Source organism: Aliiroseovarius sp. S1123 (assembly GCF_023015885.1).
GTDB lineage: Bacteria > Pseudomonadota > Alphaproteobacteria > Rhodobacterales > Rhodobacteraceae > Aliiroseovarius.
The window spans coordinates 457,758-514,094 of the sequence record NZ_JALKBE010000002.1; the positions used below are offsets into that span (position 1 = coordinate 457,758).

General features: G+C 60.1%; 56 protein-coding genes (1 of these 56 cut by a window edge). 25 read left to right on the forward strand and 31 right to left on the reverse strand.

Translation table 11 applies throughout. The annotated features are described in order from the left end of the window. From MWU53_RS05670 to MWU53_RS05680, 3 genes are all read right to left on the reverse strand, one after another. Positions 1-300: the 5' end (the start) of a gamma-glutamyl-gamma-aminobutyrate hydrolase family protein gene (locus MWU53_RS05670; protein WP_247091297.1), read on the reverse strand. 456 nt of this gene lie to the left of the window's left edge; 300 of the gene's 756 nt are visible here — the first part of the coding sequence; the start codon lies at positions 298-300; the stop codon falls past the left edge of the window. Positions 301-406: 106 nt separating this feature from the next. Then, positions 407-835, reverse strand: a complete 429-nt coding sequence (locus MWU53_RS05675) for a heme-binding protein (protein ID WP_247091299.1) — start codon at positions 833-835, stop codon at positions 407-409. A gap of 8 nt (positions 836-843) precedes the next feature. Continuing rightward, complete coding sequence (locus MWU53_RS05680; protein WP_247091301.1) at positions 844-2,946, reverse strand: malate synthase G; 2,103 nt, start codon at positions 2,944-2,946, stop codon at positions 844-846. Between the two features lie 193 nt (positions 2,947-3,139). On the opposite strand from MWU53_RS05680, the gene pepN reads away from it, so the two are divergent. Continuing rightward, a complete protein-coding gene (gene pepN / locus MWU53_RS05685; RefSeq protein WP_247091303.1) occupies positions 3,140-5,692 on the forward strand; it encodes an aminopeptidase N in 2,553 nt (850 codons plus the stop codon). 78 nt (positions 5,693-5,770) lie between these two features. On the opposite strand, the gene MWU53_RS05690 is transcribed toward pepN, so the two are convergent. Next, positions 5,771-6,367: a transglycosylase gene (locus MWU53_RS05690; RefSeq protein ID WP_247091305.1), complete on the reverse strand. Its 597-nt coding sequence runs from the start codon at positions 6,365-6,367 to the stop codon at positions 5,771-5,773. A gap of 327 nt (positions 6,368-6,694) precedes the next feature. On the opposite strand from MWU53_RS05690, the gene gatB reads away from it, so the two are divergent. After that, positions 6,695-8,209 carry an Asp-tRNA(Asn)/Glu-tRNA(Gln) amidotransferase subunit GatB gene (gene gatB, locus MWU53_RS05695; protein ID WP_247091307.1) on the forward strand — a complete coding sequence of 505 codons (1,515 nt, stop codon included), beginning with the start codon at positions 6,695-6,697 and terminating at the stop codon, positions 8,207-8,209. Between the two features lie 89 nt (positions 8,210-8,298). Continuing rightward, entirely contained in the window at positions 8,299-9,978 is a 1,680-nt protein-coding gene (locus MWU53_RS05700) for a U32 family peptidase C-terminal domain-containing protein (RefSeq protein WP_247091309.1), read from the forward strand. A 75-nt stretch (positions 9,979-10,053) separates the two neighbouring features. Here MWU53_RS05700 and MWU53_RS05705 read toward each other — a convergent pair whose 3' ends face one another. Next, a complete protein-coding gene (locus tag MWU53_RS05705; RefSeq protein ID WP_247091311.1) occupies positions 10,054-10,794 on the reverse strand; it encodes a hypothetical protein in 741 nt (246 codons plus the stop codon). A gap of 268 nt (positions 10,795-11,062) precedes the next feature. Here MWU53_RS05705 and MWU53_RS15980 point away from each other — a divergent pair, with 268 nt between their 5' ends. Continuing rightward, positions 11,063-11,449 carry a DUF4177 domain-containing protein gene (locus MWU53_RS15980; protein WP_348647026.1) on the forward strand — a complete coding sequence of 129 codons (387 nt, stop codon included), beginning with the start codon at positions 11,063-11,065 and terminating at the stop codon, positions 11,447-11,449. 9 nt (positions 11,450-11,458) lie between these two features. Here the strand turns inward: MWU53_RS15980 and MWU53_RS05715 are convergent, their stop codons facing one another. Then, a complete protein-coding gene (locus MWU53_RS05715; protein ID WP_247091313.1) occupies positions 11,459-11,716 on the reverse strand; it encodes a BolA family protein in 258 nt (85 codons plus the stop codon). A 76-nt stretch (positions 11,717-11,792) separates the two neighbouring features. On the opposite strand from MWU53_RS05715, the gene MWU53_RS05720 reads away from it, so the two are divergent. The 6 genes from MWU53_RS05720 to MWU53_RS05745 all read left to right on the forward strand — a co-directional run bounded on the left by MWU53_RS05720 (position 11,793) and on the right by MWU53_RS05745 (position 18,238). After that, positions 11,793-12,419 (forward strand): DnaJ domain-containing protein, encoded by a 627-nt coding sequence (locus tag MWU53_RS05720; protein ID WP_247091778.1) that lies wholly within the window; start codon positions 11,793-11,795, stop codon positions 12,417-12,419. Positions 12,420-12,665: 246 nt separating this feature from the next. Beyond that, a complete protein-coding gene (gene cobS / locus MWU53_RS05725) occupies positions 12,666-13,652 on the forward strand; it encodes a cobaltochelatase subunit CobS (protein ID WP_247091315.1) in 987 nt (328 codons plus the stop codon). A gap of 87 nt (positions 13,653-13,739) precedes the next feature. Beyond that, on the forward strand, positions 13,740-14,021 hold the full coding sequence (locus MWU53_RS05730; RefSeq protein ID WP_247091317.1) for a hypothetical protein: 282 nt from the start codon (positions 13,740-13,742) through the stop codon (positions 14,019-14,021). Between the two features lie 42 nt (positions 14,022-14,063). Next, a complete protein-coding gene (gene cobT, locus MWU53_RS05735; RefSeq protein ID WP_247091319.1) occupies positions 14,064-15,938 on the forward strand; it encodes a cobaltochelatase subunit CobT in 1,875 nt (624 codons plus the stop codon). Between the two features lie 100 nt (positions 15,939-16,038). Next, on the forward strand, positions 16,039-17,835 hold the full coding sequence (locus MWU53_RS05740) for an aminopeptidase P family protein (protein ID WP_247091321.1): 1,797 nt from the start codon (positions 16,039-16,041) through the stop codon (positions 17,833-17,835). 61 nt (positions 17,836-17,896) lie between these two features. Beyond that, positions 17,897-18,238: a DUF427 domain-containing protein gene (locus MWU53_RS05745; RefSeq protein WP_247091324.1), complete on the forward strand. Its 342-nt coding sequence runs from the start codon at positions 17,897-17,899 to the stop codon at positions 18,236-18,238. 9 nt (positions 18,239-18,247) lie between these two features. Here the strand turns inward: MWU53_RS05745 and MWU53_RS05750 are convergent, their stop codons facing one another. Next, entirely contained in the window at positions 18,248-19,375 is a 1,128-nt protein-coding gene (locus tag MWU53_RS05750; protein ID WP_247091326.1) for an anhydro-N-acetylmuramic acid kinase, read from the reverse strand. A 76-nt stretch (positions 19,376-19,451) separates the two neighbouring features. Between MWU53_RS05750 and tyrS the strand changes: the two genes are divergently transcribed. The 5 genes from tyrS to MWU53_RS05775 all read left to right on the forward strand — a co-directional run bounded on the left by tyrS (position 19,452) and on the right by MWU53_RS05775 (position 26,443). After that, complete coding sequence (gene tyrS, locus MWU53_RS05755; RefSeq protein WP_247091780.1) at positions 19,452-20,708, forward strand: tyrosine--tRNA ligase; 1,257 nt, start codon at positions 19,452-19,454, stop codon at positions 20,706-20,708. Between the two features lie 230 nt (positions 20,709-20,938). Then, positions 20,939-22,117, forward strand: coding sequence for an aminotransferase (locus MWU53_RS05760; protein ID WP_247091328.1), 1,179 nt, complete (start codon positions 20,939-20,941; stop codon positions 22,115-22,117). Positions 22,118-22,198: 81 nt separating this feature from the next. Then, positions 22,199-24,040 carry a peptidyl-prolyl cis-trans isomerase gene (locus MWU53_RS05765; protein ID WP_247091331.1) on the forward strand — a complete coding sequence of 614 codons (1,842 nt, stop codon included), beginning with the start codon at positions 22,199-22,201 and terminating at the stop codon, positions 24,038-24,040. 21 nt (positions 24,041-24,061) lie between these two features. Continuing rightward, a complete protein-coding gene (trpE, locus tag MWU53_RS05770; protein ID WP_247091333.1) occupies positions 24,062-25,573 on the forward strand; it encodes an anthranilate synthase component I in 1,512 nt (503 codons plus the stop codon). Between the two features lie 75 nt (positions 25,574-25,648). Continuing rightward, a complete protein-coding gene (locus MWU53_RS05775; protein WP_247091335.1) occupies positions 25,649-26,443 on the forward strand; it encodes a pyrroline-5-carboxylate reductase dimerization domain-containing protein in 795 nt (264 codons plus the stop codon). Here the strand turns inward: MWU53_RS05775 and MWU53_RS05780 are convergent. The 3 genes from MWU53_RS05780 to MWU53_RS05790 all read right to left on the reverse strand — a co-directional run bounded on the left by MWU53_RS05780 (position 26,440) and on the right by MWU53_RS05790 (position 28,645). Then, complete coding sequence (locus MWU53_RS05780; protein ID WP_247091337.1) at positions 26,440-27,414, reverse strand: DUF3179 domain-containing protein; 975 nt, start codon at positions 27,412-27,414, stop codon at positions 26,440-26,442. The genes MWU53_RS05775 and MWU53_RS05780 overlap by 4 nt on opposite strands. Positions 27,415-27,510: 96 nt before the next feature. Then, positions 27,511-28,152, reverse strand: a complete 642-nt coding sequence (locus MWU53_RS05785; protein ID WP_247091339.1) for a peptidylprolyl isomerase — start codon at positions 28,150-28,152, stop codon at positions 27,511-27,513. Next, a complete protein-coding gene (locus MWU53_RS05790; RefSeq protein WP_247091340.1) occupies positions 28,145-28,645 on the reverse strand; it encodes a peptidylprolyl isomerase in 501 nt (166 codons plus the stop codon). Before MWU53_RS05790 ends, MWU53_RS05785 begins: the two co-directional genes overlap by 8 nt. Before the next feature lie 163 nt (positions 28,646-28,808). Between MWU53_RS05790 and MWU53_RS05795 the strand changes: the two genes are divergently transcribed. From MWU53_RS05795 to MWU53_RS05830, 9 genes are all read left to right on the forward strand, one after another. Continuing rightward, complete coding sequence (locus MWU53_RS05795) at positions 28,809-29,996, forward strand: phosphoglycerate kinase (protein ID WP_247091342.1); 1,188 nt, start codon at positions 28,809-28,811, stop codon at positions 29,994-29,996. A gap of 190 nt (positions 29,997-30,186) precedes the next feature. After that, on the forward strand, positions 30,187-30,312 hold the full coding sequence (locus tag MWU53_RS15930) for a hypothetical protein (RefSeq protein WP_281501308.1): 126 nt from the start codon (positions 30,187-30,189) through the stop codon (positions 30,310-30,312). Next, positions 30,309-30,479: a hemin uptake protein HemP gene (hemP, locus tag MWU53_RS05800; RefSeq protein ID WP_163035553.1), complete on the forward strand. Its 171-nt coding sequence runs from the start codon at positions 30,309-30,311 to the stop codon at positions 30,477-30,479. Before MWU53_RS15930 ends, hemP begins: the two co-directional genes overlap by 4 nt. 224 nt (positions 30,480-30,703) lie before the next feature. Further along, a complete protein-coding gene (locus MWU53_RS05805) occupies positions 30,704-31,597 on the forward strand; it encodes a fructose bisphosphate aldolase (protein ID WP_247091344.1) in 894 nt (297 codons plus the stop codon). Between the two features lie 183 nt (positions 31,598-31,780). Then, positions 31,781-32,083: a septum formation initiator family protein gene (locus MWU53_RS05810; protein WP_247091346.1), complete on the forward strand. Its 303-nt coding sequence runs from the start codon at positions 31,781-31,783 to the stop codon at positions 32,081-32,083. A 177-nt stretch (positions 32,084-32,260) separates the two neighbouring features. Then, complete coding sequence (gene pdhA, locus MWU53_RS05815) at positions 32,261-33,262, forward strand: pyruvate dehydrogenase (acetyl-transferring) E1 component subunit alpha (RefSeq protein ID WP_247091347.1); 1,002 nt, start codon at positions 32,261-32,263, stop codon at positions 33,260-33,262. Between the two features lie 21 nt (positions 33,263-33,283). Beyond that, the gene (locus MWU53_RS05820) at positions 33,284-34,648 is read left to right on the forward strand and encodes a pyruvate dehydrogenase complex E1 component subunit beta (protein ID WP_247091348.1); all 1,365 of its coding nucleotides are present in this window, start codon (positions 33,284-33,286) and stop codon (positions 34,646-34,648) included. A 12-nt stretch (positions 34,649-34,660) separates the two neighbouring features. Then, on the forward strand, positions 34,661-35,959 hold the full coding sequence (locus tag MWU53_RS05825) for a pyruvate dehydrogenase complex dihydrolipoamide acetyltransferase (protein WP_247091350.1): 1,299 nt from the start codon (positions 34,661-34,663) through the stop codon (positions 35,957-35,959). A 95-nt stretch (positions 35,960-36,054) separates the two neighbouring features. Further along, positions 36,055-36,390: a carboxymuconolactone decarboxylase family protein gene (locus tag MWU53_RS05830; protein WP_247091352.1), complete on the forward strand. Its 336-nt coding sequence runs from the start codon at positions 36,055-36,057 to the stop codon at positions 36,388-36,390. A 327-nt stretch (positions 36,391-36,717) separates the two neighbouring features. Here the strand turns inward: MWU53_RS05830 and cysE are convergent, their stop codons facing one another. Continuing rightward, a complete protein-coding gene (gene cysE / locus MWU53_RS05835; protein WP_247091354.1) occupies positions 36,718-37,521 on the reverse strand; it encodes a serine O-acetyltransferase in 804 nt (267 codons plus the stop codon). Positions 37,522-37,575: 54 nt separating this feature from the next. On the opposite strand from cysE, the gene MWU53_RS05840 reads away from it, so the two are divergent. Further along, positions 37,576-37,944 carry a TraR/DksA C4-type zinc finger protein gene (locus tag MWU53_RS05840; protein ID WP_247091356.1) on the forward strand — a complete coding sequence of 123 codons (369 nt, stop codon included), beginning with the start codon at positions 37,576-37,578 and terminating at the stop codon, positions 37,942-37,944. On the opposite strand, the gene MWU53_RS05845 is transcribed toward MWU53_RS05840, so the two are convergent. From MWU53_RS05845 to MWU53_RS05940, 20 genes are all read right to left on the reverse strand, one after another. After that, positions 37,925-38,227 carry a hypothetical protein gene (locus tag MWU53_RS05845; protein ID WP_247091358.1) on the reverse strand — a complete coding sequence of 101 codons (303 nt, stop codon included), beginning with the start codon at positions 38,225-38,227 and terminating at the stop codon, positions 37,925-37,927. The two genes, MWU53_RS05840 and MWU53_RS05845, sit on opposite strands and share 20 nt — an antisense overlap. Next, positions 38,228-42,148: a glycoside hydrolase/phage tail family protein gene (locus MWU53_RS05850; protein ID WP_247091360.1), complete on the reverse strand. Its 3,921-nt coding sequence runs from the start codon at positions 42,146-42,148 to the stop codon at positions 38,228-38,230. Next, positions 42,148-42,594, reverse strand: coding sequence for an NlpC/P60 family protein (locus MWU53_RS05855; protein WP_247091362.1), 447 nt, complete (start codon positions 42,592-42,594; stop codon positions 42,148-42,150). Before MWU53_RS05855 ends, MWU53_RS05850 begins: the two co-directional genes overlap by 1 nt. Position 42,595: 1 nt before the next feature. Further along, complete coding sequence (locus tag MWU53_RS05860) at positions 42,596-43,549, reverse strand: DUF2163 domain-containing protein (protein ID WP_247091364.1); 954 nt, start codon at positions 43,547-43,549, stop codon at positions 42,596-42,598. Further along, positions 43,549-44,181 carry a DUF2460 domain-containing protein gene (locus MWU53_RS05865; protein WP_247091366.1) on the reverse strand — a complete coding sequence of 211 codons (633 nt, stop codon included), beginning with the start codon at positions 44,179-44,181 and terminating at the stop codon, positions 43,549-43,551. Before MWU53_RS05865 ends, MWU53_RS05860 begins: the two co-directional genes overlap by 1 nt. A 33-nt stretch (positions 44,182-44,214) precedes the next feature. Further along, positions 44,215-44,877 (reverse strand): phage tail tape measure protein, encoded by a 663-nt coding sequence (locus MWU53_RS05870; RefSeq protein WP_247091368.1) that lies wholly within the window; start codon positions 44,875-44,877, stop codon positions 44,215-44,217. After that, entirely contained in the window at positions 44,877-45,095 is a 219-nt protein-coding gene (locus tag MWU53_RS05875; RefSeq protein WP_247091370.1) for a rcc01693 family protein, read from the reverse strand. The genes MWU53_RS05870 and MWU53_RS05875 overlap by 1 nt, the downstream gene beginning before the upstream one ends. Then, entirely contained in the window at positions 45,088-45,420 is a 333-nt protein-coding gene (locus tag MWU53_RS05880) for a gene transfer agent family protein (RefSeq protein WP_247091372.1), read from the reverse strand. The genes MWU53_RS05875 and MWU53_RS05880 overlap by 8 nt, the downstream gene beginning before the upstream one ends. A 2-nt stretch (positions 45,421-45,422) precedes the next feature. Beyond that, the gene (locus MWU53_RS05885; RefSeq protein ID WP_247091374.1) at positions 45,423-45,836 is read right to left on the reverse strand and encodes a phage major tail protein, TP901-1 family; all 414 of its coding nucleotides are present in this window, start codon (positions 45,834-45,836) and stop codon (positions 45,423-45,425) included. Between the two features lie 23 nt (positions 45,837-45,859). Then, complete coding sequence (locus MWU53_RS05890; RefSeq protein WP_247091376.1) at positions 45,860-46,270, reverse strand: DUF3168 domain-containing protein; 411 nt, start codon at positions 46,268-46,270, stop codon at positions 45,860-45,862. Then, complete coding sequence (locus MWU53_RS05895; protein WP_247091378.1) at positions 46,267-46,605, reverse strand: phage head closure protein; 339 nt, start codon at positions 46,603-46,605, stop codon at positions 46,267-46,269. The genes MWU53_RS05890 and MWU53_RS05895 overlap by 4 nt, the downstream gene beginning before the upstream one ends. Further along, positions 46,602-47,207 carry a hypothetical protein gene (locus MWU53_RS05900; RefSeq protein ID WP_247091380.1) on the reverse strand — a complete coding sequence of 202 codons (606 nt, stop codon included), beginning with the start codon at positions 47,205-47,207 and terminating at the stop codon, positions 46,602-46,604. Before MWU53_RS05900 ends, MWU53_RS05895 begins: the two co-directional genes overlap by 4 nt. 164 nt (positions 47,208-47,371) lie before the next feature. After that, positions 47,372-48,589, reverse strand: coding sequence for a phage major capsid protein (locus tag MWU53_RS05905; RefSeq protein WP_247091382.1), 1,218 nt, complete (start codon positions 48,587-48,589; stop codon positions 47,372-47,374). 34 nt (positions 48,590-48,623) lie between these two features. Beyond that, positions 48,624-49,196, reverse strand: coding sequence for an HK97 family phage prohead protease (locus MWU53_RS05910; RefSeq protein ID WP_247091385.1), 573 nt, complete (start codon positions 49,194-49,196; stop codon positions 48,624-48,626). A gap of 18 nt (positions 49,197-49,214) precedes the next feature. After that, positions 49,215-50,402, reverse strand: coding sequence for a phage portal protein (locus tag MWU53_RS05915; protein WP_247091387.1), 1,188 nt, complete (start codon positions 50,400-50,402; stop codon positions 49,215-49,217). A gap of 201 nt (positions 50,403-50,603) precedes the next feature. Then, positions 50,604-51,869, reverse strand: coding sequence for a terminase family protein (locus tag MWU53_RS05920; protein ID WP_247091782.1), 1,266 nt, complete (start codon positions 51,867-51,869; stop codon positions 50,604-50,606). Between the two features lie 541 nt (positions 51,870-52,410). Beyond that, a complete protein-coding gene (mltG, locus tag MWU53_RS05925) occupies positions 52,411-53,571 on the reverse strand; it encodes an endolytic transglycosylase MltG (protein ID WP_247091388.1) in 1,161 nt (386 codons plus the stop codon). Beyond that, positions 53,571-54,833: a beta-ketoacyl-ACP synthase II gene (gene fabF, locus MWU53_RS05930; protein ID WP_247091389.1), complete on the reverse strand. Its 1,263-nt coding sequence runs from the start codon at positions 54,831-54,833 to the stop codon at positions 53,571-53,573. The genes mltG and fabF overlap by 1 nt, the downstream gene beginning before the upstream one ends. 192 nt (positions 54,834-55,025) lie before the next feature. Next, complete coding sequence (locus MWU53_RS05935) at positions 55,026-55,769, reverse strand: 1-(5-phosphoribosyl)-5-[(5-phosphoribosylamino)methylideneamino] imidazole-4-carboxamide isomerase (RefSeq protein ID WP_247091390.1); 744 nt, start codon at positions 55,767-55,769, stop codon at positions 55,026-55,028. A 171-nt stretch (positions 55,770-55,940) separates the two neighbouring features. Continuing rightward, the gene (locus MWU53_RS05940; protein ID WP_108856591.1) at positions 55,941-56,174 is read right to left on the reverse strand and encodes an acyl carrier protein; all 234 of its coding nucleotides are present in this window, start codon (positions 56,172-56,174) and stop codon (positions 55,941-55,943) included. Positions 56,175-56,337 lie beyond the last annotated feature (163 nt).

Below are 56,337 nucleotides of genomic sequence, written 5' to 3' on the forward strand. Positions count from 1 at the left end.
GCGGATCAGCGGCAGCGTAATGGCGTCGCGGCAGCGGTCAAACTCGCCATGCGCTTCGGTTTCATCTTCGCCGTATTCTTCGGGGTGCACATTCGGCCGACCGCCGGTGAACAGGAACCCGTCGCAGGTTTCAAGCAGCTCATCAACAGTGACAAAGCGCGGATCCGTCGGAACGATCAGGGGCAGACAGCCCGAGACCTGTGACACCGCCTCGGAATTCATCGTGCCGCCCGCATGGGTCGGATAGTTGTCATTCAACAAATAGGAATTGCCGATGATGCCAACGATAGGGCGTTTCATGTCTGCTCCGACGCTTGTGATGTATTCATTTCCCGGAACGTAAAACAGCGCAAAGGGAAGTTCAAACCCCTTGCGCTGTCTCTTAACTGTCTGTGATCACGGGTGATCAGCCGTCTGCGGTCAACCCAACGGACTTGATCCCGACCGATCCAGCTTCAAGGTCGTTTTCCGAGGTGTCGCCGGTGACCCCAACAGCGCCGATCACTTCGCCTGAATCATTGCGCACCAGAATGCCACCCGGCACGGGTATCAGCTTGCCTTCGTAGGCAGCGCCGGCGGCTGCGATGAAATAGGCTTGAGCCTCGGCGCGGTCGCGTTGTGCGGTGCCCCCGATCCCCAGCATGACCGAGCCATAGGCCTTACCACGCGCGATATCGAACCGGCCCGGAGGCGCCCCGTCCGCGCGCTCGAAGGCCAGCACATGACCGCCAGCGTCAACGACGACCACAGACAGCGGCTTCATGCCCTTTTCGCGGCCATAGGCCATCGTGTCGTGAATGATGACGCGGGCTGCGTCCAAAGTGATCCTGTTCATTTCTTCCCTCAAGCCTCTGCTTTCTTTTCCAAGCGACGTGCGTGCAGCACAGGCTCAGTATAACCGGACGGCTGCACACGGCCCTTGAACACAAGGTCGCAGGCGGCATGAAATGCAACGCCATCGAAGCCCGGAGCCATCGGTTGATAGCTTGGATCGTCCGCGTTCTGCGCATCGACCTTCACGGCCATCTTACGCAGAGCGGCCATGACCTCGTCTTCCGAGACCACACCATGGTGCAGCCAGTTCGCCAGCGCCTGAGAAGAAATCCGGCAGGTCGCGCGATCCTCCATCAGGCCAACGTCGTGAATGTCGGGCACTTTCGAACAACCAACGCCCGCATCCACCCAGCGCACCACATAGCCCAGAATGCCCTGGGCGTTGTTTTCGATCTCTTCGCGGATCTCGTCCTCGGACCAGTTCACGCCCGCAGCGACCGGGATCGTCAGCAGGTCTTCCAAGGTGCCGCGGGCGCCGCCTTCGAGCAGTTCTTCCTGACGCGCCAGCACGTCCACTTGGTGATAATGCGTGGCGTGCAGGGTCGCGGCGGTGGGGCTAGGAACCCATGCGCAGTTTGCACCCGACATCGGGTGACCGATCTTCTGATCCAGCATATCCGCCATCCGGTCCGGCGCGGCCCACATGCCTTTGCCGATCTGTGCCCGGCCCTTCAGGCCACACGCCAGACCGATATCCACGTTGCGATCCTCGTACGAGGCAATCCACGCGGCGTTTTTCATCTCGCCCTTACGGATCATCGGCCCTGCTTCCATCGAGGTGTGAATTTCATCCCCGGTGCGGTCAAGAAAACCTGTATTGATGAAGGCCACGCGATGTTTGGCGGCGCGGATGCATTCCTTCAGGTTGACTGAGGTGCGGCGTTCTTCATCCATGATGCCCAGCTTCACGGTGTGACGCGGCAGGCCCAACATCTCTTCAACCCGGTCAAAGATCTCGTCCGCGAAGGCGACCTCTTCCGGGCCGTGCATCTTGGGCTTCACAACGTAGACCGATCCGGTGACCGAGTTTCCGCTCTCGCGCTTCAGATCGTGCATGGCACAGAGCGTCGTAACCACGGCGTCCATCAGCCCCTCGGGCACTTCCGACCCATCGGGCAGCAGGATCGCCGGGTTGGTCATCAGGTGCCCCACATTGCGCACCAGCATCAGGGCGCGGCCCTTCAACGTCACCTCGCCATCGGGGCCGTCAAAACTCAGGTCATCATTCAGCTTCCGCTCGAACATCTTGCCGCCCTTGCTGACCTCTTCGGTCAGCGACCCGTCCATCAGCCCCAACCAGTTGCTATAAGCCAACACCTTGTCGTCAGCATCCACGGCAGCGACACTGTCTTCGCAATCCATGATCGCGGACATGGCGCTTTCCAGCCGAACGTCAGACAGGCCCAGCGGATCTGCCGCACCGATTTCAGTGGTGTCATCGAACTCAAGAACGATCTTCAAGCCATTGTTTTCATAAAAGAACAGCTTATCCCGACTACCAAGGAACTGGCCCGGATTGGCCAAGGCGGGCGGTGTGTTTCCGATGCGCATGGCCTCGGCCCAGCTGCCATCTGCCAGCGGCAACACGCCATCCAGAAAGCTTTTGGCCGCTGCGATCACACGTGCACCACGGGCCGGGTTATAACCTTTCCCTTCGGGCAGATCACCCAACGCATCGGTGCCATAGAGCGCGTCGTAAAGGCTGCCCCAACGGGCATTCGCCGCGTTCAGCGCATAGCGCGCATTCATAATCGGCACCACAAGCTGCGGACCGGGGATCAAGGCAATCTCGGGGTCGGTGTTTTCGGTCTCGATCGAGAAATCCGGACCTTCCGGCACCAAATACCCGATCTCTTCCAGAAAGGCACGATAAGCAGCGGCATCGTGGGGCTGGCCTGCGCGGGCCTTGTGCCAGTCATCCAACTGGCGCTGGAGCTGCGCGCGTTTTTCAAGCAGAGCGCGATTTTTCGGGGCCAGATCGGTCAGGATCTGCGCAAAGCCCTTCCAGAAATCGTCATAACGCAGCGCCGTTCCTGCCAGCGCGCGTGTTTCCAGAAAACGGCCCAGTTCACGATGAACCTGAAGCCCTGCCCGTTCGATATAGTCGCTCATGTTGAAACCCTTCGTATACCTCTGCATGCATCCGTAGAGTTTCCGATACGAAACCGATGCGCAAGTGGGTTTATTTTGACCTCGGTTAAGCAAAGCTTGACTGAGGCCTGACCGGCTGACGTCTGGACGGGCTTGCAGCCCTGCTGCCACGCGCCTAGATTTCGGGTCTGGACTCATGCCCGAAGGATTTCTGATGAAAGACGCAAGCCCCCAACCGATCTATCTGGCCGACTATACGCCCCCTGCTTACCTGATCGACGGGGTCGAACTGGCGTTTCACCTGCACCCCACTGCAACGCGGGTGGTGTCGACAATCCGGTTCAGGCCGAACCCGGACGCGGCTTCCAAGGAGTTTTTCCTCCATGGCGAAGGGCTTACCCTGATCCGCGCCGCGATTGACGGCACCGATATCACGCCCGACCTAGTCGAAGGCGGCTTGAAAGCAGACGTGCCTGACGCGCCCTTTATCTGGGAAGCCGAGGTCGAAATCAGCCCCGAAAACAACACCGCTTTGGAAGGGCTTTACATGTCGAACGGCATGTATTGCACCCAATGCGAGGCCGAGGGCTTCCGCCGCATCACATACTACCCCGACCGGCCCGACGTGATGGCCCCCTTCAAGGTGCGCATTGAAGGCAGCGAACCCGTGATGTTGTCCAACGGCAACCCGGTCGCGTCTGGCGATGGCTGGGCTGAATGGGATGATCCGTGGCCCAAGCCCGCCTATCTGTTCGCGCTGGTCGCGGGGGATCTGGTGGCCCGCGATGACAGTTTCACCACTATGTCCGGCAAGGACGTGGACCTGAAACTCTGGGTCCGCCCGGGTGACGAGGGCAAGACCGCATTTGGGATGCAGGCGCTGAAGGACTCGATGAAATGGGATGAAGAGGTTTACGGGCGCGAATACGACCTCGACATCTTCCAGATCGTTGCCGTGTCAGATTTCAACATGGGCGCGATGGAGAACAAGGGGCTGAACATCTTCAACACCTCAGCGGTTCTGGCCAGCCCCGAGACGTCGACGGACGCAAATTTCGAGCGGATCGAGGCGATCATTGCGCATGAGTATTTCCACAACTGGACCGGCAACCGCATCACCTGCCGCGACTGGTTCCAGCTGAGCCTGAAGGAAGGGCTGACCGTGTTCCGCGATCAGCAATTCTCGGGTGATATGCGGTCGGAAGCGGTGTGCCGGATCAACGATGTATCAGCTTTGCGCGGACGACAGTTCCGCGAAGACAATGGCCCGCTGGCGCACCAAGTGCAGCCTGACAGCTTTGTCGAAATCAACAATTTCTACACGGCCACGATCTATGAAAAAGGGGCCGAGCTGATCCGTATGTTGCGGGTTCTGGTGGGCGATGACGCCTATGACAAAGCGCTGGATCTGTATTTCACCCGCCACGATGGCGAGGCCGCGACGATTGAGGATTGGGTGAAGGTCTTCGAAAACAGCACCGGGCGCGATCTGACGCAGTTCCGCCGCTGGTACAAACAGGCCGGCACGCCGCGCGTCGCCGTGTCGGAAGACTGGGCCGACGGCACTTATACGCTGACCTTCAAGCAATCAACGCCGCCGACCCCCGGTCAGGACGAGAAACTGCCGCAGCACATCCCTCTTGCCGTGGGCCTGCTGGGTCCGAATGGCGACGAGGTACAGCCGGCGCAGATCCTTGAAATGACCGAGGCAGAGCAGAGCTTTACCTTCGAAGGGCTGGCGGCAAAGCCCGTCCCCTCTATCCTGCGCCACTTCTCGGCCCCGGTGATTTTGGAGCGTGAAATCTCGGCCCAGGAACGCGCCTTCCTGCTGGCCCATGACACCGACCCGTTCAACAAGTGGGAAGCGGGTCGGACACTGGCCCGGGACGTGTTGATCGCACTGATCACTGGCGAGGACGCCCCGCTGGATGACTATCTACATGCCATCGCGGTGATGTTGCGTGACGACAGCCTTGATCCCGCCTTCCGTGCGCTGACCCTTGGCCTACCCGGTCAGGACGATCTGGCGCAGACCTTGTATGACGCGGGCGTCACCTCCGATCCGATGAAAATCTACCGCGCCAAGCAGACGTTGTGGCAGGCGATGGCAGAGCATCTGCAGGATTTGTTGCCGCGTCTGATGGCGGAAATGGAGGTGACCGAGCCGTTCCAACCGAATGCCGAGCAAGCGGGCAAACGCGCGCTGGGGCTGAGCCTGATGAACCTTCTGAACCGTCTGGATGGCGGCGCAGCGGCGCAGGCGCTTTATGGCCGAGCCGACAACATGACGCTTCGCTTGGGCGCGCTGGGGCTTTTGTTGCAGGCCCAGAAAGGCGATGCGGCGCTGGCAGATTTCCGGGCGCAGTTCGAAGCGGACGAGCTGGTCATGGACAAGTGGTTCGCCATGCAGGTGACCCATTCCGCACCAGAAGACACGGTGGATGTTGTCGCCAAACTGACCGAAGACAGCGCCTTCAACTGGAAAAACCCGAACCGTTTCCGCGCGGTGTTTGGCGCGTTCATCATGAACCCGGCGGGCTTCCACAACGCGTCTGGCGAGGGATACAAGCTATTTGCCGATTGGCTGATCAAGCTGGACCCGGTGAACCCGCAAATCACGGCCCGTATGTCGTCAGGGTTTGAGACATGGCGGCGGTACGATGCGGATCGTCAGGCGATGATGAAAGCCCAGATCGAGCGGGTGCTGGCGACGGACGGCCTGAGCCGTGACAGTCAGGAAATGCTGGGGCGCATTCTGAACGGATAAGCCAAAAGGGCGGGAAGAACTTCCGCCCTTTTCTTTTCAAGCGGCCCTAGGACCAATCTAGGGAGCATTCGAATTGGCTTACCCAACCGAGCAGTAGTTCTGCTCGCGGACCCATTCGCGCATCTGTTCGCGCTTGCGTTTCGAATGGAACGGGCCCCAGTCAGCTGCCACGCCCTTCATCCCGCGTGAAACCACGTTGTCACGCGGTACGGTCACGGCCATGATACGCACGGCGCAGCTGAGGTTCATCGCGCCATTTTTCAGCGCCTCGCCCGAGCGCGCTTCGCAGCCATAGCCGCGTGCGGTTGCGGGCAGGATCTGCACCAGACCGTACCATTTGCCGCCACCGCCGACAGCGGACTGGCGCCATGTGCTTTCATAGAAGGATAGCGTGGATAGAAGGCCCGCCCAGAACGCGTTGCGCCCCGCGGTGTCCTGATTTTCGTAATCCGGGCACCACTCGGCGATATCTGCTGGCACGACTTCCGCCAGCACAGTTCCGTGATTTTCCAATGCAGCGATGGTCGCATCGGTCCAGGCTTTCGCCTGCGGCTTCTCATCCCATTGCATGGTTAATACCGGCTGACGCGCAGCGCGCGTGCCAAAAAAATCTTCGGCCATAACGGTGTCCGACAGCATCACTGTCGCCACAAGGCCCATCAGAATCCGTTTCATTTTTCCCACCTACGTTTTGTACAGACGTTCCCCCCGGTGTCTGATCAGGGGCAAATAGGACGGTTGCTTGCGTATTGCAACACTTTTTTCGCCGCAGTGCAGCAATGGGCCGTGATTTGCTGATATGCCTTATTTGCAAGGCTGGTATGCACTTAGATTCACGCGTGAAATAAATTGAGCGCTGTCGGCAGGTTAGCCTTCCCTCTGCAGTGCAGCATTTCCTCATCGCACTCCTAAGCCCCATCCTTGTCGACGCGCCTGCCCTCTTGCCCCTTGCCGTCACCTCAACTAGAACCCGGACAGGTTTTGACACTTGGGAAAACACACATGCTTGATCATCTCGCCTATGAAAGCCCGCAGCCGAAAGTGATTGCAGGGGCGAAGGACGACTGGGAACTGGTCATCGGGATGGAAATCCACGCTCAGGTCAGTTCGAATGCGAAGCTGTTTTCGGGCGCATCGACCAAGTTCGGGGCCGAGCCGAACTCGAACGTGGCTTTCGTGGATAGCGCCATGCCCGGCATGCTGCCCGTGATCAACGAATACTGTGTGGAACAGGCTGTGCGCACCGGTCTGGGCCTGAATGCCGAGATCAACCTGTTCTCGGCCTTTGACCGTAAAAACTATTTCTATCCGGACCTGCCGCAAGGCTATCAGATTTCGCAGCTTTACCACCCCATTGTGGGCGAAGGCGAAGTGATCGTGGATATGGGTCCGGGTGTCGCCCGCAAGGTGCGGATCGAGCGTATTCACCTAGAGCAGGACGCCGGTAAGTCCGTGCACGACATGGACCCCAACATGTCTTTCGTCGACCTGAACCGCACTGGTGTCGCGCTGATGGAGATCGTTTCGCGCCCCGACATTCGTGGCCCCGAAGAAGCTGCTGCCTATGTCACCAAGATGCGCCAGTTGCTGCGCTATCTGGGCACTTGTGATGGCAACATGCAGAACGGCAACATGCGCGCGGATGTGAACGTGTCCGTTTGTCGCCCCGGCCAGTACGAGAAATACATGGAAACGCAAGATTTCGGCCATCTGGGCACGCGGTGCGAGATCAAGAACATGAACTCGATGCGCTTCATTCAGGCCGCGATTGACTTCGAGGCCCGTCGCCAGATCGCCATTCTGGAAGATGGTGGCGAAGTGGTGCAGGAAACGCGCCTGTATGACGCGGACAAGAACGAAACACGTTCGATGCGCTCGAAAGAAGAAGCACACGACTATCGCTACTTCCCCTGCCCCGATCTGCTGCCGCTAGAGATCGAGCAGGAGTGGGTGGACGACATCGCCAAGACTCTGCCCGAGCTGCCGGACCAGAAAAAGGCCCGCTTCGTGACCGAATTCGGTCTGTCGGAATATGACGCCGACGTGCTGACTGCCGAAGCCGAAAACGCCGCCTTCTTTGAGGCCGTAGCCGAGGGCAATGACGGCAAGCTGGCCGCCAACTGGGTGATCAACGAGCTGTTTGGCCGCCTGAAGAAAGAAGATCACGCGATCACCGAAAGCCCGGTAAGCCCGACGCAACTGGGTGGCATCATCAAGCTGATCGCCAAGGGCGACATCTCGGGCAAGATCGCCAAGGACCTGTTCGAGATCGTCTATACCGAAGGTGGCGACCCGGCCGAGATCGTGGAAGCCCGTGGCATGAAGCAGGTGACGGATACGGGCGCCATCGAAGCCGCCGTGGACGAGGTGATCGCCGCCAACCCCGCACAGGTCGAGAAAGCCAAGCAGAACCCGAAACTGGTCGGTTTCTTCGTCGGTCAGGTGATGAAAGCCACCGGCGGCAAGGCCAACCCGAAGGCGGTAAACGAAATCGTGACGGCCAAACTGGGCCTCTGATTTCAAACGACAATTTGTGATGAAGGCCCCTATCAAGGGGCCTTTGCCATTTCTCTAACCCGCGAATGCGCGAACACACGGGTGATAAGATGACGGAACAGAATATGGAACGCCGGTCAGAGCTTTTGATGCCTGCGGGCAACTTGCGAAAGCTGAAAATGGCAGTGCTGTATGGCGCGGACGCTGTCTATCTAGGGACGCCAGATATGTCGCTGCGCACGAAGTCGCAGTTTTCACTAGAAGACGTGATCGAGGGGGTCGAATTCTGCCACGCCCATGGTCGTCGCGCCTATCTGACGCTGAACCTGTTCAGCCACAACAAAGACATCCCAAAGCTGGACGAATATATCGACACGGTGCGTAAGGTGAAACCCGATGGGTTGATCATCGCGGACCCGGGCGTATTCCAATACGTGCGCACCCGCGCGCCGGAACTGCCCCTGCACATCTCGACCCAAGCAAATGTCTGTTCGTGGCTGTCGGTGAAATTCTGGGAAGATCAGGGCGCCGAGCTAGTCGTGCTGGCGCGTGAAGTGTCGTACCCCGAGCTGGTCGAAATTCGTGAAGAATGCCCGGATGTAAAGCTAGAGGCCTTCGTTCACGGCGCTATGTGCATGACCTATTCGGGACGTTGTCTGCTGTCCAACTTCATGGCCGAACGCGGCGCGAACCAAGGCAACTGTGCGAACTCGTGCCGTTGGAACTATGGCGTGCGGATGCGCCTGAAGGACGGCACGATCGAGGATCTGAATATCACCGAAGACAATGCGGATATGTTCGAGTTCCTGCTGGAAGAAGGCTGTCGCCCCGGTGAATTCATGCCGATCGAAGAAGACGGGCGTGGTTCCTACATCCTGAACTCGCGCGATCTGTGCATCATGCCGAAGCTGGACGAGTATCTGAAGATCGGCGTCGACAGCCTGAAGGTCGAGGGCCGTGGCAAGTCCGAGTACTACTGCGCCATCGTCGCCCGCGCCTATCGCATGGCAATTGATGATTACTATGCCGACCCCGAAAACTGGGATCCGAAGCCCTATATGCGCGAGCTTGAGGCCGTCGGGAACCGTGGCTACACGCTGGCCTTCCACGAAGGTCGCCTGACCAATTATGCCCATGATTACGAGCACACCGCATCTCTGGCGCAGTGGGAATATGCAGGCGTTGTGACGGATGTCACCGAGGACGCGTTCCTGGTCGAAGTGAAGAACAAGTTGGAAGCCGGTGAGGTGCTGGAATTCATCTCGCCCATCGCGCGCGAGACAGTTTTGCTGCGGATGTACGAGTTCGAGGACTACCACAAGGGCGACATCAAAGACGTCGTCCATGGCAGCACCAAAACCACCATCCGCGTGCCGTTTGCGCTGTTCGATCACGAGGATCTGGACGACCTGAAAGCTCGCTTCCCTGCCTTCACCGTGTTGCGCAAGGAAAAGGCGCTAACGGACGAACAGTGGAAACGCATCCGCTTTGACAAGCTGACGCAAGGCCTTGAAATGTCGGGAAAAGACAACCCGAAAGCCTATGAAAAGCGTCGTGATGATCTGGCGGACGCGATTGCCGCCGATGGCCGCGAAACCCGCCTGAAAACCAACCGTGTCGGCACCGATGGTTGCTGTGGCAAGGGCTGCAATGGCTGTCTGATTTTCTGGCAAGGGGACGAATACGCTCGCGCCCGCGAGGTTTTGCTGAAGCGCAAGCAAGGCGAACAACTGTCACGTGCCGAGGCCGCAGCCCTGAAGCAGGACACACCGCCACGTCTGGTGGGCTGAGGCGTCATCAGGGCACAAAAAAGGCGAAGCCCAAAGGCTTCGCCAAATCTTTCACCTTCGCAGGTTCTGAAGCCCTTACAGGCCCGGGACAATCTGGGTAACGGTACGCTTGCCGAAGGTTGCGCCACGACCAAAGGTGTAGGTCAGACCCAAGCCGAAGAAATTCGTGCTTTCCGAGATCGACTCGCTGGGAACCTGAATGCCAGCGCGACCCACTTCGGCGTAGAACTCCACGCCATTCTCCGCATCATAGCTGCCACGAAGCGCTGTGTTGTGAAGCGTAATCTCTTCTCCGTCTTCCAGCGTTAGACGATCATGCGAAACGCCAACCGAAAAGCGATCATTGATGCGATAGCCAGCTTCGCCGCCCAGAGTGCGGATGGAAACACCAGATTCCTCACCAGTGCCCCAATAGCCCTCGAACACCAGCGCGTTGGCATCATAGCCAGCTTCCAGACCATAGAACGCTACGTTGCCGATATGGTTTGAGGCAATGCCTGCGCTTTCGAGCGTGGCAAAGGCACCCAATGCGGCACTGTCATTCACGTGATACACGGCGTGCAGCGTGGCCGAGTTCGTGTTCAGGCTAGTTGCGCCAAATGTCGTGTGCGCCACATCCAGCTGTACGCCGAACGACGGTGCAAAACCGTACTCGACCGCGCCATCAAAGGTTAAACGCGAAAGCTCGTTTTCTTCGGAAAACGCCGAGTAGCCGAACGATACTTCGCCACCTGTGACGTCGAACGCGCTGGCCGGTTGTGCGATAGCTGCCACCGAGCAAACCGCCCCAATAATTCCGATTTTGTTAATGCTCATAATATACCCCATGATTTCGAGTCATCACCAATGAGATCTCACAAAGTGCCATTTTCACGACACCCTGATTCAATCATTAACAGCCTGTTAACTATTCTTAAAAACAAAGGCCACAAGCTTTGCTTTCAAATTAAAATTACTCTTGCGGAGAGGTGCTTCTGTTCCCATCGCGCAACAATATACTGCCCCCTCCCGTCCGGTCGCCCACTAGAAAAAACTTCATGCGACTGCTAGATAGCCCATCTATGCAATCAGGAAGTGCCATCAAATGTACGAATACCAAGTGATCCCCGCCCCCCGCAAAGGCAAGAAGGCCCGTGGCGTGAAAGGGTCCGAGGCCCGCTTTGCGCTCGCCATTCAGGAGGTGCTGAACGACGCCAGTGCAGACGGCTGGGAGTATCTGCGCACGGATACACTGCCCAGCGAAGAACGCTCGGGGCTGACGGGGCGCGCCACAGTGTATCAGAACATGCTGGTGTTCCGCCGCCCTGCCGAGGAGCAGACCGACGAGCAAGCCGCAGATGCGGATTTTGCTGCCGTGACGGCGGTCGCCGATGAGGCTGTCGAAGAAAACAACGCGCCCGCCCTGCCTTCTGCCACTGAGGCCAACGAGGCCAGCGACGCGGCCCCCAGCGTGGGACGTGACGAGCGTTAAGCCAAAGGCCTAGCCAGAGATATCAAGCGCCAGGGCGTGGATCTCGGATACAAGATCTGCGCCAAGGGCTTTGTGCACGGCGCGATGGCGCGCGATGCGGGACATGTCGGCAAAACTTGGCGCACGGATGATCACGCGAAAATGGCTTTCGCCACCGTCCTGATAACCCGCATGACCGCGATGCTGTTCACTTTCATCAATGACTTCAAGATGTTCCGGGGCAAACGCGTCGCTCAGCGCCTGATGAATTCGTTCCGTCCTGTTCATTTCTTCGCAGTTCCCTCTTCAATCCCGGTGAAAAAGCACTAAACTCTCGGGTCCGAGTCGAAAAGAGTAGATTATGATGCCCAACGACGATCCTTTTGGTTTTGACATGTCGGTCTCAGCGGCCAAGAAACGCAATCCGCGCGGCAAGCGTGGGATGTCAGGCGCGTTCGAGACCTCGAAACGTGTGTGTGAACATGACGGCTGTAAAGAGGCAGGCCAATACCGCGCGCCGCGCTCGCCGGATCATCTGGACGAGTTCAAATGGTTCTGCAAAGACCACGTGCGCGAATATAATCTGAAGTGGAATTTCTTTGACGGGGCCACCGAAGATGAGATGAACGCGCAGGCCGACAAGGATCGCGTTTGGGAACGCGAGACCAAGCCCTTCGGCACCAAGGACGAACAGCGCGCCTGGGCCCGTCTGGGCGTTGACGATCCGCATCAGGTTCTGGGCGCCAACGCCACGCAGAACCCCGGAAAGTCGATCACCGGCACCCGCAAACTGCCCCCCACCGAGCGTCGCGCCATCGACATTCTGGAAGCCAAGGACCACTGGACCAAGGCCGAGATCCGCAAGTCCTATAAGAAGCTGATCAAGGTGCTGCACCCGGATATGAACGGCGGCGACCGGTCTCTGGAAGAGCAACTGCAAGAGGTTCGCTGGGCCTGGGATCAGATCAAGGAAAGCCGCAGCTTTAAGTAGCGACTTAGGCGGCGCTTCCTCATCGGATGCGCCTATATATGTTGGAGGGGGCCGGCAAGGCCCCTTCAAGCTGGCTTCATATTGACCATTTGGTCAGACCAGACACGCAACGTCATTAGGGCCAGCTTTGCCCCGCGTCACCTTTTCCCAACCCTTCCCCTTGCACGCTCCGCGCGCATCGGGCATCACAGGCGCAACAACGTGCAATAGGCGCGCAATGCGGCGTGCGACAGAAGGATCCTCCACATGGCAGACGGCACCCTGGATATGAACGCGAAACCGACCGAGGACATCTCGGTACGTGAAGTTTTCGGCATCGACAGCGACATGATGGTCAAAGGCTTTGCCGAGCGCACCAGCCGTGTGCCTGAAATTGACAGCACCTATAAGTTCGACCCCGACACCACGCTGGCCATTCTGGCGGGTTTCTCGCACAACCGCCGGGTGATGGTTCAGGGCTATCACGGCACGGGAAAATCGACCCATATCGAACAAGTTGCAGCCCGTCTGAACTGGCCCGCCGTGCGTGTGAACCTCGACAGCCACATCAGCCGGATCGACCTGATCGGTAAGGACGCGATCAAGCTGAAAGACGGCATGCAGGTGACCGAATTCCAGGAAGGCATTCTGCCTTGGGCGCTGCGCAACCCGACTGCGATTGTGTTCGACGAATACGATGCGGGCCGTGCGGATGTGATGTTCGTCATCCAGCGTGTGCTGGAACATGACGGCAAGCTGACCCTTCTGGACCAGAACGAGGTCATCACCCCCCACCCGTCCTTCCGCCTGTTCGCCACCGCGAACACCGTGGGTCTGGGTGACACGACGGGGCTGTATCACGGCGTTCAGCAGATCAACCAAGCCCAGATGGACCGCTGGTCGCTGGTCGCCACGCTGAACTATCTGTCGCATGACGCGGAAACCAACATCGTGCTGGCGAAGAACCCGTTCCTGAACACCGAACATGGTCGCCAGACCGTCAGCCAGATGGTCACCGTCGCGGACCTGACCCGCACTGCGTTTATGAATGGCGATCTGTCGACCGTGATGAGCCCGCGGACCGTGATCAACTGGGCGCAAAACGCATCCATTTTCCGCTCGGTCGGCTATGCCTTCCGCCTGTCCTTCCTGAACAAATGTGACGAGCTGGAACGCCAGATCGTGGCCGAGTTCTATCAGCGCTGCTTCGACGAGGAACTGCCGGAAAGCGCAGTGAGCATGAGCTTGGGGTGATGCAGTCGAGAAATTTCTCTTCAATGGGCGTTGAACTCAATGCCTCCTGTTCACATATCTGTGAACAGAATTGGAAAGGAATTGATTATGGGAAAACCCTCTCAAGCTATGTTCGAGATGGCCAAGCAAACTGGAAAGACGACTCTTGCAGGAATCGCGGCGAATACAGCTTTGAAAACTGCGGGTGTTTCCGCTGTGAAACACTACGGGGGCAAAATGATCGCGACCAAAGCGGGCGCGTATGTTGCAGGCACAATTGGATTACCCGCCGCTACGGTCGCAGCCACTCCCATCGTAACGGTTGGGGCGGCGATTTTGACTGTCGGATTAGCTGGCGGCGCGATTGTAGCTGCATCTCGCGGGCTGTAAGTGTAAATAGCCCGCTACTTGAAGTTCAGGAGTAGTGGGCTAATGAAAAAGCCAAACGACAACCCTGCTGATCCGTTCAAGAAGGCGCTGGCTGAGGCGACGAAGACGCTTGCCAACGAGCCAGAGCTGTCGGTCAGCTTTACGGTGGACCCCTCGGGCGTTAGCCGCGACGCGATGCGCCTGCCTCAGGTCACGCGGCGGATGACCAAGGACGAGGTGCTGTTGGCGCGTGGCACGGCGGATGCTTACGCCATGAAGCTGCGCTATCACGACGAAGCCATGCACGCGAAATATGCCCCGGCGGGCAACATGGCGCGTGATATTTACGAGGCGATGGAAACCGCCCGGTGCGAAGCTTTGGGCGCGCGCGACATGCCGGGCACTGCGGGCAATATCGACGCCAAAATCGGGCACGAGGCTGACCGTCTGGGCTATGACCAGATCACCGCCGCCGCCGACGCCCCTCTGCCCGTCGCGGCCGGATACCTGATGCGCCATCTGGCCACTGGGCGCGACCTTCCGGCTGCCGCCGACAACGTGATGGGCCTGTGGCGCGACTTTATCGAAGCGCAATGTGGCGAGCATCTGGACGACCTGACCGGCGCCTTGCAAGACCAGCAGGCGTTCTCGCGCTTTGCCCGCCAGATCATCGAGGATCTGGGCTATGGCGATCAGCTGGGCGATGACCCGGATGCCGAAGACGACGAGAACGAGGATGAGGCCCAGCCAGAAGACGACGAGGCGCAGGACGATCCGAATTCGGAACAGTCGCCCGACGAGGACGAGGCCGAAGCCGATCCCGAACGCGCGCAGGACGAGCAGATGGACCCCTCCGAGGCGCAGGTCACCCTTGATGATATGGCCGAGGATGAGGTGGGCGAAGAGGCCGAAATGCCCGACGCGGACGCCCCGCCCGAGCCGCCAACGCCTCAGCCCGCATCGGATGCCGACCCGGATTATCTGGTCTTCCACAACGAGCATGACGAAGAGGTCATGGCCGAGGATTTGGCGGAACCTGCCGAGCTGGAACGTCTGCGCGCCTATCTGGACCAGCAATTGGAGCCGTTGAAGGGCGCCGTGTCGCGTCTGGCCAACAAACTGCAGCGCCGGTTGCAAGCACAGCAGAACCGCTCGTGGCTGTTTGATCTGGAAGAAGGCATTCTGGACGCAGGCCGTCTGGCGCGTGTGATTGCGAACCCGACCACGCCGCTGTCCTTCAAGCAGGAAAAAGACACCGATTTCCGCGATACCGTCGTGACGCTGCTGTTGGACAACTCGGGCTCGATGCGCGGGCGTCCGATCTCGATCGCGGCGATTTGCGCTGACGTGCTGTCACGCACGCTGGAACGCTGCCAGGTGAAGGTCGAGGTTCTGGGCTTCACCACACGCGCCTGGAAAGGCGGGCTTGCGCGCGAGAAATGGCTGGCCGATGGTCGTCCGCAACAGCCCGGTCGCCTGAACGATCTGCGCCACATCATCTATAAACAGGCTGACGCCCCAATGCGCCGCACGCGGGACAATCTGGGCCTGATGATGAAGGAAGGCCTTCTGAAGGAAAACATCGACGGCGAGGCGCTGGAATGGGCGCACCGCCGGATCGTGGCGCGGCCCGAGCAGCGCAAGATCCTGATGGTGATTTCGGATGGGGCACCTGTGGATGATTCAACTTTGTCCGTTAACCCCGCGAATTACCTAGAAAAACACCTGCGCGACGTGATCGAGATGGTCGAGAAACGCAAACAGGTCGAGCTTCTGGCGATTGGCATTGGCCACGATGTGACCCGCTATTATGAGCGCGCCGTCACGATCACCGATGCCGAGCAATTGGCCGGTGCGATCACCGAACAGCTGGCAGCCTTGTTCGACAGCGACCCACGTGCCCGCGCCCGTGTTATGGGCATCAAGAAAGCGATGTGACCCCCTTTTCACCGCGCGCATTTCGCGGCATGTTGCCCCCAACACGCGCCCGCCTATCGCGGGCGTGTTTTGTTTGTGCCACCCGATTTCGGAGACAGAGATGTTCCAGACCTTCACCACCACCGCTGATCCCAGCAAAGGGGCTGCCCGATTGGAACGCCTGCGCCGTGCCATGGGGATGAAGGGGCTGGATGGGTTCTTCGTGCCGCGCGCGGACGCGCATCAGGGTGAATATGTTGCTGCCTGTGATGCGCGGCTTGCATGGCTAACCGGATTCACCGGGTCCGCTGGATTCTGCATTGCGTTGAAGGAAGTGGCCGGGATTTTCGTCGACGGGCGCTATCGCGTTCAGGTGCGGGAACAGGCGGATATGGCGGCGTATACGCCGGTCGATTGGCCCGAGGTGCAGCCGGGCGACTGGCTGAACGAACAGATTACGGGCAAGGCGCGCATCGGGTTTGATCCATGGCTGCACACAAAGGCCGAAATCGAGAAGATCGAGAAAGCACTGGACGGCACCGACGTGACGCTGGTCCCCACCGACAATCTGGTAGACCAGATATGGGAAGATCGCCCTACCCCGCCCAACGGCAAGATCGTCGAGCAGCCCCTTGAATTTGCAGGGCAATCCAGCACTGCCAAACGTGGTGAGTTGGCGGATGAGTTGTTGGCAAAGGGGCAGAAAGCCTGCGCCATTACGCTCTCGGACAGCATCGCGTGGCTTTTGAATATCCGTGGCGATGATATCCCATGCATCCCGGTTGTGCAGGGCTTTGCCATCTTGGGAGATGATGCCTCGGTCCAATTCTTTACCACGGAAGGCCGGACGGTCGAGGCCCGCTTTGATGCGGACGTCTCGGTGCATCCGATCCGCGATTTCCAATCCGCATTGACCCGTCTGGACGGTCCGGTGCGCGTCGACCGCGCCTCGGCCCCCTATGCGGTCTGGCAGATCTTGTCCGAGGCCGGGATCCAGATCGACTGGGCGGAAGATCCCGCGATCCTGCCCAAGGCGCAGAAGAACCCGACCGAATTGAAGGGTGCCCGCGCCGCACATCTGCGCGATGCCACTGCCGTGGTCGAGTTTCTGGCCTGGTTTGACGCCGCCGATAAAACCAGCCTGACTGAGATTGATTTGGTCACACAGTTGGAAGAAAAGCGCCGCGCCACCAATGCGCTGATGGACATCTCATTCGAGACCATCGCGGGCGCAGGTCCCAATGGCGCGATCATGCATTACCGCGTGACTGAAGAGACCAACCGCCCGCTTGAAGACGGCAATCTGGTGGTTCTGGACAGCGGTGGGCAGTATCGCGATGGCACCACTGACATCACCCGTGTCTTGCGCGTGGGCGAGATCGGAGAAGAGGAAAAACGCTGTTATACCCGCGTGTTGCAGGGCATGGTTGCCTTGTCGCGCACCAATTTCCCGAAGGGCCGCACGGGTCGCGATCTGGACCCGATTGCGCGCTACCCGCTTTGGGCGGCGCATCAGGATTTCAACCACGGGACTGGACATGGCGTTGGTGCCTATCTGTCCGTGCACGAGGTACCGCAGCGGTTCTCTCCGATCTCAGAGATCGAGCTTCTGCCCGGTATGATCCTGTCCAACGAGCCGGGATATTATCGCAACGGAGCCTTCGGCATTCGGTTGGAAAACCTGGTGGTCGTGCAGAAGGCACCGACGCCTGCGGGCGGGGATCGTGAACGCGAGATGCTGAACCTTGAAACGCTCACCTATGTGCCCATCGACACCTCGCTGATCATTTCCGAGATGCTGTCGGGCGAAGAGCGTGCGTGGCTGAACGCCTATCACGCAGAAACGCTGGATTTATTGCGCACTCAGGTGACTGACGCTGCGTTGCAATGGTTGAAAGGTGCTTGCGCGCCAATTTGACACGCGATTTTTACACAGGATCTGATAGGGTGCCGCAAAATCGTACGGGGAAAGAAGAACAATGACCGACAACATCATCATTCGCGCCGCTGAAGGCAAATGGACCGTACGTGCCGGGGGCGCCGTGATCGGGGAAAGCCAAGACGCCCTTGAGGTGCAGGAAGGCGATCTGCCGCCGGTGATCTATTTCCCGCGTGGCGACATCGCCATGGCGTTTCTGGACGCCAGCGCCACCGTCACCACCTGCCCTTATAAGGGTGAGGCCAAGCATTTCTCGATCCAGACCAAATCCACCGTGATCGAGGATGCGGCCTGGTCCCATGACGCCCCGATCGAGGATCTTGAGCAAATCAAGGGCCATGTGGCCTTCTATGGCGACAAGGCGACCGTCGCGCGCACCTAAACCCGAATTTTAGCTGTTTTCAGGGTAAGAGACCTTGCCGCCCCCAACCGGAGCGGCAACGCCTGTCGTGCTGGGAGCCGATGTCGGCAGCCCGCGTGCGACGCGCACAGCGAGATAGGCAAAGGCCTGCGCTTCCAGCATATCTCCGTCCAATCCAGTTTCGTCGATATCCTGCACAGGCACGGACAGACGCGCGGAAAGTTCCTGCATGATGGCGGCGTTCTTGCGCCCGCCGCCCGTGACCAAAAGCCGTGTGGGCGCGCTTGGGCAATGGGTCATGCCTTGGGCGACGGCCTCGGCAGCGCAGGCGGCCAACGTGCGCGCGGCATCTGCGTCGGACAGCTTGGCCACTGCGGGCAGCAGATCTGGAAACTGATCCCGGTCGAGCGATTTGGGCGGTTGGCGCGTGAAATACGGGTGGTCCAAGAAGGCCTGTACGATGCCCTCGTCCGACCGGCCAGACAGCGCCAATGCGCCGCCTTGATCCAAAGCCACACCGCGCCGCGCCAGCATCAGATCGTTGATCGGCGCATTCGCGGGACCGGTATCAAAAGCAAGGCAGGCATTTGGCGCCTCGGGCGCGTTAATGCGCGGGTCGACCCAGGTGACATTGCCCACGCCCCCGAGGTTTAAGAAGGCAATCGGCGCATCCGCCCCGATGAACCGCGCACAGGCGTGGTGAAAGAAGGGGGCGAGCGGTGCGCCCTCGCCGCCTTCGGCCACGTCTTTGCTGCGGAAGTCCCAGATGACGGGCACCTTCAGAGCATCGGCCAGCGTTTGCCCATCGCCTGCTTGGTGAGTACGTCCACCTTCTGGATCATGGGCCAGCGTTTGTCCGTGATAGCCAAGAAGATCGGCGTCGTGATCGGCCAGCAACGTCCGCGCCAGGTCGATATGTGCAGCTTCGCTTACCTGTGCAGCGGTCTTCACGTCCCGCCCATCCGGCCATTGCCCTAGAGCGGCGCGCAGATCAGCCCGCTGCGCATCGGTGTAGTCCGAATAAGCGCTTGGACCGAAAGCGTGAATGCGCGTGCCATCGGTCTGAGCCAGGGCTGCGTCGACACCGTCCAACGAAGTACCGGACATCATTCCCAGCGCCCAAACGGGGCCATTCTTTGCATCCACTGCACCTGCCATCGCCAACACGCTCTTTCCCTTTTCGCAACCCCCGTCTATACGGAAGGCCAATGCAGACAGGATGGACCGAAATACGATGACCTACCACCCGAAATCCGACTTCATGCGTGTGATGATCGAGCGCGGCTTTCTGGCCGATTGCACCGATTATCAGGCACTGGACGAAGCTTTGGTTGAAGGTGTCGTTCCGGCCTATATCGGCTTTGACGCCACCGCAAAATCGCTGCATGTCGGATCGCTGATCCAGATCATGATGCTGCGCTGGCTGCAGAAGACCGGTCACCAGCCGATCACCCTGATGGGTGGCGGCACGACCAAGGTGGGCGACCCGTCTTTCCGCGCGGACGAGCGTCCGCTACTGACGCCCGATCAGATCGACGACAACATCGCAGGCATCAAGAAGGTGTTTGCAAGCTATATCGACTATGACAGCGAAGGCCCGACCAAGGCGCTGATGCTGAACAATGCCGAATGGCTGGACGATCTGAATTACCTCGATTTTCTGCGCGACATCGGGCGGCATTTCTCGGTCAACCGGATGTTGTCGTTTGAAAGCGTGAAGTCGCGACTGGACCGCGAGCAGAGCCTGAGCTTCCTCGAATTCAACTACATGATCCTGCAGGCCTATGACTTCCTCGAGCTGAACCGCCGCTATGGTTGTCTCTTGCAGATGGGCGGCTCGGACCAGTGGGGCAACATCGTGAACGGGATCGACCTGACCCGCCGCGTACTGGACAACCAGATTTTCGGCCTGACCTCGCCGCTGCTGACCACGTCGGACGGCAAGAAAATGGGCAAGTCGCTGAATGGTGCGATCTGGCTGAACGCCGATATGCTGTCGCCCTACGAGTTCTGGCAGTTCTGGCGTAACACCACAGATGCCGACGTGGGCCGTTTCCTGAAGCTCTACACTGAACTTCCGATCGAAGAATGCGACCGTCTGGGTGCGCTGGAAGGTCAGGCGATCAACGACGCGAAAATCATTCTGGCCAACGAAATCACAACTCTTGCACACGGCGCCGAGGCTGCGGCGGCTGCCGAAGCCACCGCGCGCGAAGTGTTCGAAAAAGGCGGCACGGGCGACGACCTGCCGACCGTTTCCCTGGCATCTGCGGATCTGGGCGACGGGATCTCGATCATTCAGCTGTTTGTGAAGGCAGGTCTTGTGAAATCGGGCAAGGAAGCAAAGCGTCTGATTGCCGAAAACGGGGCCAAGGTGAATGATGAGGCCTTGACCGAAGCGGGCAGGATGATCTGCGCGGACGATCTGGCCGACCCGATGAAACTGTCGGCGGGCAAGAAGCGTCACGCGCTGGTGGTCCTGAAAGGCTAATCCGTTGGGGGTTGCGGATGGGGGCTCACGGTGTGAGCCTGAGGGGCTCTGCCTCTCTGCGCTGCGCTTGGGCTCCGCCCGTTCTCAGGCGAAACCGTCCCCCGGACGGTTTCCGGGAAGCCTTCGAACCCCGAGGTATTTTGGGCAAGAGGAAGGGGGCGCGGATCTGGATTGTCGCGCCCTTTTTTCGTTGCTAGGGTTTGCGCAGACGATCTGCTGAGAGGCCCCAGATGCTTTTGAACCCCAACCTTGCCAACACGTTTTCGCCCCCGGTGATGGAGGCGCGGCGCTGGTTGGAGGGCAAGAGCTTTTCGCCCGATCAGCCGCTGATCAATGTCAGCCAAGCCGCCCCTGTGGACCCGCCCCCCGAAGCCATGCGCGAGGCGATGGCGGATGCAGTTTTGCGCTTGCCCGAGACCCATCTTTACGGGCCGGTTCTGGGGCTGCCCGCGCTGCGGGACGAGCTGGCGTTCAACATCAACCGTCACTATGGCGCGGATGTGTCATCTCAGAATGTGGCGATCACCTCGGGTTGCAATCAGGCCTTTGCGGCGACGATTGCCACTTTGGCAGCGCCGGGGGATGAGGTTATTCTGCCAACCCCATGGTATTTCAACCACAAAATGTGGCTCGATATAGGGGGGATCACGTCGGTGCCGCTGGCGACCGGGGACGATCTGCTGCCCGATCCGGACAAGGCAGCAGCCCTGATCACACCGCGCACGCGCGCGATTGCGCTGGTAACGCCGAACAACCCAGCCGGGGTGGAATACCCGGCCGACCTGATTGCGGCCTTCCGCGACCTGGCCCGCACCCGTGGGATTGCGTTGATCATCGACGAGACCTATCGCGATTTTCACAGTCAGGGTGGCGCGCCGCATGATCTGTTCTTAGATCCTGATTGGGACGACACTGTCATTCAGTTGTACTCGTTCTCGAAATCGTACCGCCTTACGGGCCACCGGGTTGGGTCGGTGCTGACCTCGCCCGCGCGGCTGGCAGAGATCGAGAAGTTTCTGGACACCGTCACCATTTGCCCCGCGCAATTGGGGCAGCACGCGGCCTTGTGGGGGCTGCGCAATCTGGAAGAGTGGCTGGCGGGCGAGCGGCTTGAGATTCTGGCCCGCGCGCAGGCGATGCGCGATGGGTTCGCCCCGTTGGCCGAGCGCGGTTGGGAATTGATGGGGTGCGGGGCGTATTTTGCCTATCTGCAGCACCCGTTCGACATGCCCTCAGACCAACTGGCGCAGGCTTTGGTCGACAAGGCCAGTCTGCTGGCCCTGCCCGGCACGATGTTCACGCCAGAAGGCGACAAAAGCGGTGCACAGCAGTTGCGTGTGGCCTTTGCCAACATCGATGCGGCAGGCATTCAGACCGCTCTGAACCGGCTGGCGGCATTTCGGCCTTAATCACCTGCGCAGGGCGGCTTGGCAATCGGCCATGAACCGCCTACAAACCCCGTTAACAGTCTGATGAAAAGGAAAGCGTCCATGGCGACTGGCAAGGCTTCTCGTACTTTCGGTTGGATCCTGATGGGTCTGGTCATGGTGGGACTCGTAGGGTTCGGATCAACGAATTTCGGAGGCTCAGGCCGGTCAATCGGCACAGTGGGCGACACCGAAATCGACGCGCGCCGCTATTCACGCGAACTTCAATCCGAATTGAACGCGTTCGAGGCCCAGACCGGTCAACGCCTGACCATGCAGCAGGCGCAGGCCTTCGGTGTGGATCAGCAGGTGCTGGCACGTGTGATCGCTGCCGTGGCACTGGAAGACGAGACTGCGCGCCTTGGAATTTCGGTGGGCGATGACCACCTGCGCGCGCGCATCGTCGACATTCCCGCATTCGCAGGTGTGGATGGGCAGTTTGACCGCGAAAGCTATCGCTTTGCTTTGGAGCAATCGGGCCTGACCGCCGCGGGCTTTGAACAGACCCTGCGCGCCGAAGTCAGCCGCCAGATCCTGCAAGCCGCCGTGACCAATGGCATCGCTGCAGACGACACCTATGTCGACACGCTCTATGCATTTGCACGCGAGGCACGGAACTTCACGTGGGGCGAACTGCCTGTGTCGCGCTTGACGACCGCCCTGCCCACGCCGACCGAGGAAGAACTGACGGCCTATTACGACGCGAACCCGTCGGCCTTCACCTTGCCCGAGACGAAGAAGATCACCTATGCGTGGCTTGACCCGCAGGCCCTGGTCAGCGAAATCGTGGTAGACGAGGCTCAGATCAAAGCGCTCTATGACGAGCGGAACGATCAGTACAACCAGCCCGAGCGCCGCTTGGTCGAACGTCTGGTGTTTGGCACTGAGGCCGACGCACAGGCTGCTGCAGACGCAATCTCAGCGGGTGAGACCAGCTTTGAAGAGCTGGTCACCGCGCGCGACTTGACCCTGTCGGACATTGATCTGGGCGATCAATCCAAAGCTCAACTCGGTGCCGCAGGGGAAGCGGTTTTTGCACTGGCTGAAACCGGCATTGCTGGACCTATCCTCAGCGATCTTGGCCCTGCTCTGTTCCGCGTGAATGCCATCCTGACAGCTCAGAACACGCCCTTCGAGGACGTCCGGAATGACCTGAATGCCGAACTGGCCGCGGACGCAGCGCGACGTCGCGTGGGCGATATGGTGGCCGAGCTGGACGACCTGATGGCTGGTGGCGCAACGCTGGAAGAAATCAGCGAAAGCCACAACATGGTGCTGGAGCAGGTCGACTGGACCGCCGAAAGTTCGGACGGCATTGCCGCATACGAAACCTTCCGCGACGCCGCCGCAGCCGCTGTTGACGGGGATTTCCCGGAAATTACGCTGATGTCGGATGGCGGCGTCTTTGCCCTTCGTGTCGATGCACTGGAGCCGTCACGCGTGCAGGACCAGACCGAAGTGGCCGAGGCCGTTCTCGCCGGATGGCAGGCCGAAAAGCGTCTGGAGCTGCTGGTCGAAGAAGCCCGCGGGTTGATCCCATCGCTGGAAGGTGGCGAAAGCCTTGCCTCTTTGGGGCTGACCGAGGTGGTTGAAGAGGGCCAGGAACGCGATGCATTCGTCGAAGGCACCCCGCCTGCATTCATGACAGAAGTGTTCGAAATGACCGCAGGCGACTGGCGGGTCATTCCCTCGGCTGACGGTGTGATCCTTGTACGTCTGGACGCGGTTGTGCCTGTGGACCAGTACAGCGACGAAGCCATCGCCATCAAGGCCAGCTTCGCGGCGCAAACCGCGCAGGAAATCGCCATCGACGTTGAGAATGCCTTTGCACGCGCCGTACAGACCAAGGCGGGGATCGAGCTGAACCGCCCGATGATCAACGCCGTGAACGCGCAGTTCCAGTAACCTCCTACCGGGAAGACATACATGGCCCTTACGCCCTCGTTTGAAGAGTTCGAAGCCGGTTGGAATGCTGGCAAAAACCAGGTGGTCTATACGCGCTTGGCCGCGGATCTGGACACGCCGGTCAGCCTGATGCTGAAACTAACCGAAGCGCGGCGTGACAGTTTCATGCTGGAAAGTGTGACGGGTGGCGAAGTGCGCGGTCGGTATTCGATTGTTGGCATGAAGCCGGACCTCATCTGGGAATGCCGGGGCGAAACCAGCCGCGTGAACCGCATGGCGCGGTTTGATGCGGAGGCCTACGAAGACATGCCGGGCAACCCGCTGGACGCGCTGCGCGCCGTGCTGGCCGAAAGCGCGATTGATCTGCCCGATGATCTGCCGCAGGCCTCGGCCGGGCTGTTTGGGTATCTGGGCTATGACATGATCCGTTTGGTCGAGCATCTGCCGGATGTGAACCCCGACCCGTTGGGCGTGCCGGATGCTGTGATGATGCGCCCGTCGGTCGTCGCGGTTCTGGATGGCGTGAAGGGCGATGTAACGCTGGTCTCGCCTGCATTTGTCAGCTCAGGCCTGACGGCCAAGGCTGCTTATGCGCAGGCTGCTGAACGCGTGATGGACGCGCTGCGTGATCTGGACCGCGGCACCGCAGGCGAGACGCGCGATCTGGGCGAGGCACAAGAGCTTGGCCCGCTTGTGTCCAATTTCACCAAGCCCGACTATCTGGCGGCCGTTGAGAAGGCCAAGGAATACATCCGCGCGGGCGATATTTTCCAAGTGGTGCCCAGCCAACGCTGGACACAGAATTTCCCGCTGCCGCCCTTTGCGCTTTACCGCAGCCTGCGACGCACCAACCCCTCGCCCTTCATGTTCTATTTCAACTTCGGTGGCTTTCAGGTGGTGGGTGCAAGTCCGGAAATTTTGGTCCGCGTCTTCGATGGCGAGGTCACGATCCGCCCCATCGCAGGCACCCGTCCCCGTGGCAAGACGCCCGAGGAAGACAAGGCGCTGGAGGCCGACTTGCTGGCCGACCAGAAAGAACTGGCCGAGCATCTGATGCTTCTGGATCTGGGGCGCAACGACACGGGTAAAGTGTCCAAGATTGGCACGGTGCGCCCTACCGAAGAGTTCATCATCGAGCGCTACAGCCACGTTATGCATATTGTGTCGAACGTGGTGGGCGAGTTGGCGGATGATCAGGACGCGCTGTCGGCCTTTATGGCAGGTATGCCTGCCGGGACGGTGTCAGGCGCGCCGAAAGTGCGCGCCATGGAGATCATCGACGAGCTGGAGCCAGAAAAACGCGGCGTCTATGGCGGCGGTTTGGGCTATTTCAGCGCGGGCGGCGACATGGACATGTGTATTGCCCTGCGCACGGCTGTCGTGAAGGACGAAAAGCTGTATATTCAAGCTGGTGGTGGGGTTGTTTATGACAGCGATGCCGAGGCCGAGTATGAAGAGACAGTGAACAAGTCCAAAGCCATCCGGCGCGCGGCCGAGGATGCGGCCATGTTCACCCGGCGCGGCAACCGGTAGGGTGTGAGGGGCGTTGCCCCTCTGCGCGTTGCGCATTCACCCCAAGGTATTTTTCGCAAGAGGAAGGGGGCTGCGATGCTTTGCGACATGGTATTGGGTGTGATTGGGGGCAGCGGACAACTAGGCTGCGCCATCATACAAGGGTTGGTGACCGCAAAAGCGCTTCCAGCAGAGCAAATCATTGTGGCGAATAGAAGCGGCGTTCGGGGCGACCTGCCTGACGCGGTGCGTTTGGTTTCGGACATTGACGAAATGGTTGCAGCTTGTGATGTCATCCTTCTGTCCGTTCCACCAGCCAATGCAACCACGCTGCGCCTTCAGGCCGATGGCAAGCTGGTGCTGTCCGTTATGGCCGGGGTGACTTTGGCGCAATTGGCCAAGATCGCGGGACATGACCGCGTGATCCGGGCCATGTCGAGCCCTGCTGCAGCCGAGAGGATGGCCTACTCTCCTTTCATGTTGGACGCGTGCACGCAGGACGATGGTGCGGTGGCTGAAGAATTGTTCGGCGCGATCGGGCAGACGGATGCTCTGACGGATGAGGCCCAGCTGGATGTATTCACGGCGATCACCGGCCCAGTGCCCGGTTTCGTCGCGCTGTTTGCCGATACCATGATCAGATTTGCCCGAGAACAGGGCGTGGACGATGATGTGGCTGAACGTGCAGTGCGGCAGCTCTTCTTGGCAGCTGGGAACGAGATGGGAGCCGGGGGGGTGTCACCGGCCAAGCAGGTTCAATGGATGATTGACTATGCCGGGACAACGGCTGCGGGGCTTGAGGCGATGAAGGCCGCCGGGATCGAGCGTGTGGTTCGTGACGGGCTGGCCGCGGCTGTTGAGAAATCGCGGCGCATTGCGAACGATACTTAGCCCCCCAGCATCCACTCTCCATCCGGCCAGAACGCATGGAAGGCGAAGGCAAACAGCACGTCATGGGGCACATCCCTGCCCTGCGCGTCCCGCACGCGGATGGTACCGACGTCGCGCCCTTTTGAGATTTGTGCCGTATCCAGCGCGGACGCTTGCCCGGCGGTCCAACTGATGATCACACCCGCCTCGGCAATCTCGCCTTCTTTCGACAGACGCGCGACCGGCCATGCACGGTTGCCAACGCGCACGACACGGGCCAATGCTGGGACGCCGTGGGGCGGTTGTTCCCCCGTAAAGAAACCATAGGGGCGGTTGCGGCTGTCATAGCCTGCATAAGGGTTGCGCCCGTAGGAGCGGTTGGCGCGGGGTTGGTCCATCACCAAACCGTCAGGGTTTCGGCGGACAAATTCGGCCCAGCTTTCCATCCACGCCGGAAGTTGTTTCAGCTGGGTGCCGGTATGTGCGCCAACGATCCCCTGCCCCAACGCCTGCTGCCACCAGCTTTCGGTCTGATGGTCATACATCACCATGTCCGAGGCGCGCAGCTTGCCTGTCACGCCAAATGTCAGCTCTTGCCCGTCAACGCGGCGATCAAACACCATGCCGGAGTTGCAGAGCGGGCAGAAGGTGACGGCGACCGGAACACCGCCCACCCTGTCATTCACGATCTCATGCCATGTCAGATAGCGCAGCGGATAGGCGCGCGGGGTGGCGCCCTTGATCTCGACCGTCAGAACGGGTTCACGGGGGCCGATGCGGGTCTCATCCCCCACCTTACGAAAAGCGGGATCGGAAAGCGCAGGGATGCCATCGCGACCGGGGCCGCCTGACAGGATCTCGTTCCATCCGCCAATATCTGATCGGGAGAAATCGGTTTTCGGGAACTCGCGTTCCCACTGGGTCGGGTTGGCGCGCACATCCTGCACCCACAGCCCGGCCACAATCGCAAGCATGGTTATCAGAATACGCATAAGGCCGCTCCTTTTTGTCTGTTAGACCCAGCCTGACAGAGAAAGAAGCGGCCCCATAGCCCCCCTCACGAGGGTTTGAGCGTTCGTGCGCGCGGCTTATTCCACAACGCGCATCGTGGTCATGACATCCGGCTTGCCCAGTACCGACCCGTTCGGGCCTTCGCCGCGCTTGATCGCCTGCACCACGTCAAAGCCACCTGTCACATGACCGACGACCGTGTATTTCCCATTCAGGAAATCGCCGGGGGCGAACATGATGAAGAACTGACTGTTGGCCGAGTTCGGGCTTTGCGAGCGCGCCATGCCCACGGTTCCAGCCAGATAGGGCTCGTCCGTGAACTCTGCCTTCAGATCGGGATAGGGCGATCCGCCCATGCCTGCGCGACCACCATTGCCGTCGGCCTTGCCGAATTCAACGTCACCGGTCTGGGCCATGAAGCCATCGATGACACGGTGGAAGACCACATTGTCATAGGCGCCTTCGTTGGCCAGCGTGATGATCCGTTCGACATGTTCGGGGGCCAGATCGGGGCGCAGGGTGATCTCGATCACGCCATTGGATTCGCCTTCGACGGTAATTTCCACCTTCGGGGCGTCACCGATCACGACCGGATCAAGCTCGGGCGGGGCGGACGGCCAGAGCGTGTAGATCCCATAGCCCACAACCAAAGCCACCCCGGCCAGGAACGCCACAATAAATGTGCGTCTGTCCCGAGATGTGTAGTTGCCGTCAGACATCTGCAGCAACCTTGACCGAAACCATCATGTCCGGGCTTGCAGGCGGCTCGCCACGGGTGATGGCGTCGACATGCTCCATGCCCGAGGTCACGCGGCCATAGACCGTGTACTGACCGTTCAGGAAGTGGTTGTCGCTGAAGTTGATGAAGAACTGGCTATTGGCCGAGTTCGGGTTCTGCGAACGGGCCGCACCCAGCGTGCCACGGTCATGCGGCAGTTTCGAGAACTCTGCCGGCAGATCAGGCAGGTCCGAGCCACCGGTGCCAGCGTAACGCAGCATGGTCGCGTCTTTGCCGTTCTTCACGTCGCCGGTTTGGGCCATGAAGCCGTCGATCACGCGGTGGAAAACTACGCCGTCATACTCGCCCGAGCGGGCCAGTTCTTTCATGCGCTCGGCATGTTTGGGGGCAACGTCGGGCAGCAACTCGATCACCACGGTGCCGTCTTTCAGCTCCATCAGGATGGTGTTTTCGGGATCTTTATATTCGGCCATCGGGGCCTCCTTCAGACTTTATGTGTTTCGTTGGCGCCAAACTAAGCACGCGGGCGAAAAGATGGAAGGGCAGACGGGCTTCTTTTCGCCACGCCTGTTGACCCGCGCACGCTTTTGGTGTGCAACACGCCCGACACCTGCCCGATACCTGAAGGAGGGACCGATGGCCTGGAAGACACTCGACGAGATGGACCTGAACGGCAAAACCGTTCTGACCCGCGTAGACATCAACGTGCCGGTGAAAGATGGTGTGGTGACCGACGACACCCGCATCCAGCGCATCCTGCCCACCATCCATGATATTCTGGCCGCTGGCGGCAAGCCGGTTCTGCTGGCGCATTTCGGCCGTCCCAAGGGCGAACGCGTCCCGGACATGAGCCTGTCCGTCGTGCGCCCTGCCCTTGAAGCGGCCCTTGGAAGCCCGGTGAAATTTGCCGATGACTGCATCGGCCTGCCTGCAAAACAGGCTGTGTCCGAGTTGAAGGCCGGCGAGGTTCTGCTTTTGGAAAACACCCGCTATCACGCGGCAGAGCCCAAAAACGACCCCGCATTTGCGGCCGCTCTGGCTGCTCTGGGCGATGTCTACTGCAATGACGCGTTTTCGGCTGCACACCGTGCCCATGGCTCGACCGAGGGCGTTGCGCGTCTTCTGCCGTCCTGCGCGGGCCGCTTGATGCAGGCCGAATTGTCTGCACTGGAAGCCGCCCTAGGCGAACCCGTGCGCCCAGTTGTTGCCGTGGTGGGCGGTGCCAAAGTCTCGACCAAGCTGGACCTTCTGGGCAATCTGGTGGCCAAGGTCGACCATCTGGTCATCGGCGGCGGCATGGCCAACACCTTCCTTGCAGCGCAGGGTATCGACGTGGGCAAATCGCTGGCCGAGCATGACATGACCGATACGGCGCTAGAGATCCTGACCAAGGCGCAGGCCGCAGGCTGCGAGATCATCTTGCCTACGGACGTCGTTGTCGCCCGCGAATTCGCCGCGAACGCCGCCAACGAAACTGTTGCTGCCGACGCCTGCCCGTCGGATGCGATGATCCTGGACGCTGGCCCCGCGTCGGTTGCCAAGATCTCGGACGTCTTCGAACAGGCCAACACGCTGATCTGGAACGGCCCCCTTGGCGCTTTCGAGATCGAGCCGTTTGACGCGGCCACCAACGCCGCGGCCCTGAAAGCAGCAGAACTATCCGACGCGGACACCCTGACCTCAGTTGCCGGAGGCGGTGACACCGTGGCCGCCCTGAACAAGGCGGGCGCCGCCGCGCGCTTCACCTATATCTCGACCGCAGGCGGCGCATTCCTTGAGTGGATGGAAGGCAAGGAACTGCCGGGTGTCGCAGCTCTGGGTTAAGCCAAGCCACGAAAACATCATTTTATCAACGCCCTGCGCAGAAATGTGTGGGGCGTTTTTAGTTGCGCAATTCCCGCTTGACTAATACCTGACTATTTTTATAGGTATTACCTATCAGCCAGTCGCACACCCTGCGATCAGCCGGAGACCTGAGGGGCACACCCGTCCCACACCATCAGGAGCGCGACACATGACTGACTTTCGCAGCGGGTGCCTGACCGCCCGCACCGACATTCCAAACCCTGTCCCCTTTGTCCCCGGCCTGAAAGCTCTGGCCGCGTGGATCGAGACCGTCCTTGAAGGAGACCGCACATGACCGCCCCCATCACCAGCGCCGTATTTGAAACCGCACTGCGGACCGCTCCGCCCGAACATGACGCGCTTGATCTGACACAAAGCGGCAAGACCGCGCGCATCGTCCTGAACGACATGGTCTATACCCTGACCATCACCCGCGCCGGAAAGTTGATCCTGACCAAGTAACCCACGCATTTGCGAACGCACCGGCGCGTGTCGGCGACAGTTCCCCTGCGCCGTCCAAGTTCCCTTCGCGCCCGCGGCTGGGGAGCAAGGTCCATATCCGTTTCGTCCAACCTTGCCCCTCACCCCTTCCTACGTGCATTTGTTAGCGCCAGCAGAATTGCATGCTGCCGTCCCCTCGCCTATGAACGGGGTAATTTAGACCTTTATTCACACGTGGGATCGACATGCCGAACCAAGCACAAATGGACAAGATCAAAGCCGGTCAGGGCTTCATCGCAGCACTGGACCAGTCGGGCGGATCGACCCCGAAAGCTTTGCGCCTTTATGGCATCGAAGAAGACGCATACTCGGGCGATGCCGAGATGTATGACCTGATCCACGCCATGCGCTCGCGTATTGCGCAGGCGCCTGCCTTCACCGGCGAGAAAGTCGTCGGCGCGATTCTGTTCGAGATGACCATGGACCGTCAGATCGACGGTAAGCCAACCGCCACATATATGTGGGACGAGCGCGGCGTCGTGCCCTTCCTGAAGGTGGACAAGGGTCTTGCCGATGAAGAGAACGGCGTTCAGGTAATGAAACCGATGCCGGAACTGGACGCGCTGTGCGAACGCGCTGTGAAAGCTGGCGTTTTCGGCACCAAGATGCGCTCGGTCATCAATGCCGCCAACGCAGAGGGCATCAAGGCCATCGTCGCCCAGCAGTTCGAAGTGGGCAAGCAAATCATCGGTCACGGCCTTGTGCCGATCATCGAGCCCGAAGTCACGATCTCGATCGCGGACAAGGCAGCTGCGGAAGACATCCTGCTGGCCGAGCTGACTGCCCAGCTGGACGCGCTGTCGGATGATCAGACCGTAATGCTGAAGCTGACCCTGCCGGAAGCTGCCAACCACTATAAATCGCTGGTCAATCACCCGCGCGTGGCGTCGGTTGTGGCCCTGTCGGGTGGGTACTCGCGCGAGGAAGCCAACACCCGCCTGTCGCAGAACACCGGCATGATCGCCAGCTTCTCGCGTGCGTTGACCGAAGGCCTGTCGGCACAGCAATCGGACGATGAATTCAACGCCACCATCGCCGACACGATCGACAGCATCTATCAGGCATCCGTTGCTGGATAAGCCTCTGCTTTGATTGCATTTTGAAACGGCTCGCGGTTTTGCGGGCCGTTTTTCTTTGGCGCCTGAAAAAACTTTCCAACCGATTCGTTTTTGGGATTCACAAGCCGAATCACCTATGGCATAGTTCTTGTGCACCGCCCGAAAAGAGGTGGGCAAGAGGCAGTACATACAGGCGGGAAACCTATGGGCGCACCTCGCGCACAAACTGGAATTGGTGGAGTGGTCTACTTTGTCGGGGTCGTTGGCCTTGGCTTATACTTTACCTTTGCCAGTGTGCAGGGCGACTATGGATTGTTCCGGCGCGTACAGATCGAGGCCGAGACGCATGCGCTTTTAAATGAGCGCGATGCGCTCTCGGCTCAGATCGCTGATCTGCGCAATCGTACCAAACGCCTGTCCGACGATTATCTGGATCTGGATCTTCTGGACGAACAAGCCCGCAATGTGCTGGGTGTTGTCCGCGCGGACGAGGTCGTTCTGCGCTAAACAGCGCGCATATTCTCCTTAGAAATCATGTGCAAACGCAAGCTTTGCGTCTGACGCAACCCTGCCCCGCGCAAGGTTATGCAAGTTTTTGTCGACCGGCAGGGATGAAGTCTGTATAAGATAGTTTAACACTAAACTATTATCTAAAGCCAGATGACGCCAGGAGGAGGACGCCGCATGGCAGCTCGGAAAAGCGCTCCGAAAAAGACCGCTAAATCAAACACATCCAAAGAAGAGCTTCTCGAATACTACCGCGAGATGCTTCTGATCCGTCGATTCGAAGAAAAGTCGGGCCAGCTGTACGGCATGGGCCTGATCGGCGGATTCTGCCACCTTTACATCGGCCAAGAAGCCGTTGTTGTGGGTTTGGAAGCCGCCGCGAAGGAAGGTGACAAACGCCTGACATCCTATCGCGACCACGGCCACATGCTGGCCTGCGGCATGGACCCGAAAGGCGTCATGGCCGAACTGACAGGCCGCGAAGGCGGCTATTCGCGCGGCAAAGGCGGCTCGATGCACATGTTCTCGAAAGAGAAGCATTTCTACGGCGGCCACGGGATCGTTGGCGCTCAGGTGCCGATCGGAACGGGCCTCGCCTTTGCAGACAAGTATCTGGATAATGGCGGCGTCACCTTCGCCTATTTCGGTGATGGTGCTGCAAACCAAGGTCAGGTCTACGAAAGCTTCAACATGGCCTCGCTGTGGGAACTTCCGGTCATCTATGTGATCGAGAACAACCAGTATGCCATGGGCACCTCGCTGCAGCGTGCCAGCTCGACCCCTGACATCTATACCCGCGGCGCATCGTTCGGCATTCCGGGCGAAGCGGTGGACGGCATGGATGTTCTGGCCGTGAAAGAAGCGGGCGAACGCGCGACCGCGCACTGCCGTTCGGGCAAAGGCCCCTACATTCTGGAAATGAAAACCTATCGCTACCGCGGTCACTCGATGTCGGATCCGGCCAAGTACCGCACCCGCGAAGAGGTACAGAAAGTCCGTGAAGAACGCGACGCCATCGAGCATGTGCGCGAGCTTCTGCTGCAGGGAAAACATGCCTCTGAGGATGACCTGAAGGCCATCGATAAAGAGATCAAGGCCGTCGTGAACGACGCCGCCGAATTCTCGAAAACCAGCCCCGAGCCTGCGCTCGAAGAGCTGTGGACAGATATTTACGCCTGATCCGGACAGAGGAGAGAAGATATGGCTATTGAAGTACTGATGCCCGCCCTGTCCCCGACGATGGAGGAAGGCACGCTGGCCAAATGGCTGGTTAAAGAAGGTGACGAGGTCGCATCGGGCGACATCCTTGCCGAGATTGAAACCGACAAAGCGACGATGGAATTTGAAGCCGTTGATGAAGGTATCATCGGCAAGATCCTGATCGCTGAAGGCACTGAAGGTGTGAAGGTGAACACCCCGATCGCCGTGCTGATCGAAGAAGGCGAAAGCGCCGATGATGTGGCGTCGACCCCTGCCCCGGCAGCGGAAGCCCCTGCAGCAGCGGCTCCGGCGGCAGCCCCTCTGGCAGCTCAGCCCATCGTATCGGAAGATCTGTCCGACCCGGAAATCCCGGAAGGCACCGAAATGCGCCTTACCACCGTGCGCGAAGCACTGCGCGACGCGATGGCCGAAGAAATGCGTGCCGACAACTCCGTCTTCCTGATGGGGGAAGAGGTCGCAGAATACCAAGGCGCCTATAAGGTCAGCCAAGGTCTGTTGGACGAATTCGGCGCCAAGCGCGTGATCGACACGCCGATCACCGAGCACGGCTTTGCCGGTCTGGCCACGGGTGCCGCGATGGGCGGTCTGAAACCGATTGTCGAGTTCATGACCTTCAACTTCGCGATGCAGGCGATTGACCACATCATCAACACCGCCGCCAAGACCCGCTATATGTCGGGCGGTCAAATGACCTGCCCGATCGTCTTCCGCGGCCCCAACGGCGCAGCCGCCCGCGTGGGCGCGCAGCACTCGCAAGACTACGCCGCATGGTACGCGCAGATCCCCGGCCTTTACGTGGCGATGCCCTATTCGGCAGCGGATGCCAAAGGTTTGATGAAAACTGCGATCCGCGAAGAGACCCCCGTTGTATTCCTGGAAAACGAGCTTCTCTACGGTCAAAGCTTCGAAGTTCCGGTGATGGACGACTACGCCATCCCATTCGGCAAAGCGCGCATTTGGCGTGAAGGCTCGGACGTGACCATCGTCAGCTTCGGCATCGGCATGAAATACGCGCTGGAAGCCGCGGATAAGCTGGCTGAAGACGGCATCTCGGCCGAGGTGATCGACCTGCGCACCCTGCGCCCGATTGATTACGACACGGTGATCCGCTCGGTCCAGAAGACCAACCGCTGCATCACGGTGGAAGAAGGCTGGCCTGTGGCGTCCATCGGCAACCACATTACCGCCCAGATCATGGAACGCGCGTTCGATTATCTGGACGCGCCGGTGATCAACCTGACGGGCAAGGATGTTCCGATGCCCTATGCGGCGAACCTTGAAAAACTGGCGCTTGTGACCACTGCCGAGGTGATCGAAGCCGCCAAAGCTGTGACCTATCGTTAAGGAGACCGAGACATGGCAACCGAAATTCTGATGCCCGCCCTGTCCCCCACGATGGAGGAAGGCACGCTGGCCAAATGGCTGGTCAAAGAAGGTGACGAGGTCGCCTCGGGTGACCTTCTGGCTGAAATCGAAACCGACAAGGCGACGATGGAGTTCGAAGCCGTTGATGAAGGCATCATCGGCAAAATCCTGATCGCTGAAGGCACCGAAGGCGTGAAAGTGAACACCGCCATCGCTGTTTTGCTCGAAGAAGGCGAAAGCGCGGACGACATCGCCACAAGCGCACCCGCAGCGCCTGCTGCTGCCGAGGCTGAGGCCGCCCCAGCGGCGGTTGAGGCAGCGGCACCTGCTGCTGCACCGGCAGCCGCTGCGCCGCAAGCTGCTGATGGAACACGCATTTTCGCGTCTCCTCTGGCGCGTCGCATTGCGGCAGACAAGGGTCTGGACCTGACACAGATCACTGGTTCGGGCCCGAAAGGCCGGATCGTTAAGGCGGATGTGGAAAATGCCACCGCTGCCCCGAAAGCCGCCCCTGCGGCGGCTCCGGCTGCAGCACCTGCGGCAGCAGCTGCGCCCACCGGTCCCTCGGCCGATATGGTGGCTGCTATGTATCAGGACCGCGCGTACGAGGAAATCACCCTCGACGGGATGCGCAAGACCATTGCCGCCCGCCTGTCGGAAGCAAAGCAGACCATCCCGCATTTCTATCTGCGTCGCGACATCAAGCTGGACGCTCTTCTGGCCTTCCGTAGCCAGCTGAACAAGCAGCTGGAAGCCCGTGGTGTGAAACTGTCGGTCAATGACTTCATCATCAAGGCTGTCGCCAACGCGCTGCAAGCCGTGCCGGAAGCCAACGCCGTCTGGGCGGGCGACCGTGTGTTGCAGATGAAAGCCTCGGACGTGGCAGTTGCTGTCGCGATCGAGGGCGGGTTGTTCACTCCTGTTCTGCGCGACGCCGACCAGAAATCGCTGTCCAGCCTCTCGACCCAGATGAAAGATCTGGCGTCGCGTGCCCGCGAGCGCAAGCTGGCCCCGACCGAGTATCAGGGCGGCAGCTTTGCGATCTCGAACCTTGGCATGTTTGGCATCGACAATTTCGACGCCATCGTGAACCCGCCGCATGCCGGCATTCTGGCCGTCGGCTCGGGCGTGAAGAAACCCGTTGTGGGCGCGGATGGTGAACTGACTGTTGCCACGGTGATGAGCGTCACCATGTCTGTCGATCACCGTGTGATCGATGGTGCTGTGGGGGCAAACCTGCTGCAAGCAATCGTCGACAATCTGGAAAATCCGATGTCGATGCTGGCATAAGCATTCGCAATTTCGAATTTATTGACATGGCTCAAGGCGGGACACCTCGCCTTGGGCCATTTGCTTTTCCGAACACTCAATTTCGGAGAGACTTCATGGACTTCAAAGCCCTGCTGGACGACACCACCAAGAACACCAAATCCTTTGCTGCAGCGCACCCGGACGGCGCCAACGGCTTCCGTGCCATGCACAGGGCCGCGTTGGTGGACGGCGCGCTGTCGGTCAAAGACAAAGAGCTGCAGTGCATCGCCATCGGCATCGCCAAACAGTGCAACGACTGCATCGGCTTCCACGTCCGCGGGGCCATCAAAGCAGGGGTGACCCGCGAAGAAATGGCCGAAACCGTGGCCGTCGCGATCCTGATGGGCGGTGGCCCCGGCTATATGTACGGCGCCCGCGCTATGGAAGCCTTTGACCAGCTTTCAGCCTGATTTCCACAAACCAGACACACAAAAGGGCGGCGCAGATGCGTCGCCCTTTTTGTCTTTTGACCTACTGAGCGGTCGTTCTTCTGCCTCTGTGCGGTGTGTTGATTGGACCCGTGGTTCAGGTCGTCAACTCAACGATTAACCGGCTACTGCCACCAAAAACACTGCAGAAAACGCCACGACAGTGGCAAGCCAGATTTGTTTCATTTTCGAGGTCTCCCAGGGTATCACCCGGTTCCTATAGATGAAACTTCTGCGGTATCACATTGATTTAGCGCAAATTTGCGGAAATCCGCCGACGGCCCATGAAGCCATCGGCGCAGGTTCTACTTATTGGATAAGCGTCTGATCCATTTCGACCGAGGGGCAGTCACATCCGGCTTCGCCAACAATCCTGGCCGGCACGCCTGCAACTGTGACATTGCAGGGAACTTCTTCCAGAACCACAGAGCCCGCCGCAATGCGCGAGCAATCCCCGACCTTGATGTTGCCCAAAACCTTGGCCCCGGCCCCGATCAGTACGCCGTCGCCGATCTTGGGGTGGCGATCCTCGTCTTCCTTGCCGGTTCCGCCCAGCGTGACCGAGTGCAGCATTGAGACGTTGTCGCCCACCACAGCGGTTTCGCCAATGACGATGGAGTGCGCGTGGTCGATCATGATGCCACGCCCAATACGGGCGCCGGGATGGATGTCGATGCCGTAGACCTCGGAGCAGCGCATCTGGATGAAATAGGACAGATCCTTGCGCCCTTCCTTCCACAGGTAATGCGCCAGACGATAGGCCTGCATGGCCTGAAACCCTTTGAAATACAAAACCGGCTGCAACATGCGGTGGCACGCCGGGTCACGATCCAGAACGGCGGTGATGTCGGCGCGGGCGGCCTCGGCCAGCTCGGCGCAGCTGTCATAGGCTTCATCCGCGATCTCGCGCAGCAGCACCATGCTCATCTCGTTCGAGCTGAGCTTGGCGGCAAAGCGATAAGACAGCGCCTTTTCCAGCGTTTTGTGATGCAGCACACAGGCGCCGATCAGACCGCCCAGAAGCGGCTCTTCGGCCACAGCTTGCTTGGCTTCGTTAGTGATCCGATCCCAAACCGGATCAATCCGGGTAAGGACTGCGCGTTTCTCGGCCATGATGACTCCTGCGTTGAACAGCTAGGATACACCAGATAGGCTTGAATTTCAAAAATGCAAAGCAGGAAAGAGCCTGAATTTACCGTGACCCCAGATGACCTTGCCAAATTCAAGGAACGACTGCTGGCTGAACTAGCCGAGTTGGACCTTGATGACGCGCGTGGGGCAGAAGGGCAAAAGGTGGTGACGCTGGATCAACAGGCGGTCGGGCGGCTGTCGCGGATGGATGCGCTGCAAAATCAGGCGATGGCCAAAGCCACGCAAACCCGCCGCACCGCCCAGCGCCAACGGATCCATGCCGCTTTGGCCCGGATTGGCGAAGACGAGTTCGGCTATTGCGAGGATTGCGGGGAAGAGATTGCGAAAGGGCGGTTGGATCTGGACCCCACCGCCCCGAGATGCGTCAGCTGCGCGGCCGGGTAAGGCGCTTATGGCGCGCCTTTAACGCCGCATAGACCGTTAGCAAACAATCCAGAAAATCCGGATCATCATGGAAGGGTTCGGCCTGTCGCGGCAGGGACATTGCGACCGACCCCAGACTTCCGTTGCCCCAACGCGGATGCACCCGGCCCAGCGCGCGACGATAGCGATCCGCCGCGTCCGCCCGGTGCAGCATCGCCAGCATCGCACCGGGTCGCCGATGCGGCCCAAGCGCCAGAAGCGCACAGGCCGCCGCCATTGCATCGCCGGGCAACACCGGCCGCATTTAGAGCGTCACCTGAAGCTGCTCATATGGCCCCGGCCCGAAGCGCTCGGATACCTGCGCGACCTCGACCGTATAGGAGCCGGGCACCATATCCGCATTGCGCAACGCCGCGATATAGCTCCAACTGGGGCTGGTGACATCAACCTCGCGCAGCACAGTGGCACCGTCACGGATCCGCAGGCGATAGCGTTCGTCGACCTCGCCCAGCGGCACCTCGGTCTCACTCCACGGATCCCCGTCGATCCGTGTGCGCCTGATCCAGCTAAACTGGTGATCCCCGCCGTCATCACGTGCGGTTAGATGCACGGGCGCATACGGGCGCAGACCGATGCCGTTGAAGCCGTACACCACATGCACATAGCTTTCATCCGTATAGGCTTTTCGCGCGGGACCGATGCGATAATGACGGTTCAGTCCACGGGCTGCGGACCGCAACGGGATCTGTTCCTGCGCACCATCTAGAACGACGACATAACTACCGACCGGCCACGATGATGGCATAGTAGCATCTGTCCCAAGCTGTCCGCGCAGACGCAGGCTCAGGTCATAGGTTTGTTCACCCACAAGGTCCGCTGTGGCAAATTGCAGGATCTCCCAGTTTTCAGGGCTGCCATCCCCGATCGCCAGCACATTGGCCCCATTCAACAGATCATCTGTAGAGACCGAGAACAGAGTGTTAGGCGAAGACAGCTTCACGCGTAAGGCAGCCCCCCGGTCCAGCTTGCCGACGGGCGCGGCCATCAACTCGGTTTCGGTGACACCAATGATCGAGCGTGCCGAAACCCGGTCAATCCGGCGATAGCCATTGTCACTGGCCGAGCGATAGACTGCGACATTCCCCGGCCAAGGTTCGGCCGTGACCGCAATATGGGGCGCATGAGGCACCTCATCCCCGGTCAGCAAGGGCAGATCCATAAATAGTGGGAAGACCGGTGCTGGCGCGTCATAGGGTTTCACGGCGGGCGCGGGTTCGACACTGTCAGACGGCAGGAACAGTCCCGGCTCGACCCGGACGGCGCGGATGTTCTGGACACCTGCGTGCTCGACGTGGTCGACACGGAAATGCTCGGTCCCCGCTTCCGTTTCCAGCTTCAGGACATCCCCTGCCCCTTTGGACAGTTCCGACGGCGGCAGCGCGAAGCTTGCGCTGTCACGCGCGACACGGGCTTCGGACAGCCAGCGTTCGGTGATGGCGCGGGCCTCGGCACGGGTCAGGATCAAAGGGATCTCGGATGTGGACACAGCATAGCTGGATTCATCCGGGAAAATCGCCTCGACCGCGCGGATGTCATAGTCCCCACCGCTTTCGATATAGTTCAGGCGCACCCGCCCGGCGATCTCGGCCTCGGGCGCGCGGATGCGCTCAAGCGTCGTGTCGCGTTCGGGCGACAGCGCCATCTTTTTGGGGTCCAGAACATGATCCGGCCGTCCTGTGCGCGAGGCAAAGATCAGAACGCCTTCACGCTCGGACACTTCGAACCCGTAGGCAAGCATAAGAGGCTGAAGCGCCGCGCGCGCGCCGCTAATCTGATCCACCACGTAGCCTCGCACCAATCCATAGAGCTTGGACACGTCATAGCGGGTCACACCCGAGCGCTCGCAGATTTCGCTGACCACCGAGGCGAGCGACCGCGACGACGCACGTCCGTTCAGCCAGTGACCGCGTTCATAGTTCGCACCATCACTCCACAACCCTCTACGGTTGGGGAATTGCGGGAATGGACGCGTGTCCCAGGCCCAGACATGGGCGCGGCTCATATCCAGCATCTGCACACCCGTAGCGCCGTGATGGGGGTTGTTCGCGCCATTCCCCCAATAGTCATACATGGCGCGCAGGTACTGCGCTTGCATCAGGTCATCCCGTCGCCCGCTGGAATAGCGCGGCAGAGAACTTTCCGAGCTCTTGGGATCAAGGAACTTGTTGGGTTGGTTCGTCCCCTTATCGATGGCCGCACAGCCCATTTCCGTGAACCAAAAGGGCTTCGATCCGGGCAACCAATCGGTCGGCGTCACATCCCGCGCTCCGCCGACGCGGTTATGGTGCGAGTTTTCCCACCAGCCGCGCAGGTCTTTATAGCGATAGACCCAGTCCTCGCCATGGGCGCCATCGGTAATTGGTGTGCGTATCTGCAAATCGCGCGCCTCGGGCGTCTTGTAGTACCACGAATACCCCTCACCACCTTCAATATTGGCTTTGAGATAGTCGAGGTTGTAGATCGCCTCATAGGACGCATCCGCATGGTCCAAGCCATCGCGCCAATCGGACAAAGGCATGTAGTTGTCGATGCCGATAAAGTCGATCTCGTCATGGCTCCACAGGGGATCGAGGTGAAAGAACACGTCCCCCGTTCCGTCCTGTGGCTGATAGCCGAAATACTCCGACCAATCGGCGGCGTACGAGATCTTGGTTTCAGCCCCCAGAATACCGCGCACATCGTCGACCAGCTGTATCATTTGCTCGACCACCGGGAAGCTGTTGCCCGGACCCCGGATCTGGGTCAGGCTTCGCAATTCGGACCCGATCAGGAAGGCATCCACCCCCCCGGCCGAGGCACAGAGATGGGCATAGTGCAGGATGAAACGGCGATACGAGAACTCGGCCGGGCCGGTATAGTCCACGCCTGCGTCAGTCACGGTAAAGTCGCCAGGCTGCGCGTTACCAAAGAACGCATCGACCTGAGACACTGCGCCCGACGTACCATCCGGAGACCCGGGATGATGCGGCGCAAGCACGGTGGTGATCCGACCACGCCACGGCAAAGCGGGTTGGCCGATCTGAGCCGTCCATGGATCAAACAGCGTGTTGCCCTCCATCTGCTCCATCAGGATGAAAGGATAAAAGGTGGCCTTGCGGTTATACTTCGACGCAAAAGCGATCGCCTCTTTCACCGCCTGATCCGAGGGCGTGCCGCCATAGACCGGGCGGTCGTCCGCGTCGCGCGGCACCAATCCGGCCTGAGCACGCGCAACACCACTGACGGTCCACGGCATGGACTTGCCATCCATCTCGTGCTGCTCGACCCGCGGCTGGATCTGGCATGATCCACAGCGCAGGTCATTGCCAAACCACGACACGACCAAGGCTGTATTCCGGCAATTGGGCATTTCCTCGCGCATCTGCTGATACGAGGTGACGAAGTCCGTTTTGCCAGACGGGCTGTTCAGGTTCGACCCGCCACTGACGCCCGGACCTGCATCATAGTGCACCTTCGACGTCGCCATCGCATATTCCCCCGTTCCGGGGATTAACGCCACGGCCTGCGTACCGCGCGCGACCTCATTGTCCTGATCGGGCTGCTCTGGGCGGAAGACCTCGAAACTGAATTGGGGTACGCGGTTTCCGAACTGGGTGACGTCCAGATCTTCAATCACCACATAGGCGACACCGCGATAGGCCGGCGCTTTCCCTGCCCCTTTGACGGCTTCGATCTTGGGATCGGGCAACTGATCCTCGGTGCCCTTGTAGACACGGATCGTCAGATCGTTTTTCTCGATCTCATTTCCATCAGCCCAAATTCGCCCAACGCGCGTGATTTCACCTTCACAAAGCGCAACGGCCAAGCTGATCGAATAGCTATAGGTCGTAACCTCGGGCTCTGGCGGCTTGACCAGCCCCTTGCCGCCCCCGGTTGTGGTGGTGTTTTCCTTGAAGCGGGTCGACCAGATCACCTGCCCGCCCAGACGCGCACGCCCGAAGATCATCGGGATCGCCACACCTTCCGACGCACCGCTCATGCGCAGCCGGTCCACGCGACCCGTTTCAATCGGGTCAGAGCCCGCACCCAGAATACGATTATCGATGGTCTGGCCGATCGTAGCGCCGATCGCCTTGCCGATCACCACCGATGACAGCCCCAGAACGCCGCCGCCAATCGAGGCACCAGCCGCTGCACCTACTGCAGAAAGAAGTATCGTCGCCATCAGCTTGTCCTTTCAGGAAATTCAAAACACGCCACGATGCGACGCGCCCAAGGTGTCGAAAGCGGGCTTTCAACAACGCCGTGCCCGCTATAGGCATGGATAAAGGATGGGGCCGGCCCGATGCGGCTGACAAAACCAAGATGCTTGGCCACCGCATCCGAGCGCATTCGAAACAGCAGGATGTCACCCGGTTGCCGGTTTTGCGGGGGTTTGGGGAGCAAATGAGCTTGTGCCGCCTGCCACAGGGTCTCTTGCCCGTCGGTTTCGGACCAATCCGCAGTATAGGGCGGCACCTCGACAGGTTCCTGCCCCAACACGGATCGCCAAACCCCACGCACCAAGCCAAGACAGTCACACCCTGCCCCTTTTCGCGAGGCTTGATGCACATAGGGCGTCCCAAGCCATTCCTGCAGCTCTTGCAGGATCTCCGCCTGTCGCAGCCCCATATCAGCCCCCAGTAACTGGTGAGAACGGGTTGACGTCACCCGAGATCAGACCTTCAAGGTCCAAAGTCTCGCGACCGTCGCCGCCATCATTGCGCCCCGAAGGGATCGGATAGGACATCAGCCAGTCCTCGCCAGGGATGTCAGGAAACCCACGGAAGTTCAGAAAATTGTTGAACTTCTTGCGGCAGGTGCGGGGCAGTTTATCGCAGCCCGCCTCAAGCCGCACCCGATCCCCGGATTGCATCACGGCGCGCAGCGCCTCCCACAGCTCGATGGTACGCGCACCGTTTTCGCCCTTGGCATCATTCTTGATGATCCCGCTGAGACCTTCGGCGTCACCGCTGAGGACCGTAAAGCGACCACGCACAAACCAATCCTCGGGGTAAAGCGCCATATCTGCGAACTGGAACACTGTCTCGTCGTCATTGCTAACCAGATCCAGCTCGACTGAGTATCCGGTCTGACCCAGATCGAACCGGCACTTCCCATAGCCCAGCACCGCCGAGCATGGCGACTGATACGCCCGCCCCTGCGGCTGGTTCATGGCCTCGCTCAAGCCGTTCAACTCGGCCCGGAAGCCACCCGCCTCGCGGGCCAGCTCTCCGACCGTTCCGCGAAACCGCAGGAAGCGCTGCGAGACATCGCGCCAATTGACCAGCCAGGCTTCGACCTCGGCCCCGTCATAGCGGCCTGCGCGAATGTCCTTTTCGCTGATCGCATCCGTGGACAGAACACCCAAGGCCTCGGTGTTATCCACCGACAGACCTGTGGTCTGGCTCAGTGCATGCGCCGTCATGCCGGTGTCGGCTTTATAGATGAACCCATCCATCTCAACGTCCAAGTCGTGGTCAGTGAAGCCATACACCTCACCATCGCGCCGCGTGACCTTCCACAGCCGCGCAACGGTCGTGACGCCTCCGCCCAAATGGTTCTGAAACTCGGTAGAAATCACCATTAGACACGTACCTCGACCACGGGAACGTTAGGGGCATCGCCTGCCTGAAAAGACGCAACCGAGGTGTGTATCCGGTCGGTGTCAAACCGGACCGGCACATCAAACTCGAACCCTGCCGTGACCTCTTCACCCTCCTCCGGCGCCGTCGCGAACGTAACCATCCCCGTTGTCAGATCCACGCTGTACTGCGTGCCTTCGATCTGAGGATCACCCTTCAGGCCCAACTTCACGGTGCCCTCAATAGGCTTGTGGATCGGCCGTTCATATGTGTCCGTACCCGACCGATAGGTCTTGATCAGCTGAAACTCGGTTCTCACACCATCACCCCAGCCCAGGATCTGATCGGTGAACGCGGGATCCGCCGAGGGCAGCCCGCTTTTGAAATCCGACCAATCCTTCCAGCGAAACGCATGCAACTGCCCGCGCCGCGCTTCGAAGAAGGCGATCAGCGTCTCGACATCGTCAAGCGAGCGCATCCCGATCCCAGCATCATAGCGGCGGCGGGAATGCTCCCACGGGGTGTTGCGTTCTTCAAACCCGTTGGCCAGCGTCACGACTTCGGTGCGCCGTTCAGGACCGCCAACCGAGCCGAAGCTCAGATTGGCCGGGAAGCGGATTTCGTGAAAGAACATGGCGAACCCTCCTCAGGTCGTAAAATCAGGGGATCAGCGGTGGCGTTGCCCACGCGCAAGGGCGCGCTGAACATTGGCCGCGATCTGGCTTTGCGACCGGCGGAAGCTTTCCACATCCGGGGTCGAGATATTCATGGTGACGTTGATCGGCGCTCCACCGCCCTGAGCACGGACGCCCAGACGACCATCGGCCCCTCGGCTAAGTGGCATGATTGCCTCTGGCCCGGCCTCGCCCATCAAGCCCGTCCCGCCGCGCATAGGAAATGCAGTGGCCTGCGAGACGACCCCCCCTTTGGCAAACGGCATCACACGCCCTTGGGTGAACGCGCCCCCATCCGCAAAGGGCAGGAAAGCGTTCGTAAGCGCCCCAACCCCTTGCCCCAGGATGCTGCCAAAGTGGTTTGTGACGGGCGAAATCGCTGCATTGAACGCCGCGTCGGTCATGGACTTTGCAACCATTTTCAACGCATCCGACAGCTTCATGCCGTCAAAGACCAGCCCTTCGAAAGCACGCCGCAACCCGGACGAGATGCCCGAGGATAGCTTGCTTACATCCGTGCTCAGATCCGAGATCGTCGAGTGCATCCCCTTCAGTTCAAAAATGAACCCTGCAGTCATCTGCTGAGCACCGCCAAGTGTGGCCTCCAGTGCGTCGATCTGATCTTCAAAGCTGTCGATACTGTCCAATCCAGCCATCACATGCCCTTTCCAGTGGGGGCACGCGGTTCATCGGGGAACGCGCGTGCAAGCTCTTCCAGCCGCGACCGCAGGCAGGTGGCAGGTTGCCCGTCCAGCCCGGCCATCACAGCCAATTCGATGGGGGTCAGCGCCCAGAATTGATCCGGGCGCAGCCCCAGTTTTCCAAGGCCAAGGCGCATCAGCCCCGGCCAGTCGAAGCCAGCAGGCTCAGCCATCAGCGGCCTCGTTCGGGGTCAACGCAAAGGCGCGGGTCAAGAGCTGACCGGCAGCCTTCGCCGCCTCCACTGGCCCGCCTTGAATTTCGGCAGACAGCAGATCCGTTGCGGTGCCTTGCCATCCCCCACCACGAAGCCCGGCCACGATCAGCGCCAGCACATCCCGGCTTGAGAACTGCCCGCTTTCGAACCGCTCGACCAAGGAGACGATCGAGGCCTCGCCCAGCTGCTCTTCCAGCTCGGCCAATGCCCCCAGCGTCAGTTTCAGCACATGGGAAGTGCCATCGATCACCAGCGCTACTTCGCCCGTCCACCGGTTTGTCATGATCAAAGCGCCGTAAAGGTCAGTTCACCGGCCGAGGCCATCGACAACTCATACGTCGCCTCGCCGTTATGCGAGCCCGCATATTCGATCGAAGTGATCATGAACGGGCCTTCGACCACGCCGAAATCGGGCACGATCACCTGAAAATTCGGCACTTCGTTGTCGAAAAAGATCTGACGTGCCCGTTCATCGGTCGAGGCGTCCTTGAACACGCCCGAGCCCGAGATCGAGGCCGATTTCACACCTGCCCCACCCAACAGTTCACGCCAGCCGCCCGTGCTTTCCAGGCTGGTCACATCCACGCTTTCCGCGTTGAAGCTCAGGCGCGTGGCCCGAAGGCCCGCAATGGTCTCGAACACGCCGGTGTCAGTCATGTCGAGCTTGATCAGAAGGTCTTTGCCGTTTTGCGCAGCCATAGGATCACTCCGTTTTGAAAGGTTTAATTGTCTTCAACACGAGCGCGGAAGATCAGGTCGATGCGGCGTACATCCGCGTCTTCAACCCGCCGCGCCCGCGCACGATGAAAGTTCAGATACACAAGCCGGCCACGTGCCAGGATCAGGCTGGCATCCACCAACGTGTCGCTGACTGCCGCGGCAACTTCTTTGGCGGCCTGAAAGCCTGCCGCATCCGTGACCACGCTGATCGTGACCTCGTGCAGCGCGCCTTGCCCGGTCATGTCTGACCGTTCGCGCACATCTTCAGGCCCGAGGCTGACATAGGTGCCGGTGATGATGCCCGCAGGCACCGCGTCATAGATTGCACCGGGCACCAAGGCCGACAGCGTACTGTCCGCCGCGAGGCGCTGGTAGATGGCCTGTTGCAAAGCCGCAGAAACGCCATAGCTCATGCCGAAACCTCCTCTTGTGCGAAACAGGTTAGGTAATGCGCGCCCGCGTCGGCCTCGGTCACGGCAAGGATGCGGAAAATCCGCGAGCCGTCGCGAAAACGCTGATCTGGCTTCGGGCGCGAAGGCGCACCGTCGGGGGCCGCGCGCACCGTGATGCGAAAGGCAATCGACGACACGGTGGCCATGCCCGCGGCACGTTCACGCCCCGAGCCGGGCTTGACCTCGGCCCAGAGGGTGCCAAGCGCCTGCCAGCTTTGGGTGAAGCCGCCCGCGCCATCCGGCGCGCGCACAGGCTCTTCCAGCGACAATTTGCGGTTCAGGACAGGGCGTTTCATACTGCCCCTCCACCGCCAAACAGGCGCACAGTGCGATAGCGCTGCAACAGTGCCGCAATTGCTGCAGGCAGTTCACCCCGCCCCGACATGGCGCCATCCGCGCGGTTTTCATAATAGGTTGCGGCCAGCATCATCACGGCATGCGCCAGATCAGCTGGAAGATCGCCCCAAGCGGCACCAAAACCAGCCTCGAAGCCAATCACGGCCTGACCACCCACGGGAATGGCGGGCAAGCACAGCCCGGTCGACACAAGGCGGGGGCGGTGCATATCCGGCGCCAGCCCATAGCGGGTTGGGTCGATCACCTCGGCCCCGCCCAGACGGTCATGGATTTCAAGGCTCAGAACCTGCGTAACAGGTGCCACCGGCAAGGCTTGCGACGCCAGATCGCGCCAGGCGGTCAGGGTCCAGGTAAATTCGCGCGACAGAAGGATCTTTCCGGTGCGGGCCTCGATCGCGGCCATAGCGGCCCGAAGGTAGGTTTCCAGCACCTGATCCTGCACCCCGTCATCGGCAAACCCGGTACCCAGCCGCAGGTGGTCCTTGAATTGGGCGACCGGAAGGGCCGTGCCCGGCACTGTGGTCTGCTCGACTAACATCATGGATCATCTCCGAAATTCGGGCCCCTCACGTCATGTGGGAAAGGGTGGGCGCGCACCGTCCGCATTGCTCGGACGGAGGGGGAGCAGCTAGACAACACGGGGGTGGTCGGTGCGCGCCCTGCCCCGTGACAGCCCGAAAGCCATCACGGGATCAGGTCCGGTCCTTATGAGACCGAGAACTTCAGCAGTTTGATCGCAGCAAAGTCGCTCACGTCACCGCCTACACGCTTGGTGGCATAGAACAGGACATGCGGCTTGGCCGAGAACGGGTCACGCAGGATGCGCGTGTCAGGACGCTCCGCGATGGTGTAGCCGTTGGCGAAGTCGCCAAAGGCGATCGACATACTGTCGGCACCGATATCGGGCATGTCTTCGACGATCAGAACCGGATAACCGATCAGACGGGCGGGTTCGCCGGCCACGGTCGCATCCGACCACAGGAAACGGCCATCAGCGTCTTTCAGTTTGCGTACAGCCCCCACGGTTTTCGAATTCATCACGAAGACCGCATTCGCGCGGTAATCCGCACCCAATGCGTAGATCAGGTCAAAAATGGCGTCTGCCGGATTGGTGGCGTTGAAGTTACCGGCCTCGCCGGTGGCGACGTAGCCCAGATTTCCCCAGGTCCAGCTGGCGTTGTCGACAGCGGTATGGTTCAGAATGCCAACCGGCTTTTCAACACCATCACCGTTGATGAATGCACCGCTTTCCGCGCGCGAGAACTTGTCAGCGATACGGCCTGCAAGCCAGCCTTCGATATCAAAGGCGCTGTCATCCAGCAGACGCTGCGAAACTTTTGGCAAGGCCGACAGTTCGTGCAGCGGGATCGAAATTCGGTCGATCTGCGGGGTGCCGGTTTCCGTCGACGAACCGGTCTCGGACGCCCAGCCGGTGATCAGATCACCCTGGTCGATCAGCACGTCATAGGCGGTGCCTTCGACGTTCACCACATTGGCGACCGAACGCAGCGAGGCGGCCTTGTTCAGCACACCCTTGATGATGTCAGCAGTCACCGGGTCAACCAGATAGCCACCGTCAGCCGCTACCGCCGACGACATGGCTTTGCCTTCCAGATCAATGCCACGCAGCGCATCATCGTCGCCCGAACGGACATAGGCCTCGAAGGCTTTCTGATGCGGGGCTTCCAAATCGGCAGCCGCGGCAAGATGCGGGCGTCCCGCGATGGTATTAGATTTGCGATCCAGCATGGTCAGTCGCTCTTCCTGTTGTTGAAGTTTGGTGGAAATATCTTCGTGAAACTGATTGATATCGTTCACGAAACCAGCCAGCGCGGTCTTCACCTCGGCAGCCGGAGTGGGGCCTGAAACCTGGCCAGCAGGCGTAGCCGACTGGCCCAGAGCCTTCGTCTCTTTGTTGCTCATCATTGGGTCCTTTTCAGGGGTTCAGATCGCTGGCTCAGGCGTTGCGGGCCAGCATCAGGCGCGCATCCTCAAGGGTCGCGGCCAGTTCACGCAAAGTGGTGTCATCGGCAGAAAGCTCTTCGCCCTTCGCCCCCACCCGCGCTGTCGGAAGCATCGGGAAGGTGACAAGCGACACCTCCCACAGCTCCAATTCGGTCAGACGTCGTCCCCCGGTCTGGGTCTTCGTCGATTTCTTGGTGCGATAGCCGATGGACAGTCCGTCAATGGCGCCCGCCTCGATCAACGCGGCGGCCTCGCGGCCTTTCTCGACATCGCTTAGGATGCGGCCTTTCACATACAGGCCCTTGGCATCCTCGCGCACCTCGTCCCAGATCCCGATCGGCTGGGCGGGGTCGTGTTGCCACAGCATTTTCACGCCGTGCCCCTTGGCTTTCAGCTCGTCCAGCGATTTGCCATAGGCCCCGCGGGCCACGACATCGCCGCCATTGTCGACCTGATCGAAAAAGCTGGCATAGCCGTCGATCTGAATGCCGTCTGCGGTCTGGACCGTCTCGCCCAGCTTGACGAACTTGTGCTCAAGCCCGAAATCGGTGTGGTAATCACTCATGGAATGCACCCTTTCTAGTTAGTCTTGAGCCAGCGGCGGCAGGCCCAGCAGGCTGCGCTTTTCGGATTCCGTCAGGAAGTCGGCCTCGGCCACGCGTTTCCATTGTTGGTCACGTTCAGCGGCCAACGCGGGCACCTGATCCAGATCCGGTTTCAGCTTCACAGCTTCGCCCGCAAATCCCGCCAGCCAATGGCCGACGCTGGCTGTCACGCGGGACACCAAGGGCACCACAGTCAGGCGATAGAAGGCACGGCTGGCCTCTTGATAGTTGGCGTAGGTGGCGTCGCCCGGAATGCCGATCAGCATTGGCGGAACCCCGAAGGCCTGTGCGATCTCGCGCGCGGCGGCTTCCTTGGTTTTCTGAAATTCCATGTCCGAGGGGCTGAACCCCATCGGCTTCCAATCAAGCCCGCCTTCCAGCAACATCGGCCGTCCTGCATTGCGTGCGCCGACGTGGTGGCTTTCCATTTCAGACAGCAGGCGGTCATATTGATCCGCGCTCAGCTGCGCCTGACCCTCGCCACCTTTGTAAACAATGGCCCCCGAGGGTCGCGCCGCGTTGTCCAATAACGCCTTGGACCAGCGACTTGCAGCGTTGTGCACGTCGATCGCAGTAGCTGCGGCCTGAAGCGGAGACAGCCCGTAATGGTCATCCTGCGGGTGGAAGGCCTTCACGTGACAGATAGGCGATGCGCCCTCGGACACGTGGAACCGGTGTTTACGCGACCCGACCGTATAGTCATAGGCCACTGGCCAGCCATCCGCTCCGGGCACCAGCGCCATCCGATCCGAGCGAAGAACATGCAGCTCGCGCGGCTGGCCTTCGTCGTCCAGAACCGCCTCAAGATAGCCATTGCCGGTCAGCAGCATCTGGCCAAAGAACGCCTCGAACAGTTCGGCCCGGCCCTGCGCTGCATTTGGGCGTGCCAGCAGGTCCAGCAGCGGGTGAATGTCATAGCGCTGCTGGTCGTCCTGCAGCACCAAAGGCAGGGCGCTGGCGGCTTCCGCGATCAGCTTGACCGAGCGAAATCCGACCGGGTTCGCCGAAAAGCCAGACCGGGTCAGGCTGACCGTATCGCGCGGGCTCCAGGCCACGCGGCCTGCATTGCCATAGGCGATCACCGGCCCGGTGGCCGATGCCTTTGCTTCGCCGGGCATCTCGGCCTTTGCGTCATCCGCGCCTCGCTTGAGAAAATCAAATACCATGCGCCTTGGCTCCTTGGTTTCGCGTCTCGGTGTCAGTCCCCCGGGTGACACCGGGCAGACCTGTCCTGTCAGGGCAAAACGCGGTCGCGCCACCCAGCGGATATTTTGTCATTTCGTGATCAGACGGGGCTGCTGGCCCATCGGGCTATTCGCCCCGCCTTTCGATGTTTTGCACTTTGCCAGTGAGGGTTAAAAAACTCTTTAACCCAGCGTGCGCACCTGCGGTCTGCGATAGGACGCAACGGGCTCGATGATCAATTCATGCAAGGCCCAAACCAGCGCGTCCACGCGGTCTGGGCTGCCTTTGCCTTCATAACCATGGCTGGTCATCCGGCACATCTGATCCTCAAGTGCGGCCATGTTGCCCGCATGACTGACCCGTCCCTGTTCATAGAGCGCCGCCACAGGTTCCGCCCGCGTAACCTTGCCCCGCGTCGCGCGCACCGCCTTATAGGGCACCGCCGCGTCAATCTGACGGATCACGCTTTCCACAAGATCGCCGCCTTGGTTAACCTCGGCCACCAACCGATCCGCCTGATGGCGCTCCATGGCGCTCAGCGCCGCCTCGGCCCATTCCGAGGGGCTGGCCGCCGTCACGCTGGCATCTTCCAGCACAACAGCCTTCCAATCACCCGGAGGCCCCTTTGCAAAGACGCCCGCCACCACGATCCCGCATTCGTCGGATCCTTTATGACCGGTCACCGGCGGATCGACAGCAACCACGATCCGATCCAAAACGGGTGTGTCCGACCCCAAGCGATGCTTGTCCAGCATTGCCATCGTCCACAGCGCGCCTTCCGTGTCTTCCAGAAGCACGCCGTCCAGCTCTTGCCGCCCCAGCCGCGTATCCGCATAGCGCGTGCGTACCTCGTCCAGAAAGCTCTTCGCCAGATAGGCGCGGTTGGCCTCCGTCGGTGCATGTGTTGTCACGGTCGAGGGGTTTTTCAGGATCTGCTTTAGAACCCCCACATTGCGCGGCGTCGTGGTGACGCATTGCCGAGGATGCGTGCCAAGCCGCAGCCCGAACTGCAACATGTCCCACGTATCCTCGGCCTTTTTCCACTTGGCGAGTTCATCCACCCAGGCCGCATCAAACTGAGGGCCACGCAGACTTTCCGGCTCATGGGCTGAAAACACCTGCGCAATCGCGCCATTGGGCCAGACCAACCGACGCCGACCCGCCTCCCACACCGGACGCCGATCCGGTGGAGAGCAGGCAAGGATGCCGCTTTCACCAAACACCATCACCTCGCGCACCTGATCGATGGTTTCCCCCACCAAGGCGACACGTCGCGAACGGCCGGGATCCAACGGCCCTGCCCCCTCGACCTCGGACCGCACCCATTCAGACCCGGCGCGGGTTTTCCCCGCGCCACGCCCGCCCATGATCACCCATGTCCGCCAATCCCCCTCGGGCGGTAACTGGTGATCCAAGGCCCAGAATTCAAACAGATAGGGCAGCGCCATCAGCGCCCCGTCACTCAGATCGTTCAGAAAGCTCTCGCGCTCGTCTTGCGTCGCGCAGGCAAGCCAGTCTGCGCCCGATTTCGTCTCGGGCCTGAGCAAGGTCCAGCTCTGCCGCTCGTCCGCCGCCAAATGCGGCTTTACCACTTTGTTCAAGTCGTTTCCTTTCCTCGAATACCGTTTGCATCGCGCGGCGCACTTCAGTCACGGCTTTCGCCAGCTCCGGCGTGGTTTCGCAGCCACCTGTTTCCGCCGTAGACAACTGGCGATCTAACTCTCTCAAAACACGTAGAAAAAACGCATCCGCGATCTTCATGTAATCTTCCGAAGCGGCGTCTTTCCCCAAAGGCGTAATCATTGTCATTCTTTTTTTGTTGCCTCTCATGCTCTTGTCCGCACAAGCGACATGAAAAAACGGCCCCGGGCGGATGCCCAAGGCCGTTGCTTTCACGTCTTCTAGCGTATGTCAGAGACTACACGGGACCGTACGTTCGGTCAAAATGCAACGCGCGGGTGCCGCGCGCTGTGGTAAGGTTCCATCAACCTATTGGTTGGCGCGTTCCGCTTCGATCTTGCGCCACTCGGCCACGTTGGCGTTGTGCTGTGCCAAGGTTTCCGCAAAGGCGTGTCCACCAGTGCCGTCTGCCACAAAGAACAGATAAGGCGTGCTGTCTGGGTTCAACGCAGCTTCAATGGCGGCGCGGCCCGGATTGGCAATCGGGGTGGGCGGCAGCGCATCAATCACATAGGTGTTGTACGGCGTCTCACGGCGCAGCTCGCTTTGACGCAGACCGCGCCCAAGGCTGCCCTGCCCCTTTGTGATGCCATAGATGACGGTCGGGTCCGTCTGAAGACGCATCCCTTTGTTCAGGCGGTTCACGAAGACGCTGGCAACCTGACGACGCTCCTCGGCCAGACCCGTTTCCTTTTCGACAATGGACGCCATCACCAGCGCCTCATCTGCATTCGCATAGGGAAGATCTGCCGCACGATTGTTCCACGCTTCGGCCAGAATTTCGACCTGCGCGTCTTGCATCGAGGCGATAAGCGCAGTGCGATCCGCACCCGCTTTCACTTCATAGCTATCCGGAGCCAAACTGCCTTCCGCCGGGGTGCTTGCGACCTCGCCGGTCATGAAATCAGCACGGCTCAGACTGTCGACAACCTGCCAGCTGGTCACGCCTTCCGCCACGGCGATCCGAAACCGGGTATCGCTTTCGTTGCGTTTCTCAAGATACGTTGCTGGGGCATCGCCCTCCAACTCGGCCGGCTTGAACTCGGCCGTGATCTTGTAGTCCTGCGTCGCAGGATCAAGTTCGCGCACCTGCATGACAGCCGACAAAACACCGACACGGTATAGAATTTCGGTCCCGCAGGTCGACGCCCCACCACGCGTAACGATGTCCACGATCTCTTCCATCGAGGCGCCCTCGTTCACAAGGAAAGACCCCGCCTTAAGCGCAGACGCCTTGTCAGAGTACTCAACACCAATCCGGAAGATCGCGGCGTTCGAAATCGCCCCTTGCGCTTCCAGATTGTCCGCCACACGCGAAAACGAGCTGCCACGTTCGACCCGCAGGCAGATGGTTTCTGCCAGCGGACCTTCAGACGTATACTGTTTCTGGCCCCATGCCACCACGCCGACCGCTACGATCAGAACGACAATGAACAGGCTCAGCGCATTCGAGGCGATGTTGCGCCACATCAGTCAGCAACCTTCCCCATCACAAGGCTGGCATTGGTACCACCAAAGCCAAAGCTGTTAGACAGGGCAATGTTGATCTCGCGCTTCTCGGCCTTGTTGGCGGCCAGCGACAGGCGCGGCGCGATCGCCGGGTTGTCCAAGTTGATGGTGGGCGGCGCGATCTGGTCACGGATGGCCAGGACGCAGAAAATGGCTTCCACAGCGCCCGCAGCGCCCAGAAGGTGGCCGATGGACGATTTGGTCGAAGACATCGTGGCCTTGTCAGCCGCATCGCCCAGCAGGCGCTCTACCGCGCCCAGTTCCACCGTGTCGGCCATGGTCGAGGTGCCGTGCGCGTTGATGTAATCAATCGCTGCAGGTTCCAGCCCAGCTTTGCCAAGGGCGGCCTGCATGGCGCGGAAACCACCGTCACCATCTTCGGCCGGTGCGGTGATGTGATAGGCGTCACCTGACAGGCCATAGCCCAGCACTTCAGCATAAATCTTCGCGCCACGCGCCTTGGCGTGTTCGTATTCTTCCAGAACCACGATACCAGCGCCCTCGCCCATCACGAACCCATCACGGTCTTCGTCATAGGGGCGGCTAGCGGCCTGAGGATCGTCGCCGCGCTTGGTCGACAGGGCTTTACAGGCATTGAAGCCCGCGATGCCCAGCTCGCAGATTGCGGCCTCGGCGCCACCGGCAACCATGACATCTGCGTCGCCCGACTGGATCAGTCTGCTCGCGTCGCCAATGGCGTGCGCACCAGTCGAACAAGCAGTTACGACCGAGTGGTTCGGGCCCTTGAAGCCAAACTTGATCGACACCTGACCCGAGATCAGGTTGATCAGCGAACCCGGAATAAAGAACGGCGACACACGGCGCGGGCCGCGTTCGTTCAGCAGGATCGAGGTGTCAGCAATGGTCGACAGACCACCAATGCCTGACCCGATGATCACACCGGTACGCAAACGGCTTTCCTCGTCCTCGGGCAACCAGTCGGCGTCTTTCACGGCCATCTCGGCTGCGGCCAAACCGTACAGGATGAAATCATCGACCTTGCGGCGCTCTTTCGGCTCCATCCAGTCATCTGGATTGAAGGTCCCATTGGTGCCATCGCCCAGCGGTACTTCGCAGGCATATTTGGTGGTCACGCGCGAGGCGTCAAATTTCGTGATCGGGCCTGCGCCGGACTGCCCGTCCAGAATACGCTCCCATGTTTCCTCGACGCCGCTTGCCAGCGGAGAAATCATGCCCAATCCTGTTACAACCACTCGACGCATTCTGGTGCCCTTTCTCAGGTTTTCAAATGTCTTGGCGGTGATAGCGCGGCTAGGCATGGTGGGGCAAGTCGAAACCGTGCACAGGTGAAAGCTCGCCTATCGGCGCTACGCACCGTTACACCTGTGATTGTTGGCCAGCGACGGACATGCGCCCGCATTGACCGCTGGCCAACAAGTTAGGTCCATAAGGGGTCAGATGAACTCTGCCTTGGCTTCAGGCGCAGGACGCGCGACATCCAAAGCCTCCACCAGATCCACATCTTTCGAGAACAACGCCCGTCCGATCAACGTGCCCGCAATGTTCGGCACGTATTTCAGTCGTGCAACATCATCCAGCTCGTGTACGGTACCAGCCGCAATCACTTGATGCTTGGTTTTGCCCGCAAGCGCGCTCAGAAGTCCCAACTGCGCGTCCGGCTGCTCGATATCGCTGTCGATATCGGTGATCAGCACGCTGGCCAGCGGCACATCGGCATAGGACGCAAGGAAGCTTTCGGGGGACATCGCCACCGGATTGCGCCACCCATCTGTCATAAGTTTACCTTGCCAGATATCCGCCGCCAGAACGATCTGATCCGGATATCGGTTGGCAAGTTCCTTCACCATAGCCGGATCGCGCGCCGCTACCGTTCCCAGAACGACACGCCCTGCGCCTTTCTCAATCCAGGTTTCAACCATGTCGCGGGTGCGGATCCCGCCTGCGACCTGCACCGAGCACCCAGCCGAGTTGATGATCGCCTCGATCAGCCCGGCATTGTCGCCTTCGCCTGCAACCGCATCGAAATCGGTGACCTGAATCCATTCCGCCCCGGCATCGGCAAACCCCTGCGCTGTTTCCACCGGGTCCACATGCCAGATCGAAGGCTCTTCAAGACGACCGCGATGCAACGTCACACAACGTCCGTTCTGCAATTCAAGTGTTGGATAGATAATCATGGAGCGCCTCCTTCGCGAAACCAGTGATGGTTTAGTGAAGTTTAACACACCCGGATATGAGCGCCTAAATTCGGCTCAATTCACTCTGAAAGCGGCGGCGAAAGGTGATTTCCCATAAAAAAACGGCCCATCCGAAGATAGGCCGTCTTTAAAAACTCGTGTCCTGAAAGATCAGGCAGCTTCGGTGATGAACTTCACAGCGTCGCCGAAGGTCTGAATGGTTTCAGCAGCGTCGTCCGGGATTTCAATGCCGAACTCTTCTTCGAAAGCCATAACCAGCTCTACGGTGTCCAGGCTGTCTGCGCCCAGGTCGTCGATGAACGAGGCGGTCTCGGTGACCTTGTCCTCTTCAACACCCAGGTGCTCAACTACGATTTTCTTCACACGATCTGCGACGTCGCTCATGATCAATCCTCACGTTAGTTCAGGGCTTGGCCCTTTTCGTTTGACCCGTTCGGGCCGCTAAGTTCCCCGCGCGAAACGCCGAGACCCCCAGCCCATTTGGACTGCCCTATTCGGGCTGAAGGGGAAAACCTGCGCCGCCTATATCACATCGAAGAAGATAGGC

Coding starts and splice junctions, on each gene's coding strand:
- MWU53_RS05675 (WP_247091299.1), bottom strand. CDS start 835: ATGAACAGGATCACTTTGGACGCAGCCCGCGTCATCATTCACGACACG.
- MWU53_RS05680 (WP_247091301.1), bottom strand. CDS start 2,946: ATGAGCGACTATATCGAACGGGCAGGGCTTCAGGTTCATCGTGAACTG.
- pepN (WP_247091303.1), top strand. CDS start 3,140: ATGAAAGACGCAAGCCCCCAACCGATCTATCTGGCCGACTATACGCCC.
- MWU53_RS05690 (WP_247091305.1), bottom strand. CDS start 6,367: ATGAAACGGATTCTGATGGGCCTTGTGGCGACAGTGATGCTGTCGGAC.
- gatB (WP_247091307.1), top strand. CDS start 6,695: ATGCTTGATCATCTCGCCTATGAAAGCCCGCAGCCGAAAGTGATTGCA.
- MWU53_RS05700 (WP_247091309.1), top strand. CDS start 8,299: ATGACGGAACAGAATATGGAACGCCGGTCAGAGCTTTTGATGCCTGCG.
- MWU53_RS05705 (WP_247091311.1), bottom strand. CDS start 10,794: ATGAGCATTAACAAAATCGGAATTATTGGGGCGGTTTGCTCGGTGGCA.
- MWU53_RS15980 (WP_348647026.1), top strand. CDS start 11,063: ATGTACGAATACCAAGTGATCCCCGCCCCCCGCAAAGGCAAGAAGGCC.
- MWU53_RS05715 (WP_247091313.1), bottom strand. CDS start 11,716: ATGAACAGGACGGAACGAATTCATCAGGCGCTGAGCGACGCGTTTGCC.
- MWU53_RS05720 (WP_247091778.1), top strand. CDS start 11,793: ATGCCCAACGACGATCCTTTTGGTTTTGACATGTCGGTCTCAGCGGCC.
- cobS (WP_247091315.1), top strand. CDS start 12,666: ATGGCAGACGGCACCCTGGATATGAACGCGAAACCGACCGAGGACATC.
- MWU53_RS05730 (WP_247091317.1), top strand. CDS start 13,740: ATGGGAAAACCCTCTCAAGCTATGTTCGAGATGGCCAAGCAAACTGGA.
- cobT (WP_247091319.1), top strand. CDS start 14,064: ATGAAAAAGCCAAACGACAACCCTGCTGATCCGTTCAAGAAGGCGCTG.
- MWU53_RS05740 (WP_247091321.1), top strand. CDS start 16,039: ATGTTCCAGACCTTCACCACCACCGCTGATCCCAGCAAAGGGGCTGCC.
- MWU53_RS05745 (WP_247091324.1), top strand. CDS start 17,897: ATGACCGACAACATCATCATTCGCGCCGCTGAAGGCAAATGGACCGTA.
- MWU53_RS05750 (WP_247091326.1), bottom strand. CDS start 19,375: ATGGCAGGTGCAGTGGATGCAAAGAATGGCCCCGTTTGGGCGCTGGGA.
- tyrS (WP_247091780.1), top strand. CDS start 19,452: ATGACCTACCACCCGAAATCCGACTTCATGCGTGTGATGATCGAGCGC.
- MWU53_RS05760 (WP_247091328.1), top strand. CDS start 20,939: ATGCTTTTGAACCCCAACCTTGCCAACACGTTTTCGCCCCCGGTGATG.
- MWU53_RS05765 (WP_247091331.1), top strand. CDS start 22,199: ATGGCGACTGGCAAGGCTTCTCGTACTTTCGGTTGGATCCTGATGGGT.
- trpE (WP_247091333.1), top strand. CDS start 24,062: ATGGCCCTTACGCCCTCGTTTGAAGAGTTCGAAGCCGGTTGGAATGCT.
- MWU53_RS05775 (WP_247091335.1), top strand. CDS start 25,649: ATGCTTTGCGACATGGTATTGGGTGTGATTGGGGGCAGCGGACAACTA.
- MWU53_RS05780 (WP_247091337.1), bottom strand. CDS start 27,414: ATGCGTATTCTGATAACCATGCTTGCGATTGTGGCCGGGCTGTGGGTG.
- MWU53_RS05785 (WP_247091339.1), bottom strand. CDS start 28,152: ATGTCTGACGGCAACTACACATCTCGGGACAGACGCACATTTATTGTG.
- MWU53_RS05790 (WP_247091340.1), bottom strand. CDS start 28,645: ATGGCCGAATATAAAGATCCCGAAAACACCATCCTGATGGAGCTGAAA.
- MWU53_RS05795 (WP_247091342.1), top strand. CDS start 28,809: ATGGCCTGGAAGACACTCGACGAGATGGACCTGAACGGCAAAACCGTT.
- MWU53_RS15930 (WP_281501308.1), top strand. CDS start 30,187: ATGACTGACTTTCGCAGCGGGTGCCTGACCGCCCGCACCGACATTCCA.
- hemP (WP_163035553.1), top strand. CDS start 30,309: ATGACCGCCCCCATCACCAGCGCCGTATTTGAAACCGCACTGCGGACC.
- MWU53_RS05805 (WP_247091344.1), top strand. CDS start 30,704: ATGCCGAACCAAGCACAAATGGACAAGATCAAAGCCGGTCAGGGCTTC.
- MWU53_RS05810 (WP_247091346.1), top strand. CDS start 31,781: ATGGGCGCACCTCGCGCACAAACTGGAATTGGTGGAGTGGTCTACTTT.
- pdhA (WP_247091347.1), top strand. CDS start 32,261: ATGGCAGCTCGGAAAAGCGCTCCGAAAAAGACCGCTAAATCAAACACA.
- MWU53_RS05820 (WP_247091348.1), top strand. CDS start 33,284: ATGGCTATTGAAGTACTGATGCCCGCCCTGTCCCCGACGATGGAGGAA.
- MWU53_RS05825 (WP_247091350.1), top strand. CDS start 34,661: ATGGCAACCGAAATTCTGATGCCCGCCCTGTCCCCCACGATGGAGGAA.
- MWU53_RS05830 (WP_247091352.1), top strand. CDS start 36,055: ATGGACTTCAAAGCCCTGCTGGACGACACCACCAAGAACACCAAATCC.
- cysE (WP_247091354.1), bottom strand. CDS start 37,521: ATGGCCGAGAAACGCGCAGTCCTTACCCGGATTGATCCGGTTTGGGAT.
- MWU53_RS05840 (WP_247091356.1), top strand. CDS start 37,576: ATGCAAAGCAGGAAAGAGCCTGAATTTACCGTGACCCCAGATGACCTT.
- MWU53_RS05845 (WP_247091358.1), bottom strand. CDS start 38,227: ATGCGGCCGGTGTTGCCCGGCGATGCAATGGCGGCGGCCTGTGCGCTT.
- MWU53_RS05850 (WP_247091360.1), bottom strand. CDS start 42,148: ATGGCGACGATACTTCTTTCTGCAGTAGGTGCAGCGGCTGGTGCCTCG.
- MWU53_RS05855 (WP_247091362.1), bottom strand. CDS start 42,594: ATGGGGCTGCGACAGGCGGAGATCCTGCAAGAGCTGCAGGAATGGCTT.
- MWU53_RS05860 (WP_247091364.1), bottom strand. CDS start 43,549: ATGGTGATTTCTACCGAGTTTCAGAACCATTTGGGCGGAGGCGTCACG.
- MWU53_RS05865 (WP_247091366.1), bottom strand. CDS start 44,181: ATGTTCTTTCACGAAATCCGCTTCCCGGCCAATCTGAGCTTCGGCTCG.
- MWU53_RS05870 (WP_247091368.1), bottom strand. CDS start 44,877: ATGGCTGGATTGGACAGTATCGACAGCTTTGAAGATCAGATCGACGCA.
- MWU53_RS05875 (WP_247091370.1), bottom strand. CDS start 45,095: ATGGCTGAGCCTGCTGGCTTCGACTGGCCGGGGCTGATGCGCCTTGGC.
- MWU53_RS05880 (WP_247091372.1), bottom strand. CDS start 45,420: ATGACAAACCGGTGGACGGGCGAAGTAGCGCTGGTGATCGATGGCACT.
- MWU53_RS05885 (WP_247091374.1), bottom strand. CDS start 45,836: ATGGCTGCGCAAAACGGCAAAGACCTTCTGATCAAGCTCGACATGACT.
- MWU53_RS05890 (WP_247091376.1), bottom strand. CDS start 46,270: ATGAGCTATGGCGTTTCTGCGGCTTTGCAACAGGCCATCTACCAGCGC.
- MWU53_RS05895 (WP_247091378.1), bottom strand. CDS start 46,605: ATGAAACGCCCTGTCCTGAACCGCAAATTGTCGCTGGAAGAGCCTGTG.
- MWU53_RS05900 (WP_247091380.1), bottom strand. CDS start 47,207: ATGATGTTAGTCGAGCAGACCACAGTGCCGGGCACGGCCCTTCCGGTC.
- MWU53_RS05905 (WP_247091382.1), bottom strand. CDS start 48,589: ATGAGCAACAAAGAGACGAAGGCTCTGGGCCAGTCGGCTACGCCTGCT.
- MWU53_RS05910 (WP_247091385.1), bottom strand. CDS start 49,196: ATGAGTGATTACCACACCGATTTCGGGCTTGAGCACAAGTTCGTCAAG.
- MWU53_RS05915 (WP_247091387.1), bottom strand. CDS start 50,402: ATGGTATTTGATTTTCTCAAGCGAGGCGCGGATGACGCAAAGGCCGAG.
- MWU53_RS05920 (WP_247091782.1), bottom strand. CDS start 51,869: ATGGCGCTGCCCTATCTGTTTGAATTCTGGGCCTTGGATCACCAGTTA.
- mltG (WP_247091388.1), bottom strand. CDS start 53,571: ATGTGGCGCAACATCGCCTCGAATGCGCTGAGCCTGTTCATTGTCGTT.
- fabF (WP_247091389.1), bottom strand. CDS start 54,833: ATGCGTCGAGTGGTTGTAACAGGATTGGGCATGATTTCTCCGCTGGCA.
- MWU53_RS05935 (WP_247091390.1), bottom strand. CDS start 55,769: ATGATTATCTATCCAACACTTGAATTGCAGAACGGACGTTGTGTGACG.
- MWU53_RS05940 (WP_108856591.1), bottom strand. CDS start 56,174: ATGAGCGACGTCGCAGATCGTGTGAAGAAAATCGTAGTTGAGCACCTG.